This is a genomic window from Lentzea sp., from assembly GCF_036380075.1.
Classification (GTDB): Bacteria; Actinomycetota; Actinomycetes; order Mycobacteriales; family Pseudonocardiaceae; genus Lentzea.
The window spans coordinates 1-40,930 of sequence record NZ_DASVFL010000042.1; the positions used below are offsets into that span (position 1 = coordinate 1).

Sequence of the window (40,930 nt, forward strand, 5' to 3'; positions counted from 1 at the left end):
GTTGCGCAGCTCGACCGCGGTCAGCGAGTCGAAGCCGAGGTCGCGGAACTGCCTGTCCTCCTCGACCGCGGCCGGGTCGTGGTGCCCCAGCACCTGCGCGGCGGCCGACCGGACGAGGTCCAGCAGCTCCCGCGCCTGCTCGGATTCGGTGCGGCCGCGCAGCCGGTCGGTCCACTGCTCGTCGGCCGGTTCCTCGGCCACGCGGTGAGGTGCCGCCGGAGCTGCTCCGGACGCCACCGCGAGCGGCAGCACCGCGGGATCACCGTTCAGGGCAGCGTCGAACAACGCCAGGCCCTGTTCGGTGGCCAGCGGCACGAAACCCGAGCGCGTGCCGCGGCGAACGTCCGCTTCGGACAGTCCGCGGGTCATCCCCGTGCGTTCCGCCCACATCCCCCAGGCCAGCGACACGGCCGGAAGACCGGCGGCGCGACGGCTGCGGGCGAGAGCGTCCAGCACGGAGTTGGCGGCAGCGTAGTTGCCCTGCCCCGGACCGCCGAACGTGCCGGCGGCACCGGAGAACAGCACGAACGCGTCCAGGTCCGAGGTCAACTCGTGCAGGGCGATCGCCGCGTCCACCTTGGGTCGCAGCACCCGGTCGACCTGGTCGCGGGTCAGCGTGGTGATCAGGCCGTCGTCGACGACTCCGGCGGCGTGCACCACGGCCGTCACCGCGACCCCGTCCAGCACGGCGGCCAGCGCCTGCCGGTCGGCGACGTCGCAGGCCTCGACCCGCACGGTCGCGCCCAGGCGCGTCAGGTCGTCGACGAGCTCGGCGGCGCCCTCGGCGGCCAGTCCGCGGCGGCTGAGCAGGAGCAGGTCGCGGACGCCGTGACCGGTGACGAGGTGCCGGGCCAGCACCGCGCCCAGCCCGCTCGTCCCGCCGGTGACCAGGACCGTGCCGCTCAACGTCTTCCTGGCCGCTGCCTCGGTCTTCACCAGCTGTGGCACCAGCAGTCGCCCGTCGCGCAGCAGCCCCTGTGGCACCGCGCTCGCCGCGAGGAGCACCCCGTCGGACGCGGCGTCGCGGTCGAGGAGCGTGATGCGGCCGGGGTGCTCGGACTGCGCCGACCGCACCAGGCCCCACACGGCGGCGTGGGTGAGGTCGTCGGCCTGCGCGCCTCGCGTGACCACGACCAGGCGGGAGTCGGCGAGCCGGTCGTCGGCGAGCCAGTCCTGCAGGAGCCGGAGCACGTGCGAGGTGGTCGCGTGCACGGCGTCGGCCGAACCTCCGGACTCGTCGGACGCGACGCAGACCAGCACGGTGGCGGGGACGTCACCGGACGCGCGCAAGGCCGCGATGCCGGTGTAGGTGGCCGCGCGGTTGCCGGTGAGCCGCCACGCGGTGGTGAGGTCGAGCCGGGGGCCGCCGATGACGGCCCACCGGGTCACGTCCGGCGTCTCCGCCGCCGTGCCGGGAACCCAGTCGAGGCGGTGGTTCCCGGGTTCGGCGGTCGACGGCGCGTCGAGCCAGTACCGGGTCCGCTGGAAGGCGTAGGTGGGCAGCTCGGCCGGTTCGGCCTCGGGCAGCAGCGCGGTCCAGTCGACGGGCTGGCCGTGGACGTACAGGTCGCCGACCGCCAGCAGCAACGTCTCCGCCTCCGGCCGGTCCCGCCGCACCGCGGGCTGCACGACGGCGCCGGGCTCGTCGACCATCGCGGACAACGCGGCGTCGGGGCCGACCTCCAGGAACCGGGTGACGCCCTCCCCCGCCAGGTACCGCACGCCGTCGTGGAACCGCACGGCCTGCCGGACGTGCCGCACCCAGTACTCCGGCGAGCACGCCTCCTCCGGCGTCAGCAGGCGGCCGGTCACGTTGGACACCAACGGAATCCGCGGCGCGCTGTACGACAGCCCGGCCGCGACCTCGTGGAACTCCTCGAGCATTCCGTCCATGTGCGCGGAGTGGAACGCGTGCGACACCCGCAGCCGGGAAGTCTTGCGGCCCAACGACCGCCAGTGGTCGGCGATGGCGACGACCGCGTCCTCGTCGCCCGACAGCACGACCGCCCGCGGTCCGTTGACTGCGGCGAGCGAGACCTGCTCACCGAGCTGGTCGAGCACTTCGGCTTCAGCGGCCTGGACGGCGATCATGGCGCCACCGGGCGGGCACTGGCCCATGAGCCGGCCGCGGGCCGTGACCAGCGCGGCGGCGTCGGCGAGCGAGAACACACCGGCCACGTGCGCGGCGGCGATCTCACCGAGTGAGTGCCCCGCGAGGAAGTCAGGGCGCACGCCCCACGACTCCAGGAGCCGGAACAGCGCGACCTCGAACGCGAACAGGGCGGGCTGAGCGTGTTCGGTCCGCACCAGCCGGTCCTCCGGCGGCTCACCGCCCAGAGCAGCGATCGCCTCGTCCCACGCCCGTGCGAACACCGGGAACGCCTCGGCCAGGTCCCGGCCCATCCCGGCGCGCTGGCTGCCCTGGCCGGAGAACAGGAACGCCGTCCTGCCCTCGGCCGCCCGGCCGGTGCGCACCAGCGGTCCGGCCAGGTCCAGGCCGCCGAGCAGCTCCTCCCGGTCGCGGCCGAACACGACGGCCCGGTCCGGCAGCGCGGCACGGGTCGTCACCAGCGCCCTCGCCACCTCGGCCGGACCCGCGTCCGCCACAGAGGCCTTCAGCCGGTCGGCCTGGGCGAGCAAGGCGTTCTTCCCCTTGGCCGACAGCACCCACGGGACCAGCGCCGGCAACGGACCGGGCGTCGGCGCCGGGGCCTCGACGGGCTCGGGTTCCTCCAGGATCACGTGCGCGTTGGTGCCGGACACGCCGAACGCCGACACACCCGCCCGGCGCGGCGAGCCGGTGCCCTCCCAGGGCTGTGCCTCGGTGAGCAGCGAGACCGCGCCCGACGACCAGTCGACGTGCGGGGTGGGTTCGTCGACGTGCAGGGTCCTGGGCAGGAGACCATGGCGCAGCGCGAGGACCATCTTGATCAGTCCGGCCATGCCGGCCGCGGCCTGGGTGTGGCCGATGTTCGACTTCACCGACCCCAGCCAGAGCGGCTTCTCACGGTTCTGGCCGTAGGTCGCGAGCAACGCCTGCGCCTCGATCGGGTCGCCCAGGACCGTGCCGGTGCCGTGCGCCTCCACCGCGTCGACGTCCGATGTGGACAGACCGGCGTCGGCCAGTGCGTCGGTGATCACGCGTTCCTGCGACGGGCCGTTGGGGGCGCTGAGACCGTTGGACGCGCCGTCCTGGTTGACCGCGCTGCCGCGCACGACGGCGAGCACCTTGTGGCCGTTGCGCCGGGCGTCCGAGAGCCGTTCGAGCATCAGCACGCCGACGCCCTCGCTCCAGCCGGTGCCGTCCGCCGCCCCGGCGAACGCCTTGCAGCGGCCGTCCTCGGCCAGCCCGCGCTGGCGGCTGAACGTGATCAGCGCCTCCGGCGTCGACATCACCATCACGCCACCGGCCAGTGCCATCGTGCACTCACCGCGTTGCAGGGCCTGACGAGCCAGGTGCACGGCCACCAACGACGACGAGCACGCCGTGTCGACGGTGACCGCGGGGCCTTCCAGCCCGAAGGTGTAGGCGAGCCGGCCGGACATCACGCTCGCGGACGTCCCGGTGATCAGGTAGCCGGGTTCGGCGTCCGGCGCGTGGGCCAGCAGCGACGCGTAGTCCTGGCCGTTCGTGCCGACGAAGACGCCGGTCCTGCTGCCGCGCAGGGTGTCCGGGTCGATCCCGGCGCGTTCGAAGGCCTCCCAGGACGCTTCGAGGAGCACGCGTTGCTGCGGGTCCATCGCGAGGGCCTCGCGCGGCGAGATGCCGAAGAAGCCGGAGTCGAAGTCGGTCATGTCGGGCACGAACCCGCCGGCCCTGGCGTGCGAGCGGCGGGCGCCGGACGCGTCGCCGTGGGCCAGCTCGCCGAGGTTCCAGCCCCGGTCGTCCGGGAACTCGCCGATCGCGTCACCGCCCGCGACGAGCAGCCGCCACAGGTCCTCCGGCGACCGCACGCCGCCGGGGAACCGGCAGCTCATGCCGACGATGGCGATCGGGTCGTCCGAGACGCGGGCGGTCGTCTTCGCGGGAGCGGCGGCCTGCTCGCCGAGCAGCTTGCCGCGCAGGAAGTCGGCGACGGCGCCGGGCGTGGGCCGGTCGAAGATCAGCGTCGTGGGCAGGCGCAGGCCGGTGACCTCGTGCAGGCGGTTGCGCAGGTCGACCGCGGTGAGCGAGTCGAAGCCGAGGTCCTTGAACGTGGACTTCGCGTCCACGGACGAGGCGCTCGCGTGGCCCAGCACGTCGGCGGCCTGGGCGCGGACGAGGTCCAGCAGGGTGCGGTCCCGGTCGGCCTCGGTCAGCCCGGCGAGGCGTTCGGCCAGCGGCAGCGAGGCCCCGGCGCGCCGGGTGGTGGGAGCGAGGTCGCGCAGCAGTGCCGTCAGCACCTCGCCGCGGGTGTCGGCGGCGCGCACGTCGAGGTCGACCGCGACGAGCTGCGCCCGTCCGGCGCGCTGGGCCGCGTCGAACAGCGCGATGCCGTCGTCCGCGGACAGCGCGGAGATGGCGCCCCTGTCGAGCTTCTGGAACGTGTCGTCGTCGACCTGGCCACCGCTGCGTTCCGCCCACAGGCCCCACGCGACGGAGACCGCGGGCAGTCCGCGGTCGCGGCGACGTTGGGCCAGCGCGTCGAGGAACACGTTGGCGGCCGCGTAGTTCGCCTGCCCGGCCGTGCCGAAGACACCGCCGATCGACGAGAACAGCACGAACTCGTCCAGGTCCACTGTGGACGTGAGGTCGTCCAGGTGGACCGCCGCGTCCACCTTGGGGCGCATCACGTGGTCGACCTGGTCCGGCGTCAGCGATTCCAGTACGCCGTCGGCGATCACCCCGGCCGCGTGCACGACCATGGTCAGCGGGTGCTCGGCCGGGATGGCCGCGAGGACACCGGCCAGTGCGTCGCGGTCGGCGGTGTCGCAGGCGGCGAGGGTGACGTGGGCGCCCAGGCCGGTCAGTTCGGCGGCGAGCTCCGGTGCGCCGGGGGCTTCCGCGCCGCGACGGCTGACCAGCACGAGCCGGCGCACGTCCCGTTCGGTGACGAGGTGGCGGGCCACCAGCGCGCCCAGGCCGCCCGTGCCGCCGGTGACCAGAGCCGTGCCCTCGGGCTTGAGCGGGCGGCGCTGCACCGGTTCGCGCAACCGGACGAGCCTCGGGGCGAGCAGCTTGCCGTCGCGGACGGCCAGCTGCGGTTCGTCCGGGTGCCAGGACGACGGCGTGGTGTCGGCGTCGAGCACCTGCAGGCGTCCGGGGTGCTCGGACTGCGCGCTGCGCAGCAGGCCCAGCACCGGTGCGGTGACCAGGTCCTCGATCGTCTCGTCGGGTGCCGTGCTGACCGCTTTCCTGGTCACGAGCACGAGCTTCGCCGCGTCGAACCGCTCGTCCGCGAGCCACGAGCGGACCAGGTCGAGGGTGCGCAGCACGGTCGCCCGGACGGCCGAGGGCAGGTCGCCGGGTTCCGGGCGCAGGCTCAGGAACACGACGTCCGGCGACTCCGCCGCGATCGTGTCGAGGTCGGCGTCCGAGTCCACGACCACCGCACGGCCGGTGGGCATCCCGGTGATCTGCTTCCACTCGACAGCGAAGAGGTTGCGCGGCAGCGCATCCGCGGCCGACGTGAACCGCAGCTCGTCGACGGTGAGCACGACCGCACCGGAGGGATCGGTCGCCCGGACGGCGACACCGCCACCGGCCGGGACGGACTGCACCCACAGCTCCTTGGCCCCTCGGGAGTGCAGACGCAGGCCGCGCCACGACGACGCGACGGCGTTCCCGTCCGCGACCGCCTCCACCAGCGCGTCGAGCAGGGCGGGGTGGAGGCCGTAGCCGCCGGGTTCCTCGCCCGTCAACGCGATCCGCGTGCCGGTCTCCGGCCATTCGACGGCGGATGCCGGAACGTCGTCGGCCACCGTGCCGGCGGCATGGCGAGTCCACTCAGGACGGTCGTCCTCCGGTGCCGCGTAGATCGCGAACGGCCGGGTGCCGGACTCGTCCGCGACGCCGACCCGCACCTGGAACAGCAGGGTCGTCCTCTCCGGCAACGACTGCACGACCGCCAGGTCCGCGACCACCGCACCGGCCCGCAACGCCAGTTCGGCCAGGGTGGTGTCGTTCGCCCTGCCCCGTCCGGTGAGCACGACGTCGTCGCCGTCGGCGAGGCGGAGCTCGGCGGCGAGCAGCGGGTGGCCGGTGGGCTTGAGTCCGAGCGCTCCCGCCGAGGCGGTGGACGGGCCGACCGGCAGCCAGAACCGTTGCCGCTGGAACGCGTACGGCGGCACGTCCGTGAGCCGTCCGCCCGGCAGCACGACCGCCCAGTCCGGTTCGGCCCCGGCGGCGACGGCCTCGGCGACCGCGATCCGGAACCGGTCGAGGCCGCCCTCGTCGCGGCGCAGCGTGCCCAGCACGGCCGCGTCGGTCTCCTCCAGCGTCTGCGCGACCGACACCGTGAGCACCGGGTGCGGGCTGACCTCGACGAAGGTGTCGAAGCCCGCGTCGTGCAGCGCCCGGGTCGCCATGTCGAACCGCACGGTCTGGCGCATGTTGCGGAACCAGTAGGCCGCGTCGAGCTCGGTGGTGTCGACCTGGCCGCCGGTCACCGTCGAGTAGAACGGCACGGTGGCGCGCCGCGGCCGCACGGGGGCGAGGTCGGCCATCAGCCTGTCCCGCAGCCGTTCCACGAGCGCGGTGTGGCCGGCGGAGTTGGCGCCGCGGATCCGGCGGACCCGGACGTCGTCGGCTTCCAGCACGTCGGTCAGCTCGTCCATGGCGTCGGGAACACCGGACACCGCAACGGATCCGGGTGCGTTGACGGCGGCGATGCTGATCCGGTCGCCCCACGGCCGGATGCGTTCGGCCACCTCGTCGCGCGGCAGGAACACCACGGCCATCACGCCCAGACCGGACAGGTCCTCCCAGGCCCTGCTGCGCACCGCGATGATCCTCGCGGCGTCCTGCAGGGTCAGTGCTCCTGCCACGTGCGCGGCCGCGATCTCGCCCTGCGAGTGCCCGACGACGGCCGCCGGTTCGATGCCGTGCTCACGCCACAACGCCGTCAACGACACCATCATCGTGAACAGCGCGGGCTGCACCACGTCGATCCGCCCGACGTCGGGCGATCCGGGCTGCCCGGTCAGCACGTCGAGCAACGACCAGTCGAGGAACGGCTCGAACGCCTCCGCGCACTCGCGCACCGACGCCTCGAACACCGGCGAGGTGCGCAGCAGTTCCTGGGCCATCGCGGGCCACTGCGCGCCCTGGCCGGGGTAGACGAACGCCGTCTTGGTGCCCGCGACGCCGGTGAAGACGTTCGCACGGGCGGTGCCGGTGCTGAGCGCGGCCAGACCGTCGAGCACCTCGCCGCCGGTGCCGAGGACGGCGGCGCGGTGCCGGAAACGGGACCGGGCGGTGGCGAGCGTGAAGGCGGTGTCGAGGACGTCCGGGGCGGTGGTCAGGTGGGTGTGCAGCCGGGCAGCTTGGGCGCGCAACGCTTCGGGAGTGCGGCCGGAGAGCGGCAGGACGACGGTCTGCGGTCCGGGTGCTCCTGCCGCCACCACCGCGGCCGGTGGCTGTTCGATGATCACGTGCGCGTTCGTGCCGCTGACGCCGAACGACGACACCCCGGCCCGGCGCGGCCTGTCGCGTTCCGGCCACGGCGTCGCCGCGGTCAGCAACCGGACCTCGCCGGCCGACCAGTCGACGTCGTCGGTCGGCCGGTCCACGTGCAGGGTCCTGGGCAGGGTGCCGTGCCGCATGGCCATGACCATCTTGATGATCCCGGCGATGCCCGCGGCGGCCTGGGTGTGGCCCAGGTTCGACTTCACCGAGCCCAGCAACAACGGCTGACCGGCCGGCCTGTCCCGGCCGTAGGTGGCGAGCAACGCCCGCGCCTCGATCGGGTCGCCGAGCCGCGTGCCCGTGCCGTGGGCCTCGACGGCGTCCACATCGGACGGACCCAGGCCGGCACTCGCCAGCGCGTCGCGGACGACCTCCTGCTGTGCCAGGCCGCTGGGGGCGGTGAGGCCGTTGCTGGCGCCGTCCTGGTTCAGCGCCGACCCCTTCACCAGTGCGAGCACCGGGTGGCCGTTCGCGAGGGCGTCCGAGAGCCGTTCCAGAACCAGGATTCCGACGCCTTCGGCGAACGCGACGCCGTCGGCGTTCGCGGCGAAGGGCTTGCTGCGGCCGTCCGGCGCGAGGCCGCGCTGCCTGCTGATGTCGACGAACACGTCCGGCGTCGCCATCACCGAGACGCCACCGGCGACCGCGAGGCTGCTCTCGCCGGACCGCAGCGACTGGCACGCCAGGTGCACTGCCACCAGGGAGGAGGAGCACGCGGTGTCGACCGTGACGGCCGGTCCGGCGAGGCCGAGCACGTAGGCGAGGCGGCCGGAGACGACGCTGCTCGCGCTGCCGGTGCTCAGGTAGCCCTCCAGCGCGTCCGGGACCTCGCCGAGGTGCGACGAGTACTCGTGGAACATCACGCCGGCGAACACGCCGGTCCTGGTGCCGCGCAGGGTGGCGGGGTCGATGTTGGCGCGTTCCAGCGCCTCCCAGGACGTCTCCAGCAGCAGGCGCTGCTGCGGGTCCATCGCGAGCGCCTCGCGCGGGCTGATGCCGAAGAACTCCGCGTCGAACTCGCCCGCGTCGTGCAGGAAGCCGCCGTGCCGCACGTAGGTGGTGCCGGGCCGGGAGCGCTCCGGGTCGAAGATCGCGTCGACGTCCCAGCCGCGGTCGGCGGGGAACTCGGTGATCGCGTCCACCTCGCCGGCGACGAGGTTCCACAGCTCCTCGGCGGACGTGACACCGCCGGGGTAGCGGCAGCTCATCGACACGATCGCGATCGGTTCGTCAGCCCGCTGCCGCCGCTCGGCGCGGGGTGCCGGCGCCTTCTCCGAACCGAGGTGGCGGGCCAGCAGAGCGGCGCTCGGGTGCTCGAAGGCGACGGTGACCGGCAGCTGCCGGCCCGTGGCGGCCATCAGCCTGCCCCGCAGCTCGACGGCGCTCGCCGAGGTCAGGCCGAGGTCGCGGAACGCCCGGTCGGCGTCCACCGCGGACGCGTCCCGCAGGCCGAGGACGTCGGCGACCTCGGTGCGGACGAGCCGCAGCAGGTCCTCCTCGTCGAGGACCGCGAAGGACGGGCCGGCCAGGCCGCGCAACGGCTCCGGGACCTCGCCGGCGCGGCCGCGCAGTGCCGCGCTGTTCACCGCCAGCGCGACCAGCACCGGTTCCGGCAGTCCGCGCACGGTGTCGAACAACGCCAGGAAGTCCTCTGTGGACATCTTCTCGACGCCGAGGCCCGGATCGGCGTCGTGACCCCACGCCACGGCGGTGCCGGCCAGTCCCCTGGCCCGCCGGTCGCGTGCGATCGCGGCGGCGGTGGACTCGAGCGAGTCCAGGGACAGCGGGGTCAGCATCACGAACGCCTCGACGTCGCGGTGCCGGTCGTCGAGCGCTCGCAGACCGGCCTCGTCACCCCCGACGTGCACGACCGCGGTCACCGCGTCGTCGGTGGCGGAGCCCATCACCACGCGTTCGGCACCGTGTTTCTCGACCAGCCGCGCGGCCACCAGCTCCGCGAGGTCGCGGTCGTCCCCGGCGACGAGCACGGTGCCGGTCAACGGCCGCACGACGACCTCGGGAGCGTCGACCACGCGCACCAGCCGTCCGGACTCCACGCCGAACAACCAGTCGTGCCGGGCGGCCGCCGTGGCGACAAGACGCGCAGGTTGCTGCGCCAGCAGCCGGCGCTGCACCTTGCCCGAGGCCGTGCGCGGTACCGCGTCGACCTCGTAGACCTCCGCCGGAACCTTGTGGTGCGCCAGCAGCTCCCGGCACCGCGCGAAGACCTCCACCGGGTCGGGCCTGCCCTGCGACGACGGCACCACGTACACCGCGGGCACCTCGCCGAGCACCTCGTGCGGCCGGCCCGCGACCGCCACGTCGTCGACGAACGACACCTTGCGGACGACGTCCTCGATCTCGGCGGGGTGGATGTTCTCCCCGCCGCGGATGACGAGCTCCTTGATCCGGCCGCTGATCGTCAGCGCGCCGGAGGAGTCCTGCCGGGCCAGGTCGCCGGTGCGGTACCAGCCGTCGCGCAGCGCGGCCGCGGTCGCCTCCTCCTGGCCGTGGTAACCGGTCATCACGTTCGGGCCGCTGACCCAGACCTCGCCCTCCTCGCCGGTCGCGCGGTCGCGGCCGGTCTCCGGGTCGACGATCCGGACCGACAGGCCCGGCACCGGCCGGCCGCACGAGTCGGCCACCCACTCCGCGTCGGGCGGGTTCATCGTGATGGCACCACACGTCTCGGTGCTGCCGTAGCTGTCCACGAGCCCGATGCCGAACGCGCCGCGGAACGCCTCCTTCAACGCGGGCGACGCCACCGCGCCCGTCACGAGTCCCGCCCGCAGCGACGACAGCGCGGACCTGTCCTGCCCGGACGCGGTCAGCAGGTGGTGGTACATCGTCGGCACACCGGCGAGGAACGTGCTGCCGTCCCGCCGGACGGTCTCCAGGACGTCGCCGGCGGCGAACCCGCTCAGGATGTGCGCCGAGGCCCCGACCGCGAGGACGCCGTGCACCAGGAACACGTGCGCGAGCGAGTGGAACAACGGCAGCGGCCACAGCACCCTGTCGTCGCCGGACAGCCCGAGCACCGGCGCGTAGGCGGACGCGACGGACCACAGGCAGTTGCGCTGGGTCGACAGCACGCCCTTGGGACTGCCGGTGGTGCCGGAGGTGTAGAGCATCCACGCGAGGTCGTCGAGGCCGAGGCAGTCGCGGGCGTCGTGGACGGGGACGGTCGACGCGAGCTGTTCGTAGTCCTCGCCGACGGTGACGACGACGAGGTCCTCGCGGCCGCGGACGAGGTGTCCCCAGCGGTCCAGGCCGTGCCGGTCGGTGAACACGAGCCGGGCGCCGCTGTCGCGCAGCAGGTGGGCGATCTCCGGTTCGGCCAGCCGCGCGTCGACCGGGACGCCGATCGCACCGGCCCGGTTCGCCGCGTAGTAGCACTCAATGGCCTCGACGCCGTCCCGCAGGCAGATCAGGACCCGGTCGCCGGGGAGCACGCCGAGGCCGGCCAGGTGACCGGCCAGCCGCCGGGTGCGCCCGGCCAGCGCCGCGTAGCTGACCGAGCGGCGTGCGTCGGAGAAGGCGGTCTTCTCGCCGTGCGCTTCCGCCTGAGCCTCCAGCAGCTCGGCGATCGGCCGGATCAGGTCAGTGCGGAGCATGCGGATCCCTTTCGCCACGTGATCCGCCACCGCGGCGACGCGGCGCCGGAATCCCTTACCCGCCAAGCTATCCAGCCGACCGCCGGGCCATAACCCCTAGCTCGTGCCCCAGAAACCGGCTCAGGCGCCGAGGGGCGCCGGCACCTCGCCGTGCAGGTAGTTGCTGCAGTTCATGATGTTGCCCTGCACCGCGCGGGTGGCCTCGATGCCGCCCTTCTTGGCGCGCAGCAGCAGGATCATCCGGTTGACGTGCTTCAGCATCGCGCCGCGCGACCGGACGCGCCGGGCCCGCGTGCGGCGAGTCTGCTCGTAGAGCCGCAGCCGCGGCGCCGGGTCGCCCGCGCCCTCCAGCGCCCGGCTGAGCACCCAGCCGTCCTCCAGCGCCTGGTTGACACCCCAGCCGACGCGGGGCGGCACGGCGTGCGCAGCGTCGCCGACGAGCGTGATCGGCCCCTCACCCCACCACTTGCGCACCTTGTGGATGACGTGCGGGTGCACCTTGATGTCCTCCTCGGTGAGGACGTCGATCAAGTCGGCGACCGCGGGCGGCCAACCGGCGAACCACTCCCGCAGCAGGTCCATTCTGGACGGTCCGGAGTGCGGTTCGGCGGTGACCTGGTCGCCGACCACGCCGGTGGCGTCCAGGCCGGGGATGGGCCAGTGCACCTCGAACGCCCAGTGCTTGAGGTCCTCGGTGACGGAGTGGGTCGTGAACGCGACCTTGCGGCCGTAGTAGGCGGGAACGAAGTGCGGGTCGAGGCCGCCGATCTGCTTCTGCGTCGTGCCGTGCCAGGTCGCGAGACCGGTGTACTCGGCGATGTCGTCCGGGCCGAACAGGTGCCTGCGCACCACGGACCGGTAGCCGTCCGCGCCGATCAGCACGTCACCGGAGACCCGCGTGCCGTCCTCGAACACCGCCGTGACCGGGGCGTCGGCGCTCGTCCGCGCGGTGTCGATGGCGACGCACCGCATCCCGGTGCGCAGCACGCCGTCGGGCAGTGCCGCGTCGAGCCTGCGCACGATCTCGCCGCGCATCACCCCGGCGACGTGCGAGCCGAGCCGGCCGGCGATCTCGGCCAGGTCGACCCGCATCAGCGGCTTCTCGTCGTAGGACATGATGTCCGCGCTGTCCATCCGCATGCCGAGGTCGTCGACGCCGATGCCCAGGTCGCGCAGGATGCTGGTGCCGTTGGGCCACAGCAGCACGCCGTTGCCGCCCGCCCGCAGCTCGGGGCCGCGCTCGAACACCTCGACCTCGTGCCCGGTGGCGAGCAGGCCGGCCGCGGTGGTCAGGCCGCTGACCCCGGCCCCGATGATGATCGCTTTCACTGCGCCTTCTTCCGTGTGTTCGCGGAGAGCCAGTTCTGCACCGCACGCGCGGTCGACGCGGAATCTCCTTCGAGGATGCTGAAATGGCTGCCCGGCACGTCGAGCGTGAGGTGCGGGGTCTCCCAGAACGCGCGCCAGTCGGTGTCGTCGTCGACCGGTTCGCCGAGCTTGTCGGAGTACGGCTCGGTGGCCCGCAGCAGCAGGGTCGGTGTGGCGATCGGTTCCGGCTGCCACCCCGAGAAGAACTCGTGGTAGCGGCCCATCGCCGTGACGCGCGTGTCGTTGCGCAGCGCGAAGCCGCTCTCCTTGGCCAGCACCGTCTCCATCAGCGACGGCTCCAGCCACGGCCGCAGCCTGTTGATCCCGGGCGAGAAGCTGTCCATCAGCAGCACGGCTTCCGGCGCCTCGCCCGACTGTTCGAGGTGGGCGGCGACGGCGTAGGCGAGCATGCCGGACGCCGAGCGCCCGACCAGCACCGCCGGGACCCCGCACCGCCGGACGGCCTCCGCGTGCAGGCGGACGAGCGCGTCCAGGTCCGTCGGCAGCGCCTCGCCGTCGGCGTAACCGGGTTCCGGCAACGCCCACACGTCCCGCACGCCCCGCAGCGCGGCCGCGAACTTCGCGTACTCGTGCGGCCCGGACACCGCGCTGAACCCCGGGAAGCACAGCAGCGCGGGCGTTTCAGGGCCGCTCGCCAGCTTCACCGGCGCGGGCACGTGGCCGAGCGCCTCGCCGGCCCCGAACGACGGCCGCAGCGACGCCGCCGCCTTGGCCAGCAGCAACGCCTCGTCGAACCGTCCCTCGCCGCAGGCGTTCCAGTACAGCTCGCCGACCGACTGGCCCGCCGGTCCCGGTGCGGTGTCGAGCGACCGCTCCAGGTGCCGGGCCAGCGCGAGCGGCGACGGCTGGTCGAACAGCAGCGTCGCGGGCAGGTCGAGCCCGGTCAGCGCGGCGAGCCGGTTGCGCAGCTCCACCCCGGTGATCGAGTCGAACCCGAGCTCCAGGAACGGGGTCTCCGCGGTGATCTCGTCCGCGCTGCCGTACCCGAGCACCGCCGCGGCGTGCGTGCGGACCACATCGACCAGCGGTCTGCCGGAGAACGACTCCTCGGCGACCACCGCCGCCGGCACGACCCTCCTGCTCGGCGTCCGCGCCGACACCGCCTCGACCTGTGCCGGCTGCTCACCGGCGTGGCTGGTCACCGAGTCGATGCTGATGACCGGTTCGCCGGTGTGGTCGCTGCCGAGCACCCGCTCACCGTCGGTCCGCACGGTCAGCGACCGCGCTCCGGTGGCGAGCAGCCGGACGCCGGAGAACCGCACGACCTGCGAGTCACCGAGGTTCAGCGCCTGCTCCAGCAACGCGGGGTGCAGGCCGTAGCCCGCCACCGGCACCGCCTCCGGCAGCCGCACCTCGACCGCGGCACCGCTCGGCGTGGTGATCATCGGCCCGCCGTCCGGCGCCAGGAAGCCGTGCGCGACCTGGTGCCACGCCGTGCCGTCGTGCCGCGAGAAGACCCGGAGCTCGCGTCGGCCGGTGTCGTCGGCGGCCCGCACCCGGACCTGCACCTCGCCGTCCGCGCGAACGGGCAGCACGGTCAGTTCCTCGACCAGGCCGCAGCCGACCTCGTCACCCGCGCGCACGGCCAGTTCCACGAACACCGCCGCCGGCACGAGGTCGCCGAGCCACGGGTGCGCTCCGCGGGACAGGCGCCCGGTGAGCAGCACCGCGTCCTCGTCGGCGAGCGCGACGACCGTGCCGAGCACCGGATGACCGCTGCCCGCCGCCGGCCGCGACTGCGCCGACATCCAGTAACGCCTGCGCTGGAACGGGTAGGTCGGCAGGTCGAGGACCCGAGCGCCGGGCCGGGAACCCAGTCGGACCCAGTCCACCGCCACGCCACGGGTGTGCGCCCGTGCCAGTGCGGCGATCGCGGCGTTCGCCTCGGCCTGTTCCTTGCGCTGCACCGGGATGAAGACGACGTCCTCCCCTGGCAGGCACTCCGCGGCCATCGCCGAGAGCACGCCGTCCGGCCCGATCTCCAGCACCCGGCCGACGCCCTCGGCCCGCAGCCGGCGCACCCCGTCGAGGAAGCGGACGGGCCGGCGCAGGTGACGGACCCAGTACTCGGCCGAGCACACCTCCTCGGCGGTGAGCACCTCGCCCGTCACGTTGGACACGATCGCGATCCGCGGCGGCTGGAAGGTCAGCCGCGACACCACTTCCCGGAACGCGTCGAGCACCGGGTCCATCAGCGGGGAGTGGAAGGCGTGGCTGACCGGCAGCCTGCGGACCTTGCGCCCGCGCTCCTCCCACAGCTTCGCGACGGCCAGCACCGCGTCGGTGGCGCCGGAGACGACGACCGCCCGCGGCCCGTTGACCGCGGCGATCGAGGCGTCCGTGACACCGGCCAGCGACGCGGTCACCTCGTCCTCGCCCGCCTGCAGCGACACCATCGCGCCACCGGCCGGGAGCTCCTGCATCAACCGCGCCCGCGCCGCCACCAGGGCGCACGCGTCCGGCAGCGAGAACACCCCGGCGACGTGGGCGGCCGCGACCTCGCCGATGGAGTGGCCGAGGACGTACTCCGGCCTCACCCCGAGGTCCTCGACGAGCCGGTACAGCGCCACCTCCAGCGCGAACAGCGCCGGTTGCGTGTAGCCGGTCCGGTCGAGCAGGCCCGCCTCCGCCGTTCCGGGCTCGGCGAACACGACCCGGCGCAACGCCAGGTCCAGCTCGCCCTCGAACTCCGCGCACACCGCGTCGAACGCCTTGGCGAACACCGGGAACGCGTCGTACAGCTCACGGCCCATCGCGGCCCGCTGCGCACCCTGGCCGGTGAACAGGAACCCGAGCGCGCCACCGGCCGTCGTGCCCTCGACGACGTTGACCGCGGGCTCGCCGTCGGCCAGCGCCCGCACCCCGGCGAGCAGGTCCTCGCGTTCGGTGCCGAGCACGACCGCGCGGTGCGTGAACGCCGAGCGGTTGACCGCCAGTGCCGCGCCGATCTCGCCGGGCGTCAGATCGGGCTGTGAATCCACAAAGGACTCCAGCTGCCGGGCGTACTCCCGCAGCGCGGTCCTCGACTTGGCCGACAGCGTCCACGGCAGCGGGGTCTCCTCACCGGGGATCTCCTCGCCGGCGGGTGCCTCCTCGATGATCGTGTGCACGTTGGTGCCGCTGATGCCGAACGCCGACACGCCCGCACGGCGCGGACGCCCGCTGCGTTCCCACGGCTGAGCATCGGTGAGCAGCGAGACCGCGCCCTCCGACCAGTCGACGTGCGGCGACGGCTCGTCGACGTGCAACGTCCTGGGCAGCACGCCGTTCTGCAGCGCCATGACCACCTTGATGACACCGGCGACACCGGCCGCGGCCTGGGCGTGGCCGATGTTGGACTTCACCGAGCCCAGCCACAGCGGCTCGGCGCGGTCCTGGCCGTAGGTGGCGAGCACCGCCTGGGCCTCGATCGGGTCGCCGAGCTTCGTGCCGGTGCCGTGCGCCTCGACCGCGTCCACCTCGGACGGGGCCAGGCCCGCGTTCGCCAGCGCCTGCCGGATCACCCGCTGCTGCGAGGGACCGTTCGGCGCGGTCAGGCCGTTGGACGCGCCGTCCTGGTTGACCGCGCTACCCCGCACGACGGCGAGCACCCGGTGGCCGTTGCGGCGGGCGTCCGACAGCCGTTCCAGCAGCAGCACGCCGACGCCCTCGGCCGCGCCCATGCCGTCGGCCGCGGCGGAGAACGCCTTGCAGCGCCCGTCCTTCGCCAGCCCGCCGGCACGGCTGAACTCGACGAAGAAGCCGGGGCTGGACATGACGGTCGCGCCGCCGGCCAACGCCAGCGTGCACTCGCCGTTGCGCAGTGCGGCGGTGGCGAGGTGCAGGGCCACGAGCGACGACGAGCAGGCGGTGTCGACGGTGACCGCCGGTCCCTCCAGCCCGAAGACGTACGACACCCGGCCGGACGCCACGCTGCCCGCGTTGCCGGTGAGCACGTGTCCTTCCTGCTCCCCCGCGACGCCGTTCAGCGACACGGTGTAGTCCTGGCCGCTGAGGCCGGTGAACACGCCGGTCTGGCTGCCGCGCAACGACTCCGGCACGATCCCGGCCCGTTCGACCGCCTCCCAGGACGTCTCCAGCAGCAGCCGCTGCTGCGGGTCCATCGCCACGGCCTCGCGCGGCGAGATCCCGAAGAAGCCCGCGTCGAAGTCACCCGCGTCGTACATGAACGCGCCCTCGCGGGTGTAGGTGCGTCCGGAGGTCGCGGCCGGGTCGTAGATCTCGTCGGTGTTCCAGCCGCGGTCCACCGGGAAGTCGCCCACGGCGTCCCTGCCGTCGGCGAGCAACGCCCACAGGTCCTCCGGCGAGCGGACTCCGCCGGGGTAGCGGCAGGCCATGCCCACGATCGCGATCGGTTCGTCGGTCGACGTGCCCGCGCGGACGACCTCCCGCACCGGTTCGGCCTCGCCGACGAGCTCGGTCCGCAGCCGGGCGGCCAGCGCCACCGGCGTCGGGTGGTCGAACACGAGGGTGGCGGGCAGCCGCAGCCCGGTCGCGGCCGTCAGGCGGTTGCGCAGCTCGACCGCGGTGAGCGAGTCGACGCCGAGCTCCTTGAACGGCTTGGCGACGTCGAGGTCGTCCGGGCTGCCGTGCCCGAGGACGGTGGCCGCGTGCATCCGGACCAGCTGGACGAGCGTCTTGTCCTGGTCGGCGCGGGACAGCGTCCGCAGCCGTTCGGTGAGACCCGCGCGGTCGGCCGTGACACCGGCCGCCGTGGTGCGCTTGCGGGTGGTCCTGACCAGGCCGCGCAGCAACGGCGGCACGTCCGCCTGGCCGCGCAGCCCCTTCGTGTCCAGCTCGGCCGCGAGCACCGCGGGTGCCGGCAGGGCGATCGCCGCGTCGAGCAGCGCCAGTCCGTCCTGAGCGGACAGCGGCTTCATGCCGCCGGTCGTCATCCGCTGGACCTGGGCGTCGTCGAGGTGCGCGGTCAGGCCGCTGCGCTCCTGCCAGAAGCCCCAGGCGATCGACGTCGCGGGCAGGCCCAGCGAGTGCCGGTGCCGCGCCAGTCCGTCGAGGAAGGCGTTGGCGGCGGCGTAGTTCGCCTGGCCGGGGCTGCCGACCGTGCCGGCGGCCGAGGAGAACAGCACGAACGCGGCCAGGTCCTGGCCCTTGGTCAGCTCGTGCAGGTGCATGGCGGCGTCCGCCTTGGGGCGCCAGACCTTCTCCATCCGCTCCGGCGACAACGCCGTGACGACACCGTCGTCGAGCACACCGGCCGCGTGGACGACCGCCGTGATCCGCCGGCCGCGCAGCACCTCGGCCAGAGCGGCCCTGTCCCCGACGTCGCAGGCCACGACCTCGGCACCGAGCTCGGCCTCCAGCTCCGGCGCCGACCCGCTCCTGCCGAGCAGCAACAGATTTCGGGCGCCACGGGCGGCGAGGTGCCGTGCCACCAGGCCACCGAGCGTGCCGGTACCGCCGGTGATCACCACGGTGCCGTCCGGATCCAGTTCGCGCGGCACGGTCAGCACGACCTTGCCGACGTGCTTGGCCTGGCTGACGAACCGCAACGCCTCGCGCGCCCGGCGCACGTCCCACGCCCGGATCGGCAGCAGCGACAGCACGCCCTGCTCGAACAGGGCCACGATCTTGCGCAGCATCTCCTGGATGCGCCGCGGTCCCGCCTCGCCCAGGTCGAACGCCCGGTAGTGCACGCCGGGGTGCTGCTCGGCCACGACCTCCGCGTCACGGACGTCGGTCTTGCCCATCTCGATGAACCGGCCGCCCTCGCCGAGCAGTCCGAGCGAGGCGTCCACGTACTCGCCGGCCAGGCTGTCCAGCACGACGTCCACCCGGCCGAACCGCTCCGCGAACTCCAGCGACCGCGACGACGCGATCCGGTCGTCGCGCAAACCCATGCCGCGCAACGAGTCCCACTTCGCTGGACTCGCCGTGCCGTAGACCTCGGCACCGGCGGCGCGCGCCAGCTGCACCGCCGCCATGCCCACTCCGCCGGCGGCCGCGTGCACCAGCACCGACTCGCCGGCCTGGAGGTCGGCGAGGTCGTGCAGCCCGTACCAGGCGGTCAGGAACACCGTCGGCACGGACGCCGCCTCGGCGAAGGTCCAGCCGAGCGGGATCGGGACCACCAGACGGTGATCCGCGACGGCTCTGGCCGCGAAGGCGCCCGCGAACAGGCCCATCACGCGGTCGCCCACGGCCAGTCCCTCGACGCCGGGGCCGACCTCGACCACGACACCGGCGGCCTCGTTGCCGACGAACGTGCCGTTGCCGGGGTACATGCCGACCGACATCAGGGCGTCGCGGAAGTTCACACCCGCCGCCCGCACCGCCACGCGGACCTGACCCGCTTCCAGCGGCTGGTCGTCGACCGGTCGTGCGTCGACGCCCTGCACGCTCTCGCCGTCCGCGACCACCTGCCACGAGGTGTCCGGCAGCGTGATCGACTCCGGGAAGGACCGGGTCAGGCGAGGCACCTGGACCCGGCGTCCGCGCACCAGCGCGGCCGTCTCCCCGGAGTCCAGCAGGCCCGGCAGGACCGCGGCGTCGGCGTCGTCCCCGAGGTCGGCGACGACGACTCGTCCCGGGAACTCAGCCTGGACCGAACGGACAAGTCCCCAGACGCCAGCAAGATCAAGAGCCACCCCATCGTCCCGCTCCTCCACCGCGCCTCGGGTCACCACGACCACCTGGGCCTGACCGTCCATGAGCCTGCCGAGCACGTCCGCGAGCCACGTCACGACGGCGAGGCCGCGTTCCGCGGTGCCGTCACCGGGGGCGCACGACACGACGACGCACGCCGCCCGGTCGTCGACCTCCCCGACCTCCTCGACCCGGCGGAGGCCACCCAGCCCGTCGCCGAGCACCACCCAGCCGGCGGGGATCGCGGCCGGTTCGACGTCGACCGGCACCCATTCCAGCCCGAGCAGGGCGTCCGGCGTGGAGTCGAACCGCTCCAGGGCGACCGGCCGCAGCGCGAGCGACCCGACGACCGCGACCGGCGCACCGGCGCCGTCGAACAGCTCCAGCGCCACGCCGTCGTCGACCGCGCGGAGCCTCGCCCGCAGCACGGACGCGCCGGCCGCGAACACCCGGACGTCGTTCCACGCGAAGGGGAGCTGCGCCCGTGCCGGATCGGTGATCAGCTCACCGGGGCCGAGGGCGTGCAGAACGGCGTCGAGCAGCGCGGGGTGCAGGGTGAAGCGGCTCGGGTCGGTCTCCTCCGGCAGCGCGACCTCGGCGAAGACCTCGTCGCCGCGCCGCCACACCGCCCGCAGGCCCTGGAACGACGGCCCGTACTCGAAGCCGCCGGCCGCGAGCCGGTCGTAGAGTCCCTCCACGCCCACGGTCTCCGCTCCGGCGGGCGGCCACTCCAGCGCCGCGCCGGTGAAGCCCGCGCCGCCTTCGGACACGACGCCCTCGGCGTGCTGGACCCACTCGTCGTCGTTCAGCGAGTAGACGCCGACACCGCGCCGCCCGGACTCGTCAGGGGCCCCCACCACGACCTGGACCTGCACCGCGCCACCCGCGGGCACCACCAGCGGCCGGTGCAGCATCAGCTCCTCGACGGTGTCGCAGCCGGCCTCGTCCCCGGCCCGCACGGCCAGTTCGACGAACGCGGTCCCCGGCAGCAGCACAGTTCCGGACACGGCGTGGTCGGCGATCCAGGCGGGCGACGTCGCCGTCCACCGTCCGGAAAGGACAACCCCGCCGCCGTCCGCCAGTGCCACCACCGAGTCCAGCAGCGGGTGCGCCGCGCCGCCGGACGACGACGTGGCGCCTTCGAGCCAGTAGCGGCGCCGGTCGAACGCGTAGGTCGGCAGCGCGACCCGGCGGCCCTGCTCCAGCACCGGCCAGGTGACGTCCAGGCCGTGCGTGAACGCTTCGCCCAGCGACAGCAGGAACCGGTCGAGCCCGCCGTCCTCCTTGCGGATCGACCCGACGGCGGTGACGTCGGCCGCCTCGATCAGCGAGGCCGTCAGCAGCGGGTGCGGACTGACCTCGACGAACACCGAGGCGCCATCGGCCACCGCGGCGAGCGCGGCCTGCTGGAACAGCACGGGCTGCCGCAGGCTGCGGTACCAGTACTCGGCGTCCAGCTCGGCCGTGTCGATCAGGCCCCCGGCCATCGTCGAGTAGAACGGCACCTCGCACGACCGCGGCCGGACGTCCGCGAGCACCGCCAGCAGCTCGTCGCGGATCTCCTCCACCTGCGCGGAGTGCGACGCGAAGTCGACCCCGGGCAGCCGCCACCGCAGCACACCGGCCCTGGCGAGGCTTTTCTCGAACTCGAGCAGCGCCTTCGGCTCACCGGCGACGACCGTGGTCGCGGGAGCGTTGACCGCGGCGACGGAGATGACCTCGCCCCACGGCGCGATGCGTTCCGCGACCTCGGCCTCCGGCAGCGACACCGACAGCATGGCGCCCTTGCCCGAGACCTGCCGCAGCAGCCCGCTGCGCAGTGCGACGACCTTCGCGGCCTCGGGGAGCGAGAGCGCTCCCGCCACGCAGGCCGCGGCGATCTCGCCCTGCGAGTGCCCGATGACACCGCTCGGCGTGACACCACTGGCCTGCCACAGCGCCGCCATCGACACCATGACGGAGAACAGCACGGGCTGGACCACGTCGACCCTGGCGAGGTCGGGCGCTCCCTCGACGCCGTGCAGCACGTCGCGGACGCTCCAGCCCAGCAACGGTTCCAGCGCCAAGTCGCACTCGACCAGGCGTTCGCGGAACACCGGCGACGAGTCCGCCAGTTCGAGCGCCATGCCCTGCCACTGCGACCCCTGGCCGGGGAACACGAAGACGGGCGGCCGGCCGTGGTCGGCCGCGGTGTTCTCGACGACGTTCGCCGCCGAACCTCCCTCCGCGACCACTTCCAAGCCCCGCACCAGGTCTTCGCCCGCCGCGACGACGACCGCCCGGTGGGTGTGCGCGGACCTGGTCGTGGCCAGCGAGAACGCGACGTCGAGCGGGTCGAGGTCCGCCCCGGCCAGGTGCTCGGCGAGCACGGCGGCCTGGGCGCGCATCGCCCGTTCGCTGCGACCGGACACGACCCACGGCACGACGGACTGGTCACGCGGTTCTTCCGCCGCCGCCGGCTGCTCCGGTGCTTCCTCCAGGATCGTGTGGACGTTCGTGCCGCTGATGCCGAACGCGGAGACGCCGGCCCGGCGCGGGTGGCCGTTGCGGTCCCAGGGCCGGGCCTCGGTCAGCAACGACACCGCGCCCGCGGACCAGTCGATGTGCGGCGAGGGCTCAGTGGCGTGCAGGGTCTTGGGCAGCACGCCGTGGCGCATCGCCATGACCATCTTGATCACGCCCGCGACGCCGGCCGCCGACTGGGCGTGGCCGATGTTCGACTTGACCGAACCCAGCCACACCGGGGTGTCGCGGTCCTGGCCGTAGGTGGCGAGCACGGCCTGCGCCTCGATCGGGTCGCCGAGCTTCGTGCCCGTGCCGTGCGCCTCCACGACGTCCACATCGGACGGACGCAGACCGGCGTTCGACAACGCCGCACGGATCACCCGTTGCTGCGACGGGCCGTTCGGTGCGGTGAGCCCGTTGGACGCACCGTCCTGGTTCACGGCGCTGCCGCGCACGACGGCCAGGACCTCGTGGCCGTTGCGCTGGGCGTCCGACAGCCGTTCCAGCAGCAGGACGCCGATGCCTTCCGCGGCGCCCATGCCGTCGGCGTCGGCGGAGAACGCCTTGCAGCGCCCGTCCTTCGCCAGCCCGCCCTGGCGGCTGAACTCGACGAAGAACCCCGGGCTGGACATCACGGTCGCGCCACCGGCCAGCGCCAGCGTGCACTCCCCGTTGCGCAGAGCGTTTGCGGCGAGGTGCAGTGCCACCAGCGAGGAGGAGCAGGCCGTGTCGACCGTGACGGCCGGGCCTTCGAGACCGAAGACGTAGGAGACCCGGCCGGACGCCACACTGCCCGCGTTGCCGGTGACGAGCTGGCCCTCGGTGCCGTCGGAGGTGTCGACGAGCGAACCGACGTAGTCCTGGCCGCTCAGGCCGGTGAACACGCCGGTCTGGCTGCCGCGCAACGACTCCGGCACGATCCCGGCCCGTTCGAACACCTCCTGCGAGGTCTCCAGCAGCAGCCTCTGCTGCGGGTCCATCGCGAGCGCCTCGCGCGGCGAGATCCCGAAGAACCCGGCGTCGAACGCGCCGGCCTCGCGGACGAACCCGCCCTGCCGCACGTAGGTCTTGCCGGAACGGTCCGGGTCGGGGTCGTAGAGCCCTTCGACGTCCCAGCCGCGGTCGTCCGGGAAGTCGCCGATGGCGTCACGGCCCGCGGCCAGCAACGCCCAGAGGTCCTCCGGCGACCGGACGCCGCCGGGGAACCGGCAGGCCATGCCGACGATCGCGATGGGTTCGTCCGTCGTCCCCGTCCGCACGACCTCGCGCGGCCGTGCGGACGTCTCGCCGACCAGGTCCGCGCGCAGCCGGGCCGCCAGGTCGTTCGGCGTGGGGTGGTCGAAGACGAGCGTCGCCGGCAGCCGCAGCCCGGTGGCGGCGTTGAGGCGGTTGCGCAGCTCGACCGAGGTCAGCGAGTCGAACCCGAGCTCCTTGAACGACCTGGTGGCCGCGATGTCCGCCGGGTTGTCGTACCCGAGCGCCGCGGCCGCGTTGGACCGCACCAGGTCGAGCACCGCGCGGTCGCGGTCGGCCTCCGGCAGCCGGGCGAGGCGGTCGCCGAGCGTGCTGCTCGCGGCGCCGGACGCCGTCCGGCGCGTCCGTCCCCTGACCAGGCCGCGCAGCAACGGCGGGACGTCCTTCAGCGCCTTGACGTCGAGCTTCGCCGCGAGCACGGCCGGAACTGGGCTCGCGATGGCCGCGTCCAGCAACGCCAGCCCGTCCTGGGCGGACAGCGGCCGCATGCCGCCGGCCGACATCCTGCGCAGCTGCGCGTCGTCGAGGTGCTCGGTCATGCCGCTGCGGTCTTCCCAGAAGCCCCAGGCGATCGACGTGCCGGCGAGGCCGCGCTCCTGGCGGTGCTGGGCCAGTGCGTCGAGGAAGACGTTGGCGGCGGCGTAGTTGCCCTGCCCGGCGCTGCCGACCGTGCCGGCGGCGGAGGAGAACAGCACGAACGCCGCCAGGTCCTGGCCCGCGGTCAGCTCGTGGAGGTTGATGGCCGCGTCCGCCTTGGGACGCCACACGCGGTCGATCCGCTCCGGGGTGAGAGCGGAGATCACGCCGTCGTCGAGCACACCGGCCGCGTGCACCACGGCCGTGATCTTCCGGCCCTCCAGCACTTCCGCCAGCGCGGCCCGGTCCGTGACGTCGCAGGCCACGACCTCGGCGTCGATCTCCGATGCCGACCCGCTCCGGCTGAGCAGCACCAGGTTCCGCATCCCGCGCTGGGCGAGGTGCCGGGCCACGTGCAGCCCGAGCGTGCCCGTGCCGCCGGTGATCACGACGGTGCCGTCCGGATCCAGTTCGCGCGGCACGGTCAGCACGACCTTGCCGACGTGCTTGGCCTGGCTGACGAACCGCAACGCCTCACGAGCGCGTCGCACGTCCCACGCCCGGATCGGCAGCAACGACAACGCACCCTGCTCGAACAGGGCCACGATCTCCCGCAGCATCTCCTGGATGCGGTCCTCCCCCGCCTCGGCGAGGTCGAAGGCCCGGTACCGCACACCGGGGTGCTGACCGGCGTCCCGCACGTCGGTCTTGCCCATCTCGACGAACCGGCCACCTTCACCGAGCAGTCCCAGCGAGGCGTCGACGAACTCGCCGGCGAGGCTGTTCAGCACGACGTCGACCCGCCCGAACTGCTCGGCGAACTCCAGCGTCCGCGAGGAAGCCACACCCGCCAGTCCGGTGAGAGCGCCCCACTTCGCCGGGCTGGCCGTGCCGTAGACCTCAGCACCCCAGGCGCGTGCCAGCTGCGTCGCGGCCATGCCCACACCGCCGGCCGCCGAGTGCACCAGCACCGACTCGCCGGCTCGCAGGTCCGCCAGGTCGCGCAACGCGTACCAGGCGGTCAGGAACACCGTCGGCACCGAAGCCGCCTCGGCGAACGACCAGCCGTCGGGAATCTTCGCCACCACGCGGTGATCGGCGACGACCTCCGACCCGAACGAGCCGCGGAACAGGCCCATCACCCGGTCGCCGACCGCCAGGCCGGCCTCCGCTCCGACCTCGACCACCACACCGGCGCCCTCGTTGCCGATCACGGTGTCGCCGCCGGGGTACAGACCGACGCACATCAGGGCGTCCCGGAAGTTCACGCCCGCAGCCCGGATCGCCACGCGGACCTGCCCGGCGCCGAGCTCCGCGGTGCCGGTCTCCACGACGTCGACGCCCTCGACGCTCTCGCCGTCCGCCACCAGCCGCCACGGCGTGTTCCGCGGCAGCGCAAACGTTTCCGGCATGGTGCGGGTGAGCCTGGGGACGAGCACGCGGCCGTCCCGCACCAGCGCGGAGGGTTCGTCCGACGCCACCAGCCCGGCCAGCAGGCCGAAGTCCACATCGGACTGCGCGTCGACCAGGGTGATCCGGTCCGGCAGCTCGGCCTGGGCCGACCGCACGAGGCCCCACACCCCGGCGAGGCCGAGGTCCACCTCGTCACCGACGGCGCCGCGCGTCACCACGACCACGTGCGCGTCGGTCCCTGCCAAGCGGTTCAGCACGTCCACCAGCCACGTCACGACGGCTCGGCCGCGGTCCGCGACCGGCAGGGACGTGTCGGCGACGCACGACACCACCACGCACCGGGCGTCGTCCGCCGAGTCGAACTCGTCCAGCGAGACCCAACCGGACGCATCGCCGGGCGGGACGTCGAGCGCCACCCAGTCCATGCGCAGCACCGAGTCGCCGGCAGAACTGGCCGCCGCGGTGACCGGCCGTGACACGACCGACCGCACGGAAGCGACCGCGGCACCGGTGGCGTCGGCCAGGTCCAGCGACAGGCCGTCCTCCCCCGCCGGACGCAAACGCACGCGCAGTGCGGTGGCCCCCTCGGCGTGCAGGGTCACGTCGTTCCAGACGAACGGCAGCATGGCCTCGCGGACCGCGCCCTCGTCCCGTGCCGCGGCCGCGTGCAGAGCCGCGTCGAACAGCGCCGGGTGCAGCCCGAACCGGCCCGCGTCGGACTGGTGCTCCTCGGGGAGCGCGACCTCGGCGAAGATCTCGTCGCCCCGCCGCCACACCGCCTGCAGGCCGCGGAACGACGGCCCGTAGCCATATCCCGCGTCGGTCAGCCGGTCGTAGAACCCGTCGATCCCCACCGCGTCCGCCCCCGCGGGCGGCCACTCGGTCAGGTCGACGGCCTCACCCGCCGCGCTGGTCAGGAACCCTTCGGCGTGATGGCTCCACTCCTCGCCGTCGGCCGACGAGAAGACTCCGACGCTCCGGCGTCCGGACTCGTCCGCGCCCACCAGCACCTGCACCTGGACCGACGTGCCGGCCGACAACGCCAAGGGCCGGTGCAGCGTCAGCTCCTCGAGCGCCGGGCAGCCGATCTCGTCCCCGGCCCTCACCGCCATCTCGACGAACGCCGTGCCGGGCACCAGGACCTGCCCCGCCACCGCGTGATCGGCGAGCCACGCGGGCGAGGCCGGCGACACCCGGCCCGACAGCACCACACCGCCGCCGTCGGCGAGCGCCACCGCCGATCCCAGCAGCGGGTGGGCACCGCCCGTCGCGCCGCCCAGGCCGGAGTCCAGCCAGAACCGGCGCCGCTCGAAGGCGTACGTCGGCAGGTCCACCCGGCGGCCGCCGGACAGCCCCGGCCACGTCACGTCCACGCCGTGTGCGAACGCCTCGCCCAGCGACAGCACGAACCGGTCCAGTCCGCCGTCGTCGCGCCGGATCGAGCCGAGCGCCATCACGTCGGCGGTCTCCTGCACCGACGACACCAGCACCGGGTGCGGACTGACCTCGACGAACACCCGCAGGCCGTCCTGCACCGCGCTGAGCGTCGCCTGGTCGAACGCGACCGTGCGCCGCAGGTTCTCGTACCAGTACTCCGCGGTCAGCCCGGCGGTGTCGACCAGCCCGCCGCTCACCGTCGAGTAGAACGGCACCTCGCACGACCGCGGCCGGATGTCCGCGAGCGCCGCCAGCAGTTCGTCGCGGATCGACTCGACCTGCGCCGAGTGCGACGCGTAGTCCACGGCGATCCGGCGCGCCCGCACCTTCTCCCGCCGGCACCAGGCCAGCGCCGCTTCGAGGCCGGCCACCTCTCCGGAGATCACCGTCGTGGAGGCGCCGTTGACCGCGGCTACCGAGACGCCGTCCCACTCGCCCAGCAGCTCGCGCACCCGTGCCGCGGGCAGGCCGACCGACGCCATCCCGCCCAGCCCGGACAGGCTCACCAGCAGCTTGCTGCGGGTGACGACCACCCGTGCCGCGTCCTCCAGCGACAACGCCCCGGCCACGCACGCCGCCGCGATCTCGCCCTGGGAGTGCCCGATCACGCCGCCCGGCGTGACACCGCTGCCCTGCCACAACGCCCCGAGCGACACCATGACCGCGAACAGCACCGGCTGCACGACGTCGACCCGCACCATCTCGGGCGCACCGTCCACACCGGACAGGACGTCGAGGACCCGCCAGCCCAGCAACGGTTCCATCACCCGGTCGCACTCGGCCAGCCGCTCACCGAACACCGGGGCGACCGCGGCCAGTTCCACCGCCATGCCCGCCCACTGCGAACCCTGACCGGGGAAGACGAAGACGGGTGAGGTGCTCGCGGCCGCACGGCCGGTGACCACCTGGGCCGACGCGCTGCCGTCGCGCACCGCCCGCAGGGCGCTGACGAGCTCGTCGCGGCCGGAGACCGCGGCGACCGCCCGTTCCGCGAAGGTCGCGCGTCCGGTGGTCAGCGAGTGGGCGATGTCGACCGGACGGAGTTCGGGGTGGTCCTCGACGAACGACAGCAGCCGACCGGCGTGCGCGCGCAGCGCGGGCACCGACTTGGCCGAGAGCGCCACCGGCACCACCGAGTCCGGCGCCTCCCCCGCGTCCTGCTCGACGACGGGCGCTTCCTCCAGCACGACGTGCGCGTTGGTGCCGCTCATGCCGAACGACGACACGCCCGCCCGGCGCGGGTGGCCGTTGCGTTCCCAGGGCTGGGCCTCGGTGAGCAGCGAGACCGCGCCCGCGGACCAGTCGACGTGGGGTGAGGGCGAGTCGATGTGCAGCGACTTCGGCAGCACGTTGTTCTGCAGCGCCAGCACCATCTTGATGACACCGGCGACACCGGCCGCCGCCTGGGCGTGGCCGATGTTGGACTTGACCGACCCCAGCCACAACGGCGTCGACCGGCCCTGCCCGTAGGTCGCCAGCACCGCCTGGGCCTCGATCGGGTCACCCAGCTTGGTGCCCGTGCCGTGCGCCTCCACGGCGTCCACATCGGACGGACGCAGGCCGGCGTTCGTCAGCGCCGCGCGGATCACCCGCTGCTGCGACGGGCCGCTGGGCGCCGTCAGTCCGTTGGACGCGCCGTCCTGGTTGACGGCGGTGCCGCGGATGACGGCGAGAATCCGCCGGCCGTTGCGCCGCGCGTCCGACAACCGTTCCAGCAGCAGGACTCCGACGCCCTCGCCCGCACCCATGCCGTCCGCCGCTGCCGAGAACGCCTTGCAGCGCCCGTCCTTCGCCAGTCCGCCCTGCCGGCTGAACTCGACGAAGAAGCCGGGACTCGACATGACCGTCGCGCCACCGGCCAACGCCAGCGTGCACTCACCGCTGCGCAGCGCCCCGACCGCGAGGTGCATCGCCACCAGCGACGACGAGCACGCGGTGTCGACCGTGACGGCCGGGCCTTCGAGACCGAAGACGTACGACACCCGGCCGGACGCCACACTGCCCGCGCTCCCGGTCGCGACGTGACCTTCCACGACGTCCGGGCTCGCCGAGCTGCCGTAGTCCTGCCCGCTCAGCCCCGCGAACACGCCGGTCTGGCTGCCGCGCAACGACTCCGGCACGATCCCGGCCCGTTCGAACACCTCCCACGACGCCTCCAGCAGCAGCCGCTGCTGCGGGTCCATCGCCAGCGCCTCGCGCGGCGAGATCCCGAAGAACCCCGCGTCGAAGTCGCCGACGTCGTGCAGGAACCCGCCGTAGCGGGTGTAGCAGGTGCCCGTCCGGTCGGGATCGGGGTCGTAGAGCGCCTCCACGTCCCAGCCGCGGTCGAGCGGGAACGTCCCGATCGCGTCCGCCTCGCCGGTGAGCAGCCGCCACAGGTCGTCGGGCGACGAGACGCCGCCGGGGAACCGGCAGGCCATGCCCACGACGGCGATCGGCTCGGTGGAGGCGGCCGCGAGCCGGCCCGCCTCCTTCTGCAGCCGCTCGTTCTCCTTGAGCGAGGCCCGCAGTGCCTCGACGAGCTGGTCGGTAGACGTGCTCAAGTCACACTCTCCTGATCAGGACGAGCTGATGCCCATGGCCCGCCGGACCAGGTCGCTCGCGTCCATCGCGTCAAGGGATTCCGTCGAGTCGTGCGCGGGTTCCTGCTCGCCCTGCCCGGCGAGCCGCAGCACCAGGTCCAGCACCCCGCCGGCCTTCAGCAGGTCGAACGGGACTGCCGCCAGCGCGGCCCGGAACCGCGCCTGCTCCGGGTCCGCCGCCTCCGGCGTCAGCCCGGCCAGCAGGTGGGCGGCCAGCGCCACCGGTGTCGGGTGGTCGAAGACCATGGTCGCGGGCAGCCGCAGGCCGGTCGCGGCGGTGAGCCGGTTGCGCAGCTCCACCGCGGTGAGGGAGTCGAACCCGATCTCCTTGAACGCCCTGGTGGCGTCGAGGTCGTCGGGATTCTCGTGCCCGAGCACCGCCGCGGCGTGCTGCGCGACCAGCCGCACCAGCAGCTTGTCCTGGTCCGGCCGCGGCAGCCCCGCCAGCCGGTCGGCCAGCGACGTCCCGCCCGCGGTCTCGGCCGGAACGGCAGATCGACGCCGGGCCGGACGGGCCAGTCCGCGCAGCAACGGCGGCACGTCGGCCGCGTTCCTCAGCGCGGACACGTCCAGCGGCGCGGCGACCACCAGCGGCAGCGGCTGGGCCAGCGCGGCGTCGAACAGCGCCAATCCGTCCTCTGTGGACAGCGGTCGCATGCCACCCCTGGCGAGCCGCCGCACCTGGTCGTCGTCGAGGTGCGCGGTCATGCCGCTGCGCTCCTCCCAGAAGCCCCAGGCGATCGAGGTCGCCGGCAGGCCGCGGACGCGGCGGTGCTGTGCGAGCCCGTCGAGGAAGACGTTGGCGGCGGCGTAGTTGCCCTGCCCGGGACTGCCGACGGCACCGGCGGCGGAGGAGAACAGCACGAACGCCGCCAGGTCCTGGCCCGCGGTCAGCTCGTGCAGGTTGAGCGCCGCCTCGGCCTTGGGCCGCCAGACCCGTTCGATCTGCTCCGGGGTCAGCGCGGTGACCACGCCGTCGTCGAGCACGCCCGCGGCGTGGACGACCGCCGTGATCCGGCGCCCCTCCAACACCTTCGCCAGCGCCGCCTTGTCCGCAGCGTCGCAAGCCACGACCTCGGCGCCCAGCTCGGCTTCGAGCTCCGGTGCCGAACCGGATCGGCTGAGCAGCAGCACGTTGCGGGCGCCGCGTTCGGCGAGGTGCCGGGCGACGTGCGCACCGATCGTGCCGGTGCCGCCGGTGATCACGACCGTGCCGTCCGGGTCCAGCCCGTGCGGGACGGTCAGGACGACCTTGCCGATGTGCCTGGCCTGGCTGACGAACCGCAACGCCTCGCGCGCCTGCCGGACGTCGAACGCCCGCACCGGCGAGAGGTCGAGCTCGCCGCGGTCGAACAGCGCCACGACCTCCCGCAGCATCTCGCCGGTCCGCTCCTCCCCCGCCTCGCCGAGGACGAACGCCCGGTAGCGCACGCCGGGGTGCCGCGCCGCGACGACGTCCGGGTCGCGGACGTCGGTCTTGCCCATCTCGACGAACCGGCCGCCCTCGCCCAGCAGCCCGAGCGAGGCGTCCACGAACTCGCCCGCGAGGCTGTCCAGCACGACGTCGACCCGCCCGAACCGCTCGGCGAACTCCAGCGTCCGCGAGGACGCGACCCCCTTCAGCCCGGTGAGCGCGCCCCACTTCGACGGACTCGCCGTGCCGTAGACCTCGGCGCCCCACGCCCGTGCCAGCTGCACGGCCGCCATGCCCACACCACCGGCGGCCGCGTGCACCAGCACCGACTCACCGGCCCGCAGGTCGGCGAGGTCCCGCAACGCGTACCAGGCCGTGAGGAAGACCATCGGCACCGACGCCGCGTCGGCGAACGACCACCCGGCCGGGATGCGCGTCACCAGGCGGTGGTCCGCGACCGCCTCCGACGAGAACGCGCCGGGGAACACGCCCATGACCCGGTCGCCCACCGCGAGGTCGACACCGGGGCCGACCTCGACGACGACACCGGCGCCCTCGTTGCCCACCGCCGTCTCCCCGCCGGGGTACATGCCGACGCACATCAGCGCGTCCCGGAAGTTCACCCCGGCCGCCCGCACCGCGATCCGCACCTCACCCGCCGCCAGCGCACGGGGTTCGGCGGCCTCGACGGTCACGCCCTCCAGGCTCTGCCCGTCGACCGCGAGCCGCCACGGCCCGTCCGGCAGCGCCAGCACCTCCGGCTGGTCCCCGGTCAGCCGCGGCACCAGCACCTTCCCGGCACGGACCAGCGCCGCGTTCTCGCCCAGCGCCACCAGCGCCGGCACGACGCCGAGGTCGTCGTCGTGCTGCACGTCCAGCACCGTGACCCGGCCGGCGAACTCGGCCTGGGCCGACCGCACCAGACCCCAGACCCCGGCCTGCGACAGGTCCACATCGGACTCGTCACCGGCCGCGCCGCGGGTGACGACGACGACCTGCGAGTCACCCTCCAGCAACGGCCGCAGCCGTTCCGCCAGCCAGGTCACGACCTCCAACCCGGTCCCGGACGGACAGGTCAGCACCACGTGGTCCACGTCGGCGGCGTCGGGCAGCACGACCGGCAGCCACCGCACCCGCATCAGCGCGTCACCCCGGCCGGCCGCGGCCAGCTGGTCCTCGCTGACCGGCCTCGACCGCACGGCCGCCACCGACGCGACGGGCGCGCCGGTGAGGTCGGCGAGGTCGAGCGACACCTCGTCGGACCCGGTGCGCCGCAACCGGACCCGCAACGCCGCCGTGCCCTCCGCGTGCACCGTCACGCCGGACCAGACGAACGGCAGGCCGACGGCCACGTCGTCCGCGACCGCGCCCGACACGTGCAGGGCGGCGTCGAACAGCGCCGGGTGCAGCGTGAACCGGCTCGGGTCGGTCCCCTCCGGCAGCGCGACCTCCGCGAAGACCTCGTCCCCGCGCCGCCACACCCTCCGCAGCCCCTGGAACGACGGCCCGTACCCGTACCCCGACTCGGCGAGCCGGTCGTAGAACCCGTCGATCCCCACCGCTTCCGCACCGGCGGGAGGCCACTCGTCCAACGACACCGCGTCCTCACCGGAAGCCACCAGCCGCCCTTCGGCGTGGTGCGTCCACTCCTCGCCGTCCGCCGACGAGTAGACCGCCACACTCCGGCCGTCGGCCTCGGGCGCGCCCACCAGCACCTGCACCGCCACCGACCCGTCCGGCGGCAGCACCAGGGGCCGGTGCAACGTCAGTTCCTCGACGGTCGAACACCCGACCTCGTCGCCCGCGCGCACCGCCATCTCGACGAACGCCGTGCCGGGCAACAACACCCGGCCCGCGACCGCGTGGTCGGCGACCCACTCCGGCGAGCTCGCCGACACCCGGCCCGACAGCACCACACCGCCGCCGTCGGCCAGCGCCACCGACGAGCCCAGCAACGGGTGCCCCGCACCGCCACCACCGCTCGGGCCGGGGTTCAGCCAGAACCGCCGCCGGTCGAACGCGTACGTCGGCAGCTCCACCCGGCGGCCTTCCGCCAGGCCGGGCCACGAGACGTCGACGCCGTGCACGAACGCCTCGGCCAGCGACAGCACGAACCGGTCCAGCCCGCCGTCGTCGCGCCGGATCGACCCCAGTGCCACCACGTCCGCGGTCTCCTGCACCGACGACACCAGCACCGGGTGCGGACTGACCTCGACGAACACGTGCAGGCCGTCCTCGACCGCGGCGAGCGTCGCCTGGTCGAACAGCACGGTCCGGCGCAGGTTCTCGTACCAGTACTCGGCGGTGAGCTCGGCGGTGTCGATCAGGCCGCCGGTCACCGTCGAGTAGAACGGCACCTCGCACGACTTCGGCGTGACGCCGGAGAGGACCTCCAGCAGCTCCTCGCGGATCGACTCGACCTGCGCCGAGTGCGACGCGTAGTCGACCGCGATCCGCCGGGCGCGCACGCCCTCCCGTTCGCACCAGGCCAGTGCCTCGTCCAGACCGGCGGGGCTGCCGGAGACGACCGTCGACGCGGCGCCGTTCACGGCCGCCACGGACACGCCGTCCCACCGGTCCAGCAGCTCGCGCACCCGTGCCGCGGGCAGGCCGACCGACATCATCCCGCCCAGCCCGGACAGGCTCACCAGCAACCGGCTGCGCGCGACCACGACCAGTGCCGCGTCCTCCAGCGACAACGCCCCGGCGACGCACGCCGCCGCCATCTCGCCCTGCGAGTGCCCGATCACACCGCCCGGCGTGACACCGCTGGCCAGCCACAGGGCACCCAGCGACACCATCACCGCGAACAGCACCGGCTGGACGACGTCCACCCGTTCCAGCTTCGGCGCACCCTCCACACCGGACAGCACGTCGAGGACCCGCCAGCCCAGCAACGGTTCCAGCACCCGGTCGCACTCGGCCAGCCGCTCGCCGAACACCGGGGACGCCGCGGCCAGCTCGATCGCCATGCCCTGCCACTGCGACCCCTGGCCGGGGAACACGAACACCGGGGCCCGCCCGGACTCGTCGGCGACCGCCTGGACCAGGTTCGGCGCGGGAGCCCCCTGCGCCAACGTCTTCAGCGCGGCCAGCACCTCGTCCCTGTCAGCCCCGACCGCGACGGCGCGGTGCGGGAGCGAGGTCCTGGCCGTCACGAGCGAGTGCGCGATGTCGGCGAGGTCGTCCCATCCGTCCACGAAGGACAGCAGCCGTCCGGCCTGTGCGCGCAGCGAGGCATCCGACCGCGCGGACAGCACCACCGGCACCACCGAGGCGACGGCGGCGGGAGGCTCGTCCGCCTCGGGGGCCTCCTCCAGCACCACGTGCGCGTTGGTGCCGCTCATCCCGAACGACGACACACCTGCCCGCCGCGGACGCCCGTCGCGCTCCCAGGGCCGTGCCTCGGTCGCCACCGCCACCGCGCCCGCGGACCAGTCGACGTGCGACGTGGGCGTCCCGACGTGCAGGGTCGCCGGCACGATGCCGTTGCGCATCGCGAGCACCATCTTGATGACCCCGGCGACCCCGGCCGCCGCCTGCGCGTGCCCGATGTTCGACTTCACCGAGCCCAGCCACAACGGCCGGTCGCGGCCCTGGCCGTAGGTCGCGAGCAGGGCCTGCGCCTCGATCGGGTCGCCGAGGCTCGTCCCCGTGCCGTGCGCCTCGACGACGTCCACGTCGGACCCGACCAGTCCGGCGTTCGCGAGCGCCGCGCGGATGACGCGTTGCTGCGAGGGCCCGTTCGGGGCGGTCAGGCCGCTGGTGGCACCGTCCTGGTTCACCGCGGTCCCGCGGATGACGGCGAGGACGCGGCGGCCGTGGCGCCGGGCGTCCGAGAGCCGTTCCAGCACGAGCACGCCGACGCCCTCGCCCCACGCGGTGCCGTCGGCGTCGTCGGAGAAGGCCTTGCACCGGCCGTCCGCCGCGAGCCCGCGCTGACGGCTGAACTCCACGAAGGCGTCCGGCGTCGACATGATCGTGACACCGGCACCCAGCGCGAGCGAGCACTCGCCGCCCCGCAGGGCGGTGACGGCCAGGTGCAGCGAGACCAGCGACGACGAGCACGCGGTGTCGACGGTGACCGCCGGGCCCTCCAGGCCGAACACGTACGACACCCGGCCGGACATGACGCTCGCCGCGCTGCCGGTCCCCGCGAACCCGGCCAGGCCCGCGCCCGGATCGCGGGCGAGGGTGGCGTAGTCCTGGCTGTTGCTGCCGGTGTAGACACCGACCGTGGTGCCGTGCAACGCGTCGGCGTCGAGCCCGGCGCTCTCGATCGCCTCCCACGACGTCTCCAGCAGCAGCCGCTGCTGCGGGTCCATCGCGAGCGCCTCCCGCGGGGAGATCCCGAAGAACCCCGCGTCGAAGTCGCCCGCGCCGTGCAGGAACCCGCCCTCCCGCACGTAGCACGTGCCGGCCCGGTCGGGGTCCGGGTCGTAGAGCGCGTCGACGTCCCAGCCGCGGTCGGCGGGGAAGGGCTCGACGGCGTCGCCGGAGCGGGACACCAGGTCCCACAGCTCGTCCGGGGTCGACACCCCGCCGGGGAACCGGCAGGCCATGCCGACGACTGCGATCGGCTCCCTCTGGCGGTCCTCCAGCTCGCGCACCCGCTGACGGGTCCTGCGCAGGTCGGTCGTGACCTTCTTCAGGTACTCGACGACCTTCTCATCCTGGGTCATGGCACACCTTTTGTCTGCTCAGCGCGCGGAACGGGCACACGGCCGCGGGCGGGGCGGCCCCCGCCCCGGCCTGACGTCACACGCCCGCGCCGACGGCCCGCGTCGTGTCGAGGGTCCGCAGGCCACGAGCCGGAGCGCTGATCAGCGCGGCCATGTTGCCCGGCGGGTGGCTGTTCTCGTACATCAGCTGGTGGGCGTGGCCGACGTCGTTCAGGTCGCCGCACCACGACAGGCACGGGTCCAGCTGCCCGGTCGCGACCAGCTGCGTCACCTCGCGGCACTCCCGCGTGTTCGCGTAGTGCGAGCCCTGCAGCCGCTTCTGCCGCATCCACAGGTGCCGCAGGTCGACGTCGGCGTTGTAGCCGGTGGTGCCGCCGCAGATGACGACCATGCCGCCCGCGTCGCACACGTACATCGACGTCGGGATGGTGTCCTCGCCGACGTGCTCGAGCACGATCCGCGGCGAGCGCCGGTCGCCGAGGACCTCCCAGAAGCGCCGGCCGAAGTCGCGGGCGCCGCGGGTCCAGCGGGCCATCGCCTCCGCGTCCATCACCTCGGGCAGCCGGCCCCAGTGGTCGAAGTCCCTGCGGTTGATGACGCCCTTCGCGCCGAGCCGCTCGCAGTACTCCGCGCGGGAGTCGTCGGACACGACCGCGATCGGGATGCCGCCGAACATCCGCACGATCTGGATGGCCATCGAGCCGAGACCGCCGGCGCCGCCCCAGACCAGCACCGGGTCGCCGGGCCGCACGACGTGCGGCGGCCAGCCCATCAGCTGCCGGTAGGCGGTGACGCCGGTGAGCATGAAGCACGCCGCCTCCTCCCAGCTGAGGTTCGCGGGCTTCGGGTGGCACTGGTACTCGTCCACTACGGTGAACTGGGCGAACGAGCCGTAGTTGTTCTGGTAGCCCCACGCGGCCTGCGAGGACGACGAGATCGGGTCGGTGCCCAGCCGGATGTCGGCGGCCGACTCGTCCCACTGGCAGCCCGACAGCACGACCTCGTCGCCGACGGACACGTCGTGCACGCCCTCGCCGACGGCCCAGACGACGCCCGCGCCCTCGGAACCGCCGATGTGGAACCCGGAGGTGTCGCCCGCCTTGGCGCGCGCGGCGATCACGTCCAGCGGCGACCCCAGCGCCGACCACACGTTGTTGTAGTTGATGCCGGCGGCCATCACGAGCACGAGGACCTGGCCGCGGCCGACGTCGGGCACGGCGAGCCGCTCGACCTCGAACGCCTTGTCCGGCGGGCCGTAGCGCTCGGGACGGATGACCGACGCGTACATCTCCCGCGGGACCACCCCGAGCGGTGGAATTTCACCCGGTTCGTACAGGGTTTTCACCATCGCCGGATCCTTTTCACCTGAAGTCGGCTCCAGCGGCGTTCCGAACGCGTTCAGGCCCTTTGGGAAATCGAACCGGCGAAGGGCAGCCGCCAGGACCGCCCCCGCAGGTCCGCGACCCCATTACCGCCGGAATCGCCTGCTGTCTCAGGATTCGACTGTATGGATCGCCCGCACACCCCAGAACCCCTAGATCGTCCCCCTAAACGGACACTCCGGGAAGAGGTGCCACCTGCTGGGATGATTGTGCAATGACGTGCGGCGAGAGGTCGCGTGGTTGCAACGGCCCGCTAACCGCGTGTAGTGTCCGAAGAGGTTCACTCGGAAGCGGATGAACGATCTGGGGGTCGTTCTCTTTCCTGTCCGCTTCGCGAATCCATCACCGGTTTGTCCGGTCGCAATGGGGCGGCCACCGTGGGACGTCAGGGGCAATGGGGGCTCTCTGACGGCCCCTGGAGAGGTTTGCCCACGCCCCCCTCGACGGGTTGCGCGCGACGCCGCCCCAGGGACCGGAGGACCGTCACGCCCCAGCACATCGCGGTTGTCTGAGATTCGCACCCACTCACGCCGTCACCAGGTACACCCGAATCGCGACCGCGACGGGGCTGGTCGGCGCGGGCACCGCTCCCGCGCCGGGACGCGCCTCCTCCGACCGGCACCGGTCACCACCGGAGCCGAGGTGAGGCGCGCCCTGAAACCCGGCTGGGTCTCATTTTTGACTTCATGGGGGGTCAATTCTGATGTCATTGGTCGAGCGCGGAGAAGAGCTTTCCGATTTTTCCGGGATTTTCGCCGACGTCACCCGCGGAAAAGGCCGGATCATCGTCGTCACCGGAGTGGTGGCGAGTGGCAAGACCGAGCTGATCGACACACTCCTGGAGAAGGCGGGCGAGGCGGACGCCGACCGGGTGGTGGTCTCCAGTTCGGAACTCACCAGCAATCTCCCGCTCGCACTGGTGGTCCAGTTCCTGCAATGTCTGAAGCTGCCACCGGACCTGCGTCGCGAGGCGTCCGCGCTGTTCACCGAGTCAATGCTCTCCCCGGCTCCCGGCGGCCTGGACGACGGCGTGCCGGAAACGTCGATCGCCCGGTACGCCCATTTGCTCAACGAGGTGGTGCTCACGGCCGCACGCCGCCGGCCGCAGATCGTCGTGGTCGACGACGTGCACAACGCGGACGCCGCCTCGCTGCGGTGCCTGGCGCACCTCGCGCGGGCCATCGCGACCGCGCCGGTGCTGCTGATGATCACCTCGCGGACCGGCGCGCGGCTCGCCCACCAGTTCTTCTTCGACGACGTGCTGCGCCAGCCGATGAGCACGCACCTGCGCCTCACGCCGCTGTCCCAGGAGGGCACCCGGCAGCTGCTGGCGGCCCGGCTGGGCGAGCAGGCCGCCACCCGGCTGTCCGGCAACTGCCACGCCCTGACCGGCGGGAACCCGTTGCTGCTCAACGCCGTCGTCGAGGACCACCTCGCCGAGGCGCTGACGCAGGTGCCGCAGCCGCGGCAGCAGACCTACCAGGTCGTCGTGGGCCCGCGGTTCATCGAGGCGTTCCTCACCTGCCTGCACCGGGTCACGCCGGAGGCGCTGCAGCTGGCCAGGGCGGTCGCCGTGCTCGGCGAGTGGGCCAAGCCGACCCTGCTGGCGTCGCTGACCGGCCTCGACACCGCGACGACGGCGCTGGCGTTCCGGTCGCTGAACGAGTCGGGACTGCTGCGCGACGGCCAGTTCCGGCACGCGACCGCGCGCGCCACCGTGCTCGGCCACCTCGGCGCCAAGGACGGCACGGCGCTGCACCTCAAGGCCGCCGCGGCGATCTACCACGAGGGCGGCTCGGTGACCGTGATCGCCGAGCACCTCGCCGCCGCGGACACGTGCGAGTACGCGTGGGGCGTGCCGGTGCTGCAGTGCGCGGCCGAGCACGCCAACGCCGCCGACGACACCGCGACGGCGGTCCGCTACCTGCGGCTCGCGTACCGGGAGACGGCGAACGAGCAGCTGCGGGCCTCGATCGGCAACCGGCTGGCCGCGCTGGAGTGGCGCCTCGACACCTGCACGGTCACCCAGCACCTGCCCACGCTCACCACGGCGGTGCGCAACGGGCACCTGCCGCACCACCAGCTGCCCGACATCCTCCAGTACCTGCTGTGGCACAACGAGGTCGACGACGCCAGGGCGTTGATCGCCCAGCTGCCGCCGGACGTGGCGGACTCGGACGTCCGCACGATCGCCGCGCTGCACTTCCTGCGCTGGTGGCTCACGCACACCTACCCGGAGCTGGTCGGCGAGGTCCGCGACGTCCACTTCGACCCGTCCAAGCACGACACGACGGCGGTGTCGGAGGTCGTGCGGGCGCAGGCCCGCGCGGCGACGCTGCTCCAGACCCTGCTGACCCGCGGGCCCGCGCACAGCGTCCAGCACCAGGCCGAGCGGATCCTGCAGAGCTGCCAGCTCGGCGACGGCACCCTGGAGCCGCTCCAGGTCTCGCTGCTCGCCCTCACCTACCTCGACCAGCTGCCCGCCGCGGCGTCGTGGTGCGAGGCGCTGTACCGCGACTCCGGCGACCGCGGCGCGCCGACCTGGCGGGCGATGCTGGCCAGCACGTACGCCGAGATCGCGATCAGATCCGGTGACATGGCCGCGGCCGCGAGCTACGCGAGATGCGCGCTCGGGGCGTCTCCGTCGCAGACCTGGGGCAGTCACATCGGCGTCCCGCTCGGCAACCTGGTGTACGCGCTGACGGTGATGGGCGAGCACGACGAGGCCGCCGCGCTGCTGCGGCTGCCGTTGCCGGAGGCCGTGCTGGAGTCCCGGTACGGCCTGCACTACCTGCGGGCGCGCGGCACCGTCCACCTGAACCAGGACCGGCCGCTCGCCGCGCTCAGCGACTTCCTCGCCTGCGGCAAGCTGATGCTGAAGTGGGGCATCGACCTGCCGGCCATCCTGCCGTGGCGCACCGACGCGGCCGAGGCGCACCTGCAGCTCGGCAACCACAAGGCGGCCCGGCTGCTGGTGCACGAGCAGCTGCACCTGGCGCAGGGCCGGACGCGGGCCAGGGCGATCGCGCTGCGGCTGCTCGCCCGGCTCAGCGCACCGGAGGACCGGCCGCGGCTGCTCACCGAGGCGGTCGAGATCCTGCACGACTGCAAGGCGGAGCTCGAGCTGGCACTGGCGCTCACCGACCTCGCGTCGGCGTACCAGACCCTCGGCGAGCCCAGCAAGGCGCGGATGACCACCCGGCGGGCCCGGCGGCTCGCCACCCGGTGCAAGGCGGAGTCGCTGCGCAAGCTGCTGCACGTCGGCGGCGACGTGGAGGGCGCCGACCTGCCGGAGGCCGACGTCGAGCTGCCGGTCGCGGCCGACTGCGCGCAGCTGAGCGAGGCCGAACGCCGGGTCGCCGACCTGGTGTGCGACGGCAACACCAACCGGGAGATCGCGCTGAAGCTGTTCGTCACGGTGAGCACCGTGGAGCAGCACCTCACCCGGATCTACCGGAAGCTGAAGGTGAAGCGGCGCGCGGACCTCGCCACCGCGCTGCAGATGCAGCTGCTGGACAGCTCCATGTGACGACATCACGCCGGACCGGCCGCGACACCTCCCGGGTGCCGCGGCCGGTGCCGTCTCACGGTCCGGCGATCTCCCGCAGCAGCACCGGGAGCCGCTCGCGGTACCCGGCCACCGAGGCCAGCTTCACGTCCTCGTAGCCGCGCACCCCGTCCGGCAGCCCGGCCAGCTCGACGCACGCCCCGAGGGAGCCCGCGGTCACCGCCGGGAGCACGCGCTCCACGGCCGCCCGGTACTCCCCCACCAGCTCGCGCTCCACCCGGCGGACCCCGGTGTGCCCGAACGGGTCCAGCCACGAACCGCGCACCCGGCGGCTCGCCGCCAGCGCTTTGAACGCCGGCACCGCGAGCCACGACCGCAGCTTGATCTTGCGCCGCATGCCGAACGCGCGCAGCAGCGGCGGGTGCAGGTGCCACGTCATCGCGCCACCGCCCAGCTCGTCGCGGTGGCGCAGGTGCAGCCGGGCGACCTCGTACTCGTCCTTGTACGCCATGAGCTTGTGCAGGTTGCGCGCCACGGCCTCGGTCAGCGCGGTGCTGCCGGGGTCGGCCCGCGTCTCGGCGGTGCGCACCGCCCGCACGAGGTCCAGGTACTCGCGGGCGTAGCGCGTGTCCTGGTAGCCGACCAGGTCCGTGATCCTGGTGAGCACGAGGGCGCGCAGCGCGGCGGGTGCTCGCCAGTCGCCGAGCACGGTCCGCGCCTGTGCGGTGTCCTCGACGGCCGTGACCTTCGCCAGCGCGGCACGGACGCGGTCGGGGCGCGCGACCGCGGCCCTGCCCCACTCGAACGCCGCCAGGTTCGCCCGCACCGCGACACCGTTGACGCGGATGGCCTCCCGCACGGCGGAACCCGACACGGGCAGCAGCCCGGCCTGGTGGGCGGCGCCGAGCACCACGACGTTGGCGAGGGCGTGGTCGCCGAACAGGTCCTCGGCGATGCCGGTCGCG

At 73.6% G+C, this 40,930-nt stretch carries 7 protein-coding genes; 1 reads left to right on the forward strand and 6 read right to left on the reverse strand.

Going from position 1 to position 40,930, the window contains the following annotated elements; all coding sequences use genetic code 11:
* The 5 genes from VF330_RS05380 to ccrA form a co-directional block, all read right to left on the reverse strand.
* Positions 1-11,220, reverse strand: an 11,220-nt coding sequence (locus VF330_RS05380) for an SDR family NAD(P)-dependent oxidoreductase (protein ID WP_330850371.1), incomplete at its 3' end; no start/stop codon positions are given.
* A gap of 120 nt (positions 11,221-11,340) precedes the next feature.
* Positions 11,341-12,549, reverse strand: coding sequence for an NAD(P)/FAD-dependent oxidoreductase (locus VF330_RS05385; RefSeq protein WP_330850372.1), 1,209 nt, complete (start codon positions 12,547-12,549; stop codon positions 11,341-11,343).
* A complete protein-coding gene (locus VF330_RS05390) occupies positions 12,546-28,940 on the reverse strand; it encodes an SDR family NAD(P)-dependent oxidoreductase (RefSeq protein WP_330850373.1) in 16,395 nt (5,464 codons plus the stop codon). The genes VF330_RS05385 and VF330_RS05390 overlap by 4 nt, the downstream gene beginning before the upstream one ends.
* 15 nt (positions 28,941-28,955) lie before the next feature.
* Positions 28,956-35,075, reverse strand: a complete 6,120-nt coding sequence (locus tag VF330_RS05395; protein ID WP_330850374.1) for a type I polyketide synthase — start codon at positions 35,073-35,075, stop codon at positions 28,956-28,958.
* Between the two features lie 76 nt (positions 35,076-35,151).
* Entirely contained in the window at positions 35,152-36,423 is a 1,272-nt protein-coding gene (gene ccrA, locus VF330_RS05400) for a crotonyl-CoA carboxylase/reductase (protein ID WP_330850375.1), read from the reverse strand.
* Between the two features lie 737 nt (positions 36,424-37,160).
* Here ccrA and VF330_RS05405 point away from each other — a divergent pair.
* On the forward strand, positions 37,161-39,986 hold the full coding sequence (locus tag VF330_RS05405; RefSeq protein ID WP_330850376.1) for a helix-turn-helix transcriptional regulator: 2,826 nt from the start codon (positions 37,161-37,163) through the stop codon (positions 39,984-39,986).
* 55 nt (positions 39,987-40,041) lie between these two features.
* Here the strand turns inward: VF330_RS05405 and VF330_RS05410 are convergent.
* On the reverse strand, positions 40,042-40,930 hold an 889-nt coding region (locus VF330_RS05410; protein ID WP_330850377.1), incomplete at its 5' end, for a DUF6537 domain-containing protein.

Excerpts from the sequence above, each read along its gene's own strand:
- VF330_RS05395 (WP_330850374.1), bottom strand. The coding sequence starts at position 35,075 with ATGACCCAGGATGAGAAGGTCGTCGAGTACCTGAAGAAGGTCACGACC.
- ccrA (WP_330850375.1), bottom strand. The coding sequence starts at position 36,423 with ATGGTGAAAACCCTGTACGAACCGGGTGAAATTCCACCGCTCGGGGTG.
- VF330_RS05405 (WP_330850376.1), top strand. The coding sequence starts at position 37,161 with ATGTCATTGGTCGAGCGCGGAGAAGAGCTTTCCGATTTTTCCGGGATT.